Source organism: Exiguobacterium sp. s40 (genome assembly GCF_018617905.1).
GTDB classification, from domain to species: domain Bacteria; phylum Bacillota; class Bacilli; order Exiguobacteriales; family Exiguobacteriaceae; genus Exiguobacterium; species Exiguobacterium mexicanum_A.
This window is the reverse complement of the sequence record NZ_JACSLC010000002.1, coordinates 226,739-284,409: the sequence shown is the minus strand read 5'-3', so window position 1 is coordinate 284,409 and position 57,671 is coordinate 226,739. Positions and strand designations below refer to the sequence as shown.

Here is a 57,671-nt window from a genome sequence, read left to right as displayed (position 1 = left end):
ATACCGCCACCGATGCACATCGTCACAACCCCATACTTTTCATTGCGTCGTTTCATCTCATGCAAGATCGAGACCGCGAGTTTCGCGCCCGTGCAACCGAGCGGATGCCCGAGTGCGATCGCGCCGCCGTTGACGTTCACTCTCGACGGGTCGATGCCGAGTTCACGGATGACGCCGAGCGATTGGCTCGCGAACGCCTCGTTCAGTTCGAACAATCCGACTTCTTCCAACTTCACGCCGGCCATCTCGAGCGCTTTCGGGATGGCGACGACCGGGCCGATCCCCATCACTTCCGGACGGACACCGCCGACCGCGAACGAGAGGAATTTTGCCATCGGTTTCAAGCCTTGACGTTCGGCTTCTTCGCGCTCCATGACGAGCACGGCTGCCGCGCCATCGGACACTTGTGACGCGTTCCCCGCCGTCACCGAGCCCTTGATTTTGAATGCCGGGCGCAGTTTACCGAGCGCCTCGAGCGTCGAGTCGGCACGGACGCCTTCGTCATGTTTGACGACGAGTTCACGTTCCGCGACTTTCCCGTCTTCGCCGAGCACGTGCTCGACGACCGTGACCGGGACGATCTCTTCTTCGAACTTGCCGCCCGCAATCGCTGCCGCCGCTTTTTGGTGGCTGTCGATGGCGAACAAGTCTTGGTCTTCGCGCGAGATGTTATATTCGGCCGCGACACGTTCTGCCGTGTGTCCCATGCTCATATAGTATTCCGGAGCCGTCTCCATGATTGTCGGATTTGGACGGATGACGTGGCCGCCCATTGGGACGAGGCTCATCGATTCCATACCGCCGGCGATGACCGCCGTCGCTTGACCGATCATGATTTTCGCTGCCGCGTCGGCGATCGCTTGAAGGCCGGACGAGCAATATCGGTTGATCGTGATGGCTGGTACTTCGTGCGACAAGCCACCTCGTACGGCCGCGTAACGGGCGATGTTCATCCCTTGTTCCGCTTCCGGCATGGCGCACCCCATGATGACGTCGTCGATTGGTCCCGTGTAGCCAGACCGCTCGAGCGTCGCTTTAATCGCATGACCCGCGAGTTCATCCGAGCGAACATTTCGGAACGAACCGCGTTTTGCTTTTCCGACCGGCGTCCGTGCGCCAGCCACGATGACTGCTTCTCTCATCTGTTAAGTCCCCCTTTTGTCAGTTCCGAAGTGGCTTGCCTTTGACGAGCATATGTTGCATCCGTTGCTGCGATTTCGGTTCCCCGATGAGGCTTAGGAACGCCTCGCGCTCGATGTCGAGGAAGTACTGCTCGTCGACCATCGTGCCGTATGCCAAATCGCCGCCGCTGATGACGTGAGCAAGTTTTTTCGCAATCTTCAAATCGTGTTCAGAGATATAGCCACCGTAGAACATCTCGTATGCCGCGAGTTCGAGTGTCGCTTTTCCTGTTTGACCGACGACCGGCAACTTCTCACGAACCGGTGCCGTGTAGCCGTCAGCGAGACCGAGCACCGTCTGTTTCGCGTCGAACGTCAAGTGGTCGCGGTTCATCGAGATGCCGTCGACCGGACGGTGATAGCCGAGCGCTTTCGCGTCATAGGCCGACTTCGATACTTTCGCCATGGCGATATTCTCGAACGTCTGTTGCGCCGCTTTCTCGATGTTTTGCATCGACTTCGGTGTCTGCTCGAGGAGGCGACGATACGTGTTGAGGTTTCCGCCCCCACCTGGGATGAGGCCGACGCCGACTTCGACGAGACCCATATACGTCTCGAGCGCCGCCTGCATGCGTGCGGCCGGCAAGCTGATTTCTGTCCCGCCGCCGAGCGTCATGCCGTAAGGTGCGACGACGACCGGGCGACCCGCGTAGCGAATCTTCTGGACGACTTGTTGGAACTTGTTGATGATCCAATCGAGCTCGTACCAGTTCTCGTCTTCCGCTTCCATGAGCATCATCGCGAGGTTGGCACCGACACAGAAGTTCTTACCATCGTTGGCGAGGACGAGTCCTTTGAAGTCGGTCTCGACGAGGTCGATCGACTGTTCAATCATCTGCATGATGTCGACACCGATCGCATTGTTCGGTGACGTGAACTCGAGGGCGACGACGTCGTCTCCGATATCGATGAGGCGGGCCCCACCGTTCTCGAGCACGATCCCGTTCGACTTGGCGAGCGGGGCGAGTTTCACTTCTTTCGGGTTGACGGTCTTCTCAACGTACGTCTGTGACGCTTGGTCGTAATACTGGTCTCCCTTATAGAACGATGTGTGTCCGGCAGCGAGCATCTCATCAATCCACGCCGGGACGTCATAGCCTTCCGCTTTCATGCGGGCGACCGATTTCTCGACACCGAGTGCGTCCCATGTCTCGAACGGTCCGAACTTCCAGCCGAAGCCCCACTTCATCGCGTCATCGATGGCGACGATCGAATCACTGATCTCGCCCGTGAGACGAGCCGAGTAGACGAGCGTCTTCGCCGTGACCGGCCAGAGCAGTTGTCCGATGCGTCCCTTGTTCAAGATGGCACCTTTCAACTTCGCTTTCGAACCTGGGAGCGATTTGATTTGGTCGAGCTCCGGTCCTGTAATCGCTTTCAATTGTTCGTATTCGAACGTCTCGAGATTCAGTTCCTGGATGACTTTTCCGTCTTTCTTATAGAAGCCTTGTCCGGCCTTTTGACCGATCCAGCCCTTCTCGACAAGCGTCTTCATTTCAGCAGGGACGTCGAACGTATCCTTCTCTTCACCGGCGTCGAGCGTCTCATAGACGTTTCCGGCGACGTGGACGAACGTGTCGATCCCGACGACGTCGAGCGTACGGAATGTCGCCGATTTTGGCCGGCCGATGAGCGGTCCGGTGATCGAGTCCATCTCGCCGATCGAGGCGTTCTGCTTGAGCATCTCTTCGAACGTGACGAGGAGTCCGTAAGTGCCGATGCGGTTCCCGATGAAGTTCGGTGTGTCTTTCGCTTCGACGACGCCTTTCCCGAGACGGTCCTCAGCAAAGCGGGCCATGAAATCGATGACCGGGCGTGCCGTCTTCTCCGTCGGGATGAGTTCGAGCAATTTCAAATAGCGCGGTGGGTTGAAGAAGTGTGTTCCGAGGAAACGTGCCTTCAAGCCTTCCGGCAATACGCTCGCCATCGCCTCGATCGAGATACCCGACGTGTTCGAGCTGAGAATCGCGTCTTCACGGATGTAAGGTGCGATTTTTTCGAACAGTTGCTGCTTCACATCGAGCCGTTCGACAACGACTTCGATGACCCAGTCCGCTTCCTTCAAGCGCTCGAGATCATCTTCTAAGTTCCCCACGTCGATGAAGTTCAAGTGCTCCGCTGTCGCGAGCGGTGCCGGGTTTTGTTTCAATAGCTTTTGACGGTTCTCAGAAGCGATGCGGTTCCGTACTTGTGGTGACTCGAGCGTGAGCCCTTTCGCTTCTTCTTTCGCCGTCAATTCACGTGGTACGATGTCGAGCATGAGCGAACGAATCCCCGCGTTCGCCAAGTGAGCCGCAATCCCCGCCCCCATTACTCCTGAACCGATGACGACCGCAAAACGAATGTTGCTCGTCAAACGGAGGTCGGCTGATTGTTCGATGTGACTCGTCATATTGTTCCCCCCTCAATGAGAATGAATAGTGATTCATTTCAAGCGTAAAAAAAATCGCAATCACCATCGTGTTTACTCTTCTATCATAAATGAATGACAATTCATTCGCAAGCGTTCATTTTTCAAATTCGTTCCAATTTTACCGAGGACGATTTATTTTTCGGTGACTGTGGTATAGACACAAAGAGTCAATTTTAGAAAGGGGAATGTATTCATGAGTGATAATCGTTTAAACACAATGGGGAACCGACAGGATTTTGAATCGTTCAAGAAAGACGGTCAAGAACAAGCCCATCAACCGGGAATCGATTCGAAGATGGAGCCGTACCCGATCTATGAACGTAAAGGATATAAAGGAAGCGATAAACTGAAAGATAAGGTCGCCATCATCACGGGCGGTGACTCCGGCATCGGGAAATCGGTCGCCATCTTCTTCGCCCACGAAGGCGCGAATACGGTCATCGTCTATAAAGACCAAAACGAGCTCGAGGACGCCGAGGCGACGAAAGAACGCATCGAAGAACTCGGTCAAGCTTGTCTATTGCTGCAAGGTGACCTCGGCGACTCGGCTTTCTGTCAAGACGTCGTCAAACAGACGCTCGAGACGTTCGGCCATTTGGACATCCTCGTCAATAACGCAGCCGAGCAACATCCGCAGGAGTCGCTCCTCGATATCTCGGACGACCAGCTCGAGCAGACGTTCCGGACGAACATCTTCAGCATGTTCTATTTGACGAAAGCCGCCCTCCCGTACTTGAACGAAGGCGCAAGCATCATCAACACGACGTCGATCACAGCGTACGAAGGTAATGATCAATTGATCGACTACGCATCGACGAAAGGTGCGATCACAGCGTTCACACGTTCGCTCGCCAAGAACTTGGCCGAGAAGAAGATTCGCGTCAACGGCGTCGCACCAGGTCCGATTTGGACACCGCTCATCCCAGCGACGTTCTCAGCGGAAAAAGTCGCCTCGTTCGGTGACTCGGCTGAGATGAAACGTCCGGGCCAACCAGCAGAACTTGCCCCGGCTTACGTCTATCTCGCAAGTGACGACTCGACGTACGTCAGCGGACAGGTCATGCACGTCAACGGTGGTACGGTCATTAACGGATGATTTGGGAAGGCTCAGTTTGCAGCTGAGTCTTCTTTTTATATTCAATGCGTCCTTTCGGCGCCCATGCTTTCAGCAGGCAATCCCGAAGCCTCCTCGCGCCGTTCCCGGCACGGCGGGTTCTTCGCTGGATTGCTTTCCTGCATGAGTCAGGACGCCGACGGACGCATTTCCCTGACACTGAAAACGACCGACACTCTATGTCATCCCCCATGTGTACTAATGCTAACAAGTAAAAATGGAGGCCCGTCGATGACAAGTCAGCATAACGATGAAGAATATGATGAAGACATTTTAGAGTTCGACCCTCACTTTGACCATGATGCCAAGATAGAAGTCAGTTTGAACGAGGCTGGCATCAATTTTGTCGGCAACGCCGAAGGCTATCTTGCCCTCGCGAGAATGTTTACATTTTTAGCGCAAACACATATGTATATTCGTATGGAAGAAAATCCTTCGCCTGACATCAATACTTCCTATGGGTATGGTCCATATCATATGACCGATTACATCCGAGACGCCTTCATTCAAAATAAACAGTATCTGTTTACACCAGGCGCCTTGCAAGATGTGAACCCAGAATACGAGCAAGAGCTTTTCTTTTGGCTGTCTGATCAAACCGGTCCGGATTTTTGGGTAGAAAAAGATGAGGAAGCGTCAAATGCTGAATCGTGGCATAGTTTCTTTAAAAAGCGCGCCTTGAATTGACCACATCAAATAATAGAGAACGCATCAAAAAAAGCACGAACGCCCTCGACGGACGTTCGTGCTATTCTCATTTCTTGACCATCCCTTTTAAAACGAACGCGACGTTCGCCGGACGTTCCGCGAGGCGGCGCATGAAGTAGCCGTACCAGTCACGGCCGTATGGCACGTAGACACGGACTTTATAGCCTTGACGGACGAGCTCGAGTTGACGCTCGACCCGGATGCCGTACAGCATTTGGAACTCGAACTGGTCGAGTGGGATGTTGTTCAGTTTCACATGTTCGATGACCGCATCAATCATATGGTCGTCATGTGTTGCGATAGAGGCGTAGTTCCCGTTCGCCAGATGGAGTTTGACGAGCTTCAAGTAGTTGTGGTCGACGTCTTCTTTCTCCGGGAAAGCGACCGTCGCCGGTTCCTTATAAGCCCCTTTGACGATACGAAGGTTCGGCTTGAGCGGCGCGAGATGATTGATGTCATCTTCCGAGCGGTACAAGTATGACTGGATGACCGTCCCCAGGCCCTCAAAGTCCGCTTTCAATTTCTTGAACAAGTCGAGCGTCTTCTCGCAACGTGCCTCGTCTTCCATATCGATGGCGACGAACACACCGACTTCTTTCGCCGTCGTCAAGATTTGACGCATGTTGTCTTCGATCAACTCGTCCGAGATATCGAATCCGAGCGACGTCAGCTTGAGCGACATGTACGCGTCAAGCTTCTCTTCCGCCATGATTTCGATGGCACGAATGATTTCATCCCGGTTTTCGTTCGCTTCTGCGACCGTCGTGATGAATTCCCCTAAGTGGTCGACCGTGACCGATAATCCTTTCGCGTTTAACTCACGAATCGTCGGCACCGACGTCTTGAAATCTTCCCCCGCCACAAAGCGCGAAGCCCCGAACCGAAGCCCGTATTTTTTAGCCAAACTGTTGAGTGTTTTGTTTTGAGACATGTAGATAAATCCATCGCGCAACACTTTTTCCATCTGATTTTCCCCCTTACGTTTACACCCATCTATCTCTATGACGATGTCTGAAATTATTATGACATACAAACGTCCATTCGTCTGTAATTTTGTAATCGTTTTCACCGATTCATTTCCTTAGATTTAGAAAAAAACAGACGCCCCGTGGGACGTCTATTTTACAGGCTCGTATTCGGTGCCACATAGAGCAAAATACTGAGGAAAACGAGCACACTTCCAGCTAGGACGAACATATGCCAAATCGCGTGGTTGAACGGCAGTTTCTGCCACATGTAAAAGACGATCCCGACCGAATAGGCGATCCCCCCGGCGAGGAGCAACATGAACCCGTTATGACCGAGCGACGCGTACAGCGGACGGATGGCGATGAGACAAATCCAGCCGAGGCCGAGATACGTCACGTTCGATACCCACATGTACTTCCCGGTCGAGAACAGTTTCCAGACGACACCAAGCACGGCGACGCCCCAGACGATGCCGAACAACGTCCAACCGAGCGTCCCTTTGAGCGACACGAGCGCGAACGGCGTATAACTTCCCGCAATGAGTAAGTAAATCCCCGCATGGTCGAACACTTGGAGCACGCGTTTCGCCCGTGGATGCGGAATCGCATGCATGAGTGTCGAGAACAGGTACAGTAAAATCATCGATACCCCGAACACGCTCACGGCGATGACGTTACCTGTGCTTCCCGTCTCGGTTGCCGTCATGACAAGCAGTACGAGCGCGACGATGCTGAAGATGACCCCGAGGCCATGGGTGATGGCGCTCGCAATCTCTTCCCCGAGCGTGTCGGCATGGAGCATGTCTTTTAGCTTCTCTTGATCCATTCAGGTCCCACCTTTCAAATCTATTCCTCTAGTATGGTCATTTCCCGATTTTGTTGCAAACAAAAACATGGGCCGAAGCGACCCATGTCTGTGGATTATGCGACTTCCTTCACCGGGACGTCACATTCCATATTTTGTGCCCGCATCGCTTTGGCGCGTATGTGGAACAAGACGAGCAGCGTGATCGTCCCGATCGTGGCGATGACGTACGGGATGACCCCATCCATCTTGAAGCCGATCGGTGCCGTCAAAATGTAGAACCAGACGGCGTACAACATGAACGTCCCCGGGATGAGCGCGATGTAATGGTTGCGCCCTTTGATGTAAAGGTACATCGCCCCGACGAACAAGGCGATGACCGCCGTCGTCTGGTTGGCCCAGTTGAAGTATTGCCAGAGCATCTGGAAGTCCATGTTCGTGAGCACGTATGAGATCGCGAAGAGCGGGAGCGCGATCCACAGGCGTGACGAGAACTTCTTCTGCGCGACTTTCATATAGTCGGCGATGATCATCCGAGCGCTACGGAACGCCGTGTCGCCCGATGTGATCGGCAAGACGATGACACCGAGGATGGCGAGCGTGCCGCCGATGCTGCCGAGCATGAGCGTCGCCACTTCTTGGACGACAAGTGCCGGCGTACCGGTTTGAATCAATCCGAGCAATTCGCCTGGCTCGAAGATGGCCATGGCGGCCCCGGCCCAAATCATGGCGATGACCGCTTCGACAATCATCATGCCGTAGAAGATTTCACGGCCGTTGCTCTCTTTCATCGTCGTCCGCGAGATGATCGGCGACTGCGTGGCGTGGAAACCAGACAACGCTCCACACGAGATCGTGAAGAAGAGGAGTGGCCAAATCGGCAAGCCATCCGGATGCATGTTCGTGAGTGTCATCTCTGGAATCTTGTAGCCTTGCGCGAACAGGCTGACGGCGATCCCGATGGCGCTGATCATGAGAAGCGCCCCAAAGAACGGGTAGATGCGCCCGATGATCTTATCGACCGGGAGCAATGTCGCCAAGATGTAGTAGGCGAACACGGCGAAGATGACGATCGTGAGCGTCGTCGCGTTGCCGTCGAACAAGTTGTTGATCATGTTACTCGGCGACGTGACGAACACCGTCCCGACCAAGAGCAAAAGAAGCAGGGCGAACCCGTTGACGACGTGGCGGAGCGAGCGGCCGAGGAACTTCTCGGCGAGTTGCGGCAAGTGAGCCCCGTTGTTCCGAAGTGAGATCATGCCCGTCAAATAGTCGTGCACAGCGCCCGCGAAAATCGATCCGAAGACGATCCACAGGAACGCGACCGGTCCGTAGAGCGCCCCCATGATTGGGCCAAAGATCGGGCCGACTCCGGCGATGTTCAACAGTTGAATCATCGAGTTCCGTTTTTTCCCCATCGGCACGTAGTCGATGCCGTCCTGTGACGCGTAGGCAGGTGTCGTCCGCTCTTCCTTGATACCGAACGTCTTCTCGACGTAGCTGCCGTACACTTTGTACCCGACGAATAGAATCGCCAAGGCAATAAAGAATGTAATCATGTGTGCTGTCCCCTTTTGAACGTATGTAGCCGGTCCCCACCGGCCCCGAAAAAATGAATCCTGTTGTTTTACACATATAATGTAAACGCTTACGTGATTGATTATACAGCAGATTCCCTTTTTTCGTAAGAGGTTTCGTTCACTTTTTTGACACAAAATAAAGCCCTCAAAACTGAGGGCTTGTTCATTGATTAACGAAGGGCCGGGGCACCGACATGACCGGCTCCAACCACTTTCGTCTCTTCTTTCATTTGACCAAAGAGTTCACTGACGATCGTCACCGTTTGGCGAAGCTTGAGCGGTTTCGTCACGAGCGTATACGCACCGTCTTTGTCCGCTTTCGCTGTCGCGAGCACTTTGTCGCCATCTTTCAACGTGACGTTGGCGTTCGGTGTCGTCGTCCCTGTCACCGCTTTCGCACCTGGTTTGATCGTGTTCACCGTGAGGGCGAGTTCGACTGCCGCTTGATCGAGTTCGATCGTGTATGTGCGGAACAAGCGATTCGCCGCATCCGGACGTGTCGTCTCGGTCGCTTCGATGCCTTCATACAGGTCGACGTACTGTTTGCCGGCATCGGCCGTCTCGAACTTCGCTGTCCGTTTCGCATCAGCGACGATCTTCCAGTTGTCATCCGCTTTGTATTCGAGCTTGCCTGAGACGATATAGTCCGAGATGACGTTCCGTGTCTCATACGCCGAACGGTAAACGATGTTCTTCCCGCCACCGAGTCCCGGGAACGATGTCGAGCCAGCGCGATAGTTGTTCGTCGCGACGAGGAACTCTTGGTCGAGTGTGATCGGCTTGCCGTTGTACTTCACGTTCTTGATGCGGTTTGCATCTTTGTTTTCCGGAATCAATTTCCCGCCCGCATCGAACTTGGCTGGACCCGTCACGTCAATCTCATACGTGAGGCCGTCAAGAATATCGAAGTTGTAGCTGCGGAACTCCAAGTTGAGCAATTCATCGTTCGTATCCGAGACTTGTTTGTAAGCCCCAGCTGACATCTCGAGCCAGTCCATCACGTCCGCGCCTGTCACTTTGACAACTTCGAGCGTGTTCGGGAAGACGTATAGGTCGGCTACGTTTTTCAATGCGATCGAGCCTTTCGGGATGTTCGTGTAATAGCTGGCGTCCGTCAACTGACGGTTACCCGCTTTGAATGGTGCCCCGGCTGAAAGGATAGGGAGCTCTTTATACGCCGCAAGCTCCGGGTTCGTCGCGAGTTCTTTCTCGACGTACCATTTCTGCGCGTTCGTCACGAACTGGACCGACGCGTCGTCACGGACGAGCGCGAAGTAGCTTTGGATGTCGTCTTGAATCTCACCGACCGGGCGGTTGATGTATTCGATCGTCGCCTTATGGTCCGCGTCGATGAGCGAGGCGATCGTCGGGTCGACCGGTGTGTCCGCCTTGACTGTATCGAGTTTCGCGTGCGCGTCGAGCACGTTCCACTTGCCGTCGACGAGCTCGAGGTCGAGGTCGATGACACCGAGGTCTTTCCCTTGGTTGTTCGCCATGACGACCGGCTTGCCGTTGATTGTCCCTTTGTTCATATCCACATTCGGGAATGAAGTGAACATGCCATTCGCGTCTGGGAAACGGCCGTGCTGGTGACCGGTCATGATCATGTCGAGCCCTTCGATTTTCGTGAGCGCGTAGCCGACGTTCTCTTCCCCATCTGACTGTTCTTCCGCAAGTGCCGCACTTTCCCCGATCCCTGAGTGCGCGAGTGCGACGACGACGTCCGCACCTTGCTCTTTCAATTTGGCGACGGCCGCTTTTGCTGCCGGTACCATATCATCTGCCGTCACCTTGCCTTGGAGATTCCCTGAATCCCACGACATGATTTTTGGCGGCACGACACCGAAGACACCGACTTTGATTGTATGTGTCTCGCCGTCCCCGTCGACGACTTGACGTTCAATGATTTGGACTTCTTGTCCGTCTTCATTGTATTTCGAGACGATCGGCTCGCCTGACAAGTCCTTCACGTTCGAGTTGACGAAGCGAAGCTTTCCTTTCGACCCTTGCATCGCGTCATACAAGAACTGGAGCCCAAAGTTAAACTCGTGGTTCCCGAGTGTGACGGCGTCGAACTCGAGCGCCGACATCGCTTGATACATCGGATGCTCGAACGCGCCTGGTGCTTTTTGATGTTGCTCGCGGACGTAATCCCCGAACGGCGTCCCTTGAAGCGTATCCCCGTTATCGAATAGGAACGTGTTCGACTTTCCGGCGTCCGTGCGATGTTGCTGAATCAACGTCGCGACTTTCGTCAACCCGATCGTGTTATCGATTTTGTCCTGGAAGTAATCGTAGTTCGTGATATTCGTATGTAAGTCCGTCGTCTCCAAGAAGCGGAGCTTTACAACGTCTTCTGACGCGAGCACGTTCGGTGCGTGGAGCGGTAACGTCGCCGGTAATACGAGCGCTGTCGCAATCGTCCATTTTAAAGCTGTTCTCATATCCATTTCCCCTTTTTCCAAAAATGTCCCAACATCTTTTACTATATCATCAGCTTGTAAACGCAACCATTACTTTTTGTAAATTAATTCTCAAATGTTCTATCCAATATTTTTTTCAATTTCTATTTGAGACGGCGTGAGACCGTGATACGATGAGAAAAAAACAGAACGTTTGTTCGTAAAAAAGGAGAGGTGGCTATGCGACGTCGGATTTTTTGTATCGACAGCGTCTCGTTCTACGCCAGTTGCGAGTGCGCCGCCCGCAAGTTGAACCCGTACAAGACAAAGCTCGTCGTCTTATCGAATTTACAGGACCACGGCGCCCTCGTCCTCGCCGCGACGCCGCCGATGAAGAAGCTCGGCATCAAGACCGGCTCTAGACGGTTCCACATCGACCGACTGCCGTGGCACGAGCGGCGGCACGTCATCTACGCCGAGGCCCGGATGAGCCATTATTTGAACGTGTCCGTGCAAATCGTCCACATCTTGCACCAGTTCGCGCCCCCGGAGGCGATCCGTGTCTACTCGGTCGACGAGACGCTCGTCGATTTGACGGGAACGGAGCGGCTGTTCGGGAACGATGCGCACGTCGCCCGCCTCATCCGCTCGACCGTCTTCCGCTATACTGGCATCCCGGTCACGATCGGCATCGGTCCGAACAACGTCCTCGCCAAGCTCGTCCTCGACCTGCATGGGAAGAAGACAGGTGTCGCCAGCTGTTTCCTCCACGACGTCGAGAAGTTGATCCACCCGGCCCCGATCGGCAAGATGTGGGGCGTCGGGGCGAAGATGGAAGTCCATCTCCGGCGGCTCGGCATCGAGACGATCGGTGACCTCGCCCGCTATCCGCTCGAGACGCTCCATGAGAAGTTCGGCGTCATCGGCGCCGAGCTGTGGCATCACGCCTGGGGCATCGATGAATCGCCGACGATCCTCCCGCCGAGCTCCCTGTTCGGGGCGAAACGGCAGCGGCCCCGGACGATTGGCCACGGCATCACGCTCATGAAGGACTATGCGACGTACGCGGCCATCCGGCTCGTCCTGCAGGCGATTGCGGTCGAGGTCGGGATGCGGACCCGGCAGGCCGGTCTCGTCGGCGGGAGCGTCCATCTTGGCGTCCGCTACACCCGGACGAGCGAGCGGCGCGGGTTCAGCAAACAAAAAAAGCTCGCCCGCTTCACAGCGGACGAGCGCGAGTTCTTGCCGGTGTTGTTGACGCTTTTCCTCGACGCGTGGGACGAGACGGAGGCGGTCCGTTACGTCTCGGTCGCCCTCGGCAAGCTCGAGCCAAGGAGCGATCACGTTCAGCTCTCCTTCTTCGAGGACGAGTGGGCCCGGGCGCGCCGGTTCGACTTCCTCGACCTCGTCGATCGCTTGAACGTCCGCTTCGGGCGCGGCACGATCCGTCCGGCATCGAGTTTACTGAAAGACAGTCCGCTCCGGACGCGGCAACGCCTCATCGGCGGACATAAACAAGGAGGTGAATCGTCATGAGCCAGACCCGCTACAAAGACCGCGGTGAATTAAAATGGATCCCGTTCCTCATGCCCGAGCACGTGGCGCTGCTAAAGAAATATTACGCCCACGTCCAAAAAATCGAGCTGCCTGACTTGGATGAGCAGCTCCTCTACTTATGGCAGACCGAGCTCGAACGCGCCATCCGTGAAGGCGACGCGGTCGAGCTGACGCTGTTCGACAACGGCATGACCCATACGGTGCGCGGCTACGTCCACGCCATCTATTATGCCGAGCGTGAAGTCGAGCTGTTCGACACGGACGTGCGTCGCATCCCGTTCGGTCAGATTCTGTCCGTCCGTTAAGACGCGTCAATCGCTTCCTGCGTCGTCTCGAACGTGTCGACGTGATCGAGCACGCCATAATGCGTGAGCGTCTGGCGCACGGGTGCCGACAAGTGCGCGAAGACGACACGACGGTCGGCCGCTTTCAACTCGCGGACGACGCGGCGAATCTCTTCGACGGCCGTCACATCGATGACCGGACAGCGGTGGAAGTTGAAGATGAAGACGTCAGGCTCGTCATGGATATGATGCAACACGTGCTCGAACATCTCGATCGCTCCGAAGAAGAGCGGGCCCTCGACGCTGAAGACGACTTGACCGTCGCGTGTCACGTATCGTTCCGTCTGTTCGCGGACGTCGATCGTATCGGCCATCCGTTTCGCGAACAAGGCGAGCGCACAGATGACCCCTACCTCGACGGCGACGACGAGGTCGACGAACACGGTCAGCCCGAGCGTAATCAGCAGGACGAGCGACTCAGCCGACCGATGCTTGAGCATCTCGAAGACGTGGTGCCGCTCCGACATATTCCAAGCGACGCGCATCAAGATTGGGGCGAGTGCGGCCAGCGGGACGTAGCTCGCGAGCGGTGCCAACACGAGCACGGCGAGTAGCACCGTCAACCCGTGGATGACGCCGGAGCGGCGGCTGACGGCGCCTGCTTGAATGTTCGTCGCCGTCCGGGCGATGGCGCCGGTCGCCGGGATCCCACCGAAGAACGGGACGACGACGTTGGCGAGTCCTTGCCCGAACAGTTCTTTGTCCGGGTTCATCTTCGTGCCGGCCATGCCGTCTGCGACCGCACCTGACAACAGCGACTCGAGTGCCCCGAGGAAAGCGATGGCGAACGCCGACGGCAACAGCGTCGCAATCAAATCGAGGTCGATGGCGAGCCAGTTGAACTCAGGCAGTCCGCTCGGGATGCCGCCATAGGCACTGCCGATTGTCGCGACTTCCCCTGGGACGACGAGACTGACGAACGTCGGCACGAGCATCGCCATCAATAACAGCGGCAATTTCACGGGCAGTTTCGGTACGAGCCAGAGCGTCAAGAAACCGATGGCGGCAATGAAGACAGGCCATAAGCTCGCTTCATTCAACGACGCCACGAGCTTCAGTAAGTTCTCGTGGAAGTGCGGTGCCTTCTCGAACGTGATGCCGAACAGTTCGTCGAGCTGGTCGACGAAGATGACGACGGCGATTCCGGCCGTGAACCCGATGGTGACAGCCCGCGGCATGAAGCGGATCAATCGTCCGACGCGGAGTACGCTCATGAGGAACAACAGGATCCCGGCGAGGAACGTCGTCACGAGCAATCCTTCATAGCCATGCGCGAGCATGACGCCCGAGACGATTGGGATGAAGGCGCCGGTCGGTCCGGCGATTTGGAACGTCGAGCCCCCGAACAGGCTGACGAGGATGCCGGCGATGATGGCCGTGTACAGGCCGTACACCGGTCCGACGCCCGAGGCAATCGCGAACGCCATCGCGAGCGGCACGGCGACGACCCCAACGGTGATTCCGGCCGAGATGTCTTTTTGCCATCCTTGGCGTGATGTCATGAAGTTGTCCATTCTTGCATTCCTTCTTTCCATTCAGTCGAAAACGAGTTTAGTGTACGCCTGTCCCTGCCCTTTGTAAACGACTCTGGCGAAACGTTAACATAATCGACAAAACAAAGACGCATCACGATGGATGCGTCTTCGTTAGTTCGTCGGTGCTTCGACGACTTGGTCGCCCTCGTCCGCATCTTCCCCGAGCAGACGGACGTGACGGCCGAACAGCCACATGACGACGAGGTGGGCTTTCGCCTGCGTCTTCGTATAGAACCACCACGGCAGCGCCGGCACGAACTCGTGGATGGCGACGAGCCCTTCGTCCGACTCGGGGAGCCGTCTGAACTCGAGTCGGCCTGTCTTGTCATCCTCACTCAACTTCGCAAACAACCCGCCATCGATTTCATAAGAGGCCATATCGTCCGTCGCCTCGTCTTCGAGCGACAGATGGAGTGCGACGAGTGACGGACGGAGGAGCGCGATTTCCCAGTCATCGTCCTCTTTCGTCGTCTGGATGAGCGGATACGCGAGCCGGCCGAGCCACTCGAAATACGTGTCGGCCATCCATAGCGCCGACTTGTTCTCCGGCAGACCGAACCGTTGAATCGAGCGGACCGTGTACTGTTGCGGCGCTTTTTTCTTCTTGCCGCCGCCTGACTTCTGTTTCTCTTCTTCCTCGAGTGCGTGCTCCACCGCTTCCTTGAACGGGATCTCTCCTTGTTTGACGCCGGTCGTGTCTTTCGCGACCATGGCGTGGCCCATGCTCTCGACGAGCGGATAGACCGTGTCTTTCGGTTCACCCGTCACGGCCATGACCCAAAGGCGGGACAATTTGATCGTCGGGAACGGGAAGTCGATCATGACGCGGCGTTTGCCCATGACGTCAGCCGTATCTTCAATCATCTTCCGATACGTCATCACTTCCGGTCCACCAATATCGATATGATGGTCGTACAGCGCCTCGGCCCCAACGACCGAGATGAGCGCCTGCACCGCTTCGCGCAAATCGATCGGATGCGTCTCCGTCTTCGTCCAGTTCGGGAGAATCATGACCGGCAACCGTTTGACGAGCTTCGCGAGAATCGGGAACGACGAGCCTTCTGGACCGATGATGAGTCCGGCCCGAATCGTCGTCACCGGTACACCTTGACCGCCGAGAATCCGTTCGACCTCGAGCCGGCTCTTCAAGTGACGTGACAACGTCTTCGACTCTTTCGGAATGATGCCGCTCAAGTAGACGATTTGTTCGATGTCGTTCGCTTTTGTCGCCCGGGCGAAGTTGTCGGCGATGAGCGCGTCCATGTCTTCGAACGTTGCCTGCGTCAATCCGCCGTCCGGAATCATCGAGTGGACGAGGAACATGGCGTAGTCCGCTCCCTCGCACGCCTCACGTGTCTGTTCATACGAGAATAAATCGCACGACCGCCACGTGATATGGTCCTCGTTTTCCTTGTTTTTCGTTGAGCGGGATAAGGCGATGATGTCATATTCTTCTTTTAGATGGTCCATCACGTTCGAGCCGATGTAGCCGCTCGCGCCCGCGATGACGATGGTTTTTCGCATAGTGGTCACTCCTCTTCGTTTTCACATAGAGGTAATGTACCCGTATTTGACTAGAGATGAACTACTCAACTAGCCCAAATTGTTTACGCTGAATTTTTTAGTCAGAGAATATCAATAGATGGATGCTCTTATTGAGGTCGCCATCGAATGGACCTTGTCATCCTGTCTCCGCTTATTCTTTACACCAATCAGGATGAGCATCTTCTTTATCCGATTTTAGCGAAAGAGAATCTGGATTCTAACGAAATGACGGACTTGTAATAGATGAATTCTGAGCACTAGAAAAAAATCTGCACACTTTATTTTATTATCATAAGATTATCGAGGAACAACTGGTAAAGCAGTTCTATATTTGTTACCGAGTGAATCATCGCCTTCATATAATCTTCTTGCGATATATTAATATAGTCCCATTCGTATCCTTTGTGCTTAGCTAAGTTATGAATAAATAATCGAATCGTCCGTCCATTCCCTTCTCTAAAAGGGTGGATAATATTAAGTTCACTTTTGAAATAGGCTAATCGCTCCGCAGCCATTTTCAAATCTATCCAAACAGGTTCATTCACTAACTCATCACATATAGACTGGAGTTCTGATTGAATGAATTGCATTTGACAAAAACGAGTATTACCCTTTGCAAGTTGAACATCTCGTAGCATACCGGCAAAATCATAAATGTCTTGAAACAAATGCTTATGCAAGGCCAACAATTGATTATAGTCAAATGCCGACAATTGATATTCGCCTGTTTCAAATTGTAACGCTCGCACGGTAAAAGCAAATTGTTCAGCAATCTCTAACTGTTTCATATTTGTAGCGCCCACAATATTATGCGATAACAAATAATATTCGTCTTCGCCAAAATTATACTTTTCCAAGCTTTATAGCCTCTTGAATCATCGATTTTGTTAGAGGCTTTTTAGCATTCACAATCTCAATGGCGCGTAACGCTACTTGCTTATCGACAGCTATGTTTTCAAGGCTTAAATTTTTTTCAACTCGTTTATAGCGCTCTGATTGTAAGCTTAGTTTCATCAGTAAACAACCCCTTTTATGCTTCTCTTAATTTCATTATAATCCGAAATGAAGTACTCGTACATTGAACTACTTCTAACTTCACTATGATTGGAGATGAGGGGATTTTGGGTCATCCAATCTGACGACCGAAAGCTCCATTGTCTTGACGTTTGAAGTAGCTAAAATATTCGGCCTCTTGTTTGAGATTGAGTCCTACGTTGACATCTGGGGTATGACGGACGCTACAGTCTGTGCACGTCCATTACTACAAAATAAGATGTTACAACGATCATTAGATGATCGTGCCGTCGACCTTCCTCGGCCACAGGAGTTTGTTAATCCGAAAATTTTAACTGTTTCAATAAACGGTAATGCTTCAATTTCACCAATTACTTCTAAATTTCCAGCAAAACTTGAACCGTTGTTCATTGAATGAGGTTCATTTATTTTATGTCTTCGGTACCCAGTTGGCCTCAAACCCATTTTGCACCGCATACTCGTACAGATGAATCAATTTCGTCTCTTTGTAGGTCTTCATCTGTTCCGCCACTCGCAACTCATGGTTCCGTTCCACGAGCGCGTAAAGATAATCAACCTTCGCCATTCGATTGTTCTTGCTCGTATTACAAGTCGGACAAGCGAGAACAAAATTCCATAAGACATCATTCTGCATATAAGACCATGGGATAAAATGGTCGACATGGATCTGTTTGAGCGGCTTCATGCAATAAAAACAGACGGAATGACCATGCCTCAGCAAAATTTGTTTGAACTCGTCGAGCGATTGACGAGCCGAGACGAACTCGAGTTTGTTCAAGATTCGCTCCATCGCCTCGCGTGTATTGTATTTTTCTAAAAAGACGGCGAGTTGATAATTCGTGACATTCATCAAGACTCGTTTATATTTCTCAAAAAAGATGACGTAACTCGGCACAAGCTTAACCCATTCTTCTTGCCGATTGAATGAATAGACGGTCCCCTCGAACGAGGCATAGAACGAGCCGTACACATACTTCTTATAGAACTGATTCACGTTTCGAATCAATTGTTTTTGCTTCTGAATCGGCAGACGGTCAAAGTTCCAAGTGGACGGAATTTCATGTGTCGCTTGAAACGTGAGCATCGTTTTCTCGACTGAGCTCATTTTTCCAATCTGATTCACTTGTCGCAATCCGTTAGTCACAATCAAATTCCAGTACATCTTCGTCACGTGTTTCGAAATTTGCTCGAACGTTAGTACACCAGAATCACTCAGTTCGGTCGTGCATTCGAGCAACGCCTTCATAAGCATATGCTTGTACGTCGTCGTATGTGTCGCGTTCATGAGAAACTGCTGGGTATAGCGCCATAAATCAGTTTCCGTTAAATAATCGCTTTTCGCTTCAGCGACACCTAACTCCCAACCCATTTTATTCACCACTCTTCAAAATCAAGTCACTATATCGCATTATAAAATTAAGCGAAACATATGAAAACAAAAAACGTATAGCAGAAGAACGTAGCTTAGTTTCGATAAAAGTACGTATAGTGGAATTTGGACAAACCGTTCAGCTCTTACGAGTCTTTCCCGAAGAAACGTTGATGCTTGAGTTGACGATATGCCCCATTCAGACACCCTTTACCATTCCACGTGATTATAAAATTCAGATGGGTAATGAATTTCTGAAGGCAGACACCTATGCTCGATTGCCGCTTCGATAACAAGCCTTTTTTGGCGTTCATAATCTGATGTCAGCTGACAGGTGCGTTTCGCAAAAATATTGAAATTCTTTTTACGCTTCTCTACATCTAAATCGTTCCACTTGCTGTTTAAGTAATCAATATATTGCGCATAGATAATACGTTCAATACTATTTTCAGTAATCCATTTTTGAAAACTTGCGAATTGTCTTGAGGTAACCGTTTCTTCTACTAGCATAGTGATTGCGGATTGTAAAATGCGTGCCTGTGTAATATGTGGATCCCAAATAGTAGCCTTTGAGGTTTTCTGATAATCCTTAATGCATGTTTCTAATGAGAAGACGATATAAAGCATTTCAGGCCAAAACGTTTCAAAAGAAAGATGTAAATTTTGTTTCGGACCGACAAGCGATAAAAAAGCTAAATGCTCTTCATCAAATCCGTGTTCTTCAAAGGCCGCATTACGGTGACCCATAAACGTATGTCTAACGTCGTAGCAAAAGCCTAAAATCCGAAGTACCGATCCATCCTCTATATTTGGATCCACATTACCAACTATCTTATGTAAAGACTCGTATAACGCTCGAAAATCGTCTGGTTCTCCCGATAGTAAAACACCCGTCATATTAGGTGTGTGTGATGCCACTAACATCTAATCCCTCCGTTATTTAGGTATAGAAAGTATTATGAAAAGCTTGATAAAACTAGCTTATCATGCAATGAAATCAAAAGAACATCAAATAATAAGCTGAACTGAACGCCAAGTGAAAACTTGTCATCAAGTGTCTCCCTCCTTCGGTTCAGTTCGTTTCAAATCTAGAGGCCCAAGAAAAGGGTCATCCATGCATAACATACGCACGGATGACCCTCTTCTTTTTACGGCAAAACAATTGAAGTCAGCCAAGCTGTCTAATTATTCACCAGATTGTTGCTTATCTTTTTGCTTCTGCAAATATGCTTCTCGAATCTGATTAATCTTATCCTTTTTGTTCGACACAACTGGTTTTTTACCATCTTGATACTTGGCAGCAGCCACTTTACTTTTCGTATCTAACTGATATTTTCCCATTTGATTCACCTGCTTTCATTTCATTGTGATTGAATTGCTCCATAAAAATCAAAAGACCTTCTAATCTCAATGAAATTAGAAGGTCTTCATGAAATATCATTGATTGCAGCCATCGCAGACTGCTTAAAAATGGAGACGGCGGGAGTCGAACCCGCGTCCGAAGGCATCGTAACGCATGCTTCTACGTGTGTAGTTTATCTATTGAATCTCAATGTGACACTGCCGATAAACAGGCGTTGTCGCATCCAGTCTGATTCATCTCTTCTTCGCGCCCTCAGACGGCGAGGTTGAAGCGTAGCTTGCTTAGTTTGAGACCCTGAAAGTCATCCACACAAGCGATGGATGTCAGGATCCGCAGGGCACTTAGGCTGCTGCGAGTTGTGTGTTAGTTTTGCCAGTTATAGGCGTTTGCGTTTTAACGAGGCCGACCCCTCGACACGCCACATACGACCGACCTACCCCCGTCGAATCCATAACGTCCCCGAGGTGGTAATTGGTACTACAACAACTATACCACAATCAGGTCTCGCTGTCAGTATTTTTGCCGGTCCCGGAGAGCCCGGTCGACGTCACGCTTCGCATCTTTCTTCTTCAAGTCGTCGCGCTTGTCATACTTCTTCTTCCCGCGCCCGATGCCGAGAAGACATTTGGCGAAGCCGTTCTTGAGATACACTTTGAGCGGAATGATCGTATACCCGTCACGCCCTTGTGCGCCGATGAGCTGATTAATTTGCTTCTTATGCAACAATAGCTTTCGGACACGAAGCGGATCATGGTTGAACCGGTTCCCTTGCTCGAACGGGCTGATATGACAGTTGTGAAGTGTCGCCTCGCCACCATCAAAGCGGACGTAGGCGTCGGCAATGTTGATCTTTGACTGGCGCACCGATTTAATCTCGGTCCCCGTCAACACCATGCCGGCTTCAATCGTATCTTCGATCGCATAATCGAAGGACGCTTTTCGGTTTTGCGCGAGCGCGTTCGAATCTTTCTTCTTAGCCATAGACATTCAGTCCTTTACTTCAATATGGAGGATGGGTCGCCCCCTCCCGTCAGCGACGCTTCTTCGCTCCGCGTTTGGCGTCGCCTTTACGTTTTTGACCGTCTTTCTTCTTCAAGTCGAGCACCGACCGTCCTTGCGACGACTTCGGCTTCTCGCCTGGTTTCGACGGTTTGCCGGCTTGACCTGGCTTCCCTGGTTTACCCGGCTTGCCGCGCTTCGGACGTTTGTCGTCACGGCCGCGGCCTTTTTTGTCATCCTTCTTCGGACGACCTTCCGTCGCTTTGATCGTCGTCGGTTGGCGACGGCGCGACTGTTCCCGCTTCGGCATGCCGACGACGGTGAAGTCGATCGTGCGCTCGTCCAAGTTGACGGCGTCGACCTTGACGCGCACCGCGTCACCGATGCGGAACTGACGTTTCGTCCGCTCGCCGAGCAACATGAGCTGCGACTCGTCGAAGTGGTAGTAGTCATCCATCGACTGGAGACGAACGAGTCCTTCGATCGTGTTCGGAAGCTCGATAAACATCCCGAAGTTCGTGACACCGCTGACGACGCCATCGAACTCTTCACCGAGACGTGATTCCATGTACTCGGCTTTCTTCAAGGCTTGCGTCTCACGTTCGGCATCGACCGAACGACGCTCGCGTTTCGACGCCTGTTCGGCGATCGAACCGAGACGGTCCTCGTACTTGGCGATCGTCTTCTCTGACACGTCGCCGTTGAAAGCATACGTGCGCATGAGACGGTGGACGATCAAGTCCGGATAGCGGCGGATCGGTGACGTGAAGTGCGTATAGAAGTCGGTCGCGAGGCCGAAGTGACCGAGTGAGACATCATCGTACTTCGCCTGTTGCATCGAACGGAGCATGATCGTGCTGATGACCGGCTCTTCCGGTTCACCCGAGATCGCCTTCAAAATCTTCTGTAGCGTCTTCGGTTCGACCTTCTGGCCTTTGAACCGCTCGATATGCACGCCGAAGTTCGCGACGAAGTCGAAGAAGAAGTCGAGCTTGTCCGATTTCGGGTTATCGTGCACACGATAGATGAACGGCACGTCCATCTTGTGGAAGTGTTCGGCGACCGTCTCGTTGGCCGCGAGCATGAACTCTTCGATCAACTTCTCGGCGACCGAGCGTGGACGCAAGACGATGTCGGCCGGTTTGCCTTCTTCGTCGACGACGACTTTCGCCTCGGCGAAATCGAAGTTGATGGCACCGCGTGAGTTACGGCGCTTGCGCAGCACTTCTGCGAGCTCAGCCATCAAGTCGAACAACGGAATATACGGCTCGTAGCGTCCGAGCGTCGCTTCGTCATCGCGTTCGATGATCTCGCGGACGTTCGTATACGTCATCCGCTCCGTCGTCTTGATGACACTCGGGAACAGCTCATGGCTGACGACCTTCCCGTTTTGCGGGGAGATCTCCATGACGCAGCTGAGCGTCAACCGGTTGACGTGCGGGTTGAGTGAACAGATCCCGTTCGAGAGACGGTGCGGCAACATCGGGATGACGCGGTCGACGAGATACACACTCGTCCCCCGTTCGAACGCCTCGACGTCGAGCGGTGACCCTTCCGTCACGTAGTGCGACACGTCGGCGATATGGACGCCGAGCTCATAGTTGCCGTTGTCGAGTTTCTTGACGTGGACGGCATCGTCCAAGTCTTTCGCGTCTTCGCCGTCGATCGTGAAGATCGTCTCGTTACGAAGGTCGACGCGGCCCATGAAGTCCTTCTCGTCGGCCTCGTCCGGCACGGCGTTCGCCTGGTCGATGACATCTTCCGGGAACTCCGTCGGGATGCCGTGCTTATAGACGATCGACAAGATGTCGACGCCCGGGTCGTTCTTGTGTCCGATGATGCGGACGACGTCACACGCTCCGGCGAAACGACCGTCCGGATATTTCGTGATGCGGACGACGACTTTATGGCCATCGACGGCACCGAGCGATTTGTCCGGGTTGACGACCGGCCAGAAGTTGATGCGCTTGTCATCCGGCTCGATGAAGGCGAACTGGTCGAGGCGTCCACTTGGGAGCGTATACGTCCCGACGAACTCCGACAAGCCACGCTTCAAGACTTTGAGGAGCACGCCCTCGGTCTTGCCGCGGTTGTCCTCACGTTTTTTGACGAGAATCGTGTCCCCGTGGTAGACGTCTTTCAATTGGTCGGGCGGAAGGAACACGTCCTCCGTCTCCCCTTCGACCGATAAGAAGCCGAAGCCGCGTTGGTGAATCGAGATGATTCCCGCTGCTTGGCCGAGCACGGCGAGCGTCCCGTAACGGTTCGTCCGGGTGCGGCCGATTAAACCCTCTTCTTCGAGGGTGTTCAAGGTGCGGATGAGCTCTTTAAAGGCATCCGTCGACTCGAGCGCAAGACGCTCGGTCAATTGGTCCACTGTCAGTGCTTTATCACTGGCTTGGATGATTTCTAGTAGTTGGTCACGTAAATTCAACGTGGCACCTCCTTTTTAGACTGACCAGTCTAACGTTTCGAGAAAATCGAGCACGTCCTGGTGCAGTTTCTCTTTTTCTTTATCGAGTGTGATCACGTGTCCCGACTCCTCATACATGAGCAGTTCTTTTTGGAACGCGTTAATCGCCTCGTAAATTTCGTGTGCAGATTCAGGATCGACCATTTGATCTTTCGCCCCTTGGACGACGAGAGCCGGGACGAAAATATCTTCGAGTTTTGTTGTCGTGTCACGGACGAAGGCACGGAGGTCCTTGAGCGTCGGCATCGGTTTGAAGTCCGCCATCTCCTGTTCGATCTGTTCAGGGGATTTGTCTTCTCGAGATTTATATTCTCGAGCGTAAGCTTTGACTCCTTTGTATAACCGATCCTCGGCATCGATTCCGGTCGGGGCGCACATCGGGATGACGCCTTTGACGTTTTCCTCCGAAGCGAGGCGAAGCGACATGACGCCGCCGAGCGAGAGGCCACAGACAGCAATCTCCTCATAGCCTTTCTCTTTCAACGACTGGTAGGCGTTCAAGACGTCCTCCCACCAGTCCGCCGGTCCGTATTGAAGCAATTCTTCCGGCGGGACGGCATGGCCCCGGTACTGGGGACCCATACACGTATAGCCTTCTTTTTGCAGGAAACGACCGAGCATGCGGACATCCGCGCTCGATCCGGTAAAGCCATGTAACATCAACACGGCACGTGGTCCGCCTTCAAAGAAGAACGGTTTCGGTGCTGTAATCTTCATTGCTAACGTCATCTCCTCATACAATCCATTATTCCCAAAAAATAATTGAAAAAAACAAAAGCCGACCGCCTCACGTAAAATCGAGAACGATCAGCCTTTCATCATAATGATGCGACTAGTAATCCTAAAATGAAAAACAATGTGCCTAGTACAGCTGCAGTTCGGTTCAAAACAGCGTCGAAGCCGCGCGCTTTCTGGCGGCCGAACAACTGCTCCGCGCCACCTGCAATCGCCCCAAGACCTTGCGACCGACCTGACATGAGCAGTACGACGACAATCAATAAAACAGCCACGACGAGCAGGCTGATTGTAGCGATCGTTTGCATAGTAGTCAGTTCCTCCTTCTTTTTACACGCTTCTTATTATATAGAAGTTGGCGTCAAAACGCCAGCGTTCAAATTATCGGGATGGGTAGCTGAACCCTTCCCCGATGACCTCTTTCACTTGGTGGATGACGACGAAGGCACGTGGGTCGGTCACTTCGACGATTCGCTTGAGCGGACCGATTTGACGCTTGTCGACGATCATATACAACATGTTTTTGTCCTGCTTCGTGTAGTAGCCGTGGCCATGGATAATCGTTGCCGAGCGGCCGAGTGTCTCCGTCAACACGACGGCGAGTTCTTCTTGCTTGTCGCTGATGATCGTGACGGCCTTGCGGATGTTGAGCCCTTCAGCGACGAGGTCAATGACCCACGAGCCGATGATGATGGCGATCAACGTATAGAGCACGACTTGCTCCCCGAGGATGAAGCCTGACGCCCCGACGACGATGGCATCGATGATGAACATCGACACGGCGACGCTCATGTGCAAATACCGCTCCATGAGGCGGGCGATGATGACCCCGCCCCCGGTCGTCCCGCCGACGCGGAGCACCATACCGATACCGACCCCGATCATGATCCCGGCGTAGACGGCCGCGAGCAGTTTGTCCTCGACCGGGCTGCCCCAGTCATGGGTCAAGCTGAGGAAGAACGACGTCGCGATGACAGCGACGACCGAATAGACCATCGTCCGGCGGTCGAGCAGCTTATAGCCGACAATGAACAACAGACCGTTCCCGATGATTGACGTGACACCGAGGTCCCAGCCGAACAAGTAGTACAGAATGATGGTGACCCCGAGCAGGCCGCCTTCCGAAAAATCGTTCGGGACGGTGAAGTAGTTCACCCCGAACGCGAGAATGAATGAGCCGGCGACGATCCAGGCGATATCCTTCAAGGAAATCGATTGGAGCTTCTTCCAGACTTGTTGACGCAATAGATGTTGTTGTTGACGTTTCATTGGTTGTCCCCCTTCCATATAAAAAAGACCGCGGCACAAAGCCGCAGTCTAAGTCTTACTGTTGAACTGGCTTTGGCGCACCGTCTTTCATAATCGGCAACTTGCGGTCCACGACGTTCGTGTAGACGTTCAAGAGTGCCTCTTTTTCCAAATCCCAGTTATATTGCTCGCGCGCCGTCTTCGTGTTTTCTTTGACACGGGCGTAGAGTACTTGGTCGTCGAGCAGGCGGTTGACGCCTTCGGCGATTGATTGTGGGTCGTGCGAATCGACGACGACACCGACATCGTTGCCGGCGACGACCCGTTCGATTTCCGGGAAGTCACATGACACGACCGGTACTTCGGCCATCAAATATTCGAACAGCTTGTTCGATGACGCCGAGTAGTGGTTGAAGCAGACGTTGTTCAACACTTGGAAACCGAGATACGCGTTCATCGTATAGTACGGTAACGCCTCAACCGGTACTTTGTCAATCATCTTGACGCGGTCGCTGACGCCTTCGTCCTCAATCATCTGTTTGATCACCGGCTTCAGTTTCCCGTCCCCGATCATGACGAGCGTGCCTTCTTTGAAGTCCTTGACCGCGAGGATGAGCTGCTCGAGTCCGCGGCCGGCTTGAATGCCGCCTTGGTACAAGAGGATCTTCTCATCTTTCGGCAAGTCGAGGAGCGCATGCAAGTCTTTACGGAGCGAGAAGTCGAGCGGACGATAGAACGGATAGTTGTGGAGCACGTATGGATAGAAGCCGTAGAGCTCTTCGTTGTGCGCCGCGCGCGTGTGGTTCTCGACCATCATCGAATCGACATACGGCAAGAGCCAGCCTTCAAGGTTACTTTGGATATAGCCGTAACCGGTCCGGTCCGTCTGGACTTCATGTGAGTCGTAGACGATTTTGCCTTTGTTGACGATTTTCCCGGCGATGAGCGCCTGCGGGAGCGTGTTCAAGTCGTTGGCGTGATAGAAATCGTACGACTTTTTCGTCGAAGTGAACACCATCTCGAGCATCGCGCTCGCATTGACGATTTGCTTCCGTACCGGCGGGAGAAGGATCGCGCCTGCTGCCGCGCCGAGTCCAATCATCGTGAGCGGTGCGAGGATGACAAGTCCTGCACCGACGAGTCCCGCGCCGATTTTGCGTGTTTTTTTCGCGAAAATCCACTTTTTCACTTGGCTCGCCATTTTCATACCGTTCACCAAGATCGGCGGTTGACGTTTGACACGAATGACGCGGAAGCCTTCCGGACGCATCTCTTCTTTCGGGAGCGACGGATTTTTCGGGTCTTGGAGCGCGATCAAATCGACTTCATAGCCCGCTTCGGCGAGTGCCGAGCATTCGCGCAAGACGCGCGCATCATTCGTAAAATGGTTCCATACAAACATACATACTGACTTCATCGTGTTTCCTCCATCGTTACTTTTTCGATCACGTCTTCGAGGACGTGTATATTGTTTTCCCAGCACAAGTTCTCTTTCACATAACGGATCCCGTTCACGCCGTATTTCTCACGCAACTCGGGACGTTCGAGCAGTTTACGGAGCATGTGCTCGATCTCATTGATGTCACGCTTCCGTGACACGTAACCGACCTCGGCCGCTTCGATGACATTCGCCGCATGGCCTGACACCGCCGCGACGATCGGTTTACCAACCGCCATGTAGTCGATCAGTTTGCCCGGGATGACCGTATCGAACACTTCTTGCTCAATCAGGCTGACGAACGCGACGTCCGCGTTCTTGATGGCTTGGAACGCCTCCGTCCGAGGCATCGCCTCGAGGAAGAGGAAGTTCTTAAAACCACGGGCCTTGATCGTCTCTTTCAACTCGTTCTTCCGGTACCCGTAGCCGATCAATTTGAAGTGAACGCGCGGCTCGTCACGGAACCGCTCCGCAAGTTCAAGCAAGAGTGACACGTCTTGGGCGAGGCCCATGTTCCCGGCGTACAGGATTTCCATCCGGTCGTCCTCGGGGACCGTCCGCTTGAGGTTGCGCTCGCTCTCACGAATCGAGTTCGGCATGTAGTGGATCATCTCGTTCTCGACGCCGCGCTGGCGAAGATAGCTGCGGAACCCTTCCGAGTTGATGATGATTTCATCGGCCGATTTGTAAAGACGCTTCTCGAACCAGAACGCCGGGGCGAGCATCCAGTCGTGTTTGAACACGCCGACGCCTTTCACCGACTCCGGCCAGAGGTCACGCACGTCCAAAATGAACGGGACGCCGTACTTGCGTTTCGCATACACGCCGACGAACGCCATAAAAAAAGACGGGGTCGTCGCAAAGACGACATCCGGTTTCGAGTCGAGCTTTTGGACGGCGGCGACGCCTTTGATCATCTGTTCCAAAAACAAAGCGAGCCGGCTCACCATGTTCGACGTATGTTTGCGTTTCTTCGTGATGAGCCGCTTGATGAACGGCTGATTGTTGAGCGCCTTGTCGTTCCAGAAGCGATCGTCTTTATACAAGTTGAAGTTCGGATACGATGGGGCGGCCGTGATGACCTCCACTTCGTATCCGCGTTCCTTCATGAGATGCGTGATATTTTGCATCCGGTTGCCGGCACTGCCGATCTCCGGATAATAGTTTTGACAGACCATTAACATTGTTTTCAAAAATAACACACCTTACTGTTGTTCGAGTTCGTCCACGAAGCGCTTCAAGAGCGTGCGGACGTTGGCTTTTAAATCTGGGTCGCACAGCGCGTGGGCGATCGTCGCTTCGATGAAGCCGATCGGTTCCCCGACGTCATAGCGACGCCCGTCAAATTCATAGGCGAAGACGGTCTCCACCTCGTTCAAGCGGGCGATGGCGTCCGTCAATTGGATCTCGCCTCCCGTCCCGACTTCTTGCGCCGACAACGCCTCAAAGACGTCCGGCGTCAAAATGTAACGGCCGAGGATGGCGAGGTTCGATGGGGCTTCACCGACGGCTGGTTTCTCAACGAACGTCCGGACCGGGATGAGCTTTCCTTCGACGGCAAGCGGGTCAATTATACCATATCGATTCGTCATTTCATACGGGACGCGTTGCACCCCGATGATCGAGCGCTCACACTGCTCGTACTGGTCGATCAATTGCTTCGTCGCCGGCACGTCCGCCTCGATGATATCGTCCCCGAGCAGGACCGCGAACGGTTCGTCGCCGATGAACTTCCGGGCACACCAAATCGCGTGGCCGAGCCCTTTTGGTTCCTGTTGCCGTATGTAGTGGATGTTGGCGAGGTTCGACGAGTGGCGCACCGACTCGAGGAGCTCGGTCTTGCCTTTTGACTCGAGGTTCTGTTCAAGCTCGATGGCTCGGTCGAAATGGTCCTCGATGGCGCGCTTGTTCTTCCCGGTCACGATGATGATGTCCTCGATGCCGGAAGCGACGGCTTCTTCCACGATGAATTGAATCGTCGGTTTGTTGACGATCGGGAGCATCTCTTTTGGCATCGCCTTCGTCGCCGGCAAGAAGCGGGTACCGAGCCCGGCGGCCGGGATGATGGCTTTCCGTACGCGTGTCATGGACGTCTCTCCTTTTTTTATGCTGTATCTGATGATTATACCCAATTTCCGAGTATTCACGCACACAAAAAAACGGCCGTGACGCACGTCACGACCATTTCCGGTCTTCCATATACTTGTACAGGAAGTAACCACCGACACCGAGCGCAATGAGAAGAAGGAGAAAACCGCTGACCATCATGACGAACGCCTCCTTTCACCTACACTAGTCTATTCCCGGAATGACTGGTCGACAAGCACCCCTCTGACATTCTATTTCAGAACCACTTCCGTCCGTGCACCTCGATGAACCGGTACTCTTCTTGATAATGGTCATAATGCCCTTCATCAATCATGTGTTGGAAGGCTGCATCCCCTTCCGCCGCTTTCCGTTTCATCAATCGACAAAGCGCATCGATTCGTAACAGTAACATCGTCAGCAACTCCGTTGTCGAACCTTCCCAGCCATACGCCTCCAAGAAGAGGGCGACTCGTCGTTTGTACGTCCCATCATCACGTTCCGCCTCATAGTAAATGACTTCACCCGACTCGGCTTGATGACGCCGGCTGAGCGGAACGAACGTATAAAGGGCATAGACGATATCCCAGGCTCGTGGTCCGGGCGCCGCCAAATCAAAGTCGATGACCCCTGCCACTTTCCCGTCATGGAAAATCGTATTGTAGACGGCGAAATCGTTGTGGCAAATCACTTCAAACGGTGCTGGCGTATGGTCGAGCGGTTGCCAATCAGACGGCCACTCGACACCGGCGGTCGCGTCATGCAGCTGGCGCATCAATCGAGCGGCGTCTTGAATCGCCTCATCTGACCACATGTAGGCTTTCAACGGATAATCGGCCGTCTCCCCTTCGAGGTACGTCAACACTTCTCGGCCCTGATCATCCACCCCGACAAATCGCGGCACGCCCGATATCCCTTTCGCCTCCAAATGCGTTAACAACCGCTGAATATGCGCACTGCCATCTTTCTGCGTGCGATAGACGTGATTCCCCTTTTTATAGACGGTCGACACGTTCCCGCCACTCAACCTTTTTTCTTGTTCATTCGATTGGTCCATGTAACTCCCCCTACTCTTCATCGATAACAAATTCAGTATACAGCAGGACGAAGAATCAATGATGGATTCATGACACAATGTTTGATACGGAGGTACAATCCCGTCGAAGCGGCACCGTGACTCTTGCAGGAAAGCAATCGCGCGGAGACCCCGCAAGCGCGTAAGCGCGAGGAGGCTCCGTGGATTGCCTGCAGAAAGCATCGGTGCCGTAAAGACGGGTTTAACCACAAAAAAACAGGCCCGCACAAGGCGAGCCTGAAAAACATCAATTATTTTTTGAGGTTGTAGAACGACTTGATACCGTCGTATTTCGCTACATCGCCGAGCATGTCTTCGATGCGGAGAAGTTGGTTGTACTTCGCGATACGGTCTGTACGCGAGAGCGAACCAGTTTTGATTTGACCAGCGTTTGTTGCAACCGCGATGTCCGCGATTGTTGCGTCTTCTGTTTCACCAGAACGGTGTGAGACAACTGCTGTGTAACCAGCTTTTTTAGCCATTTCGATCGCGTCAAATGTTTCTGTGAGCGTACCGATTTGGTTAACTTTGATGAGGATCGAGTTCGCGATACCTTTTTCGATGCCTTCAGCCAATTTCGCTGTGTTCGTTACGAAGAGGTCATCCCCAACGAGTTGAACTTTGTTACCGATTTTCTCAGTAAGCAATTTGTGGCCATCCCAGTCGTTTTCATCGCAACCATCTTCGATTGAGAGGATTGGGTACTTGTCAACGAGTTCTGCGTAGAAGTCTACGAGTTCTGCAGTTGTAAGTGATTTGCCTTCGCCAGCGAGTTCGTACTTGCCAGTCGACTTGTCATAGAACTCAGAAGATGCAACGTCCATTGCGAGGTAGACGTCTTCACCTGGTTTGTAACCAGCTTTTTCGATCGCTTCAAGGATAACAGTGATCGCTTCTTCGTTTGACTTAAGGTTTGGTGCGAAACCACCTTCGTCACCGACTGCTGTGTTAAGACCCATACCAGAAAGAACTGATTTGAGGGCGTGGAATACTTCAGCACCCATACGGAGCGCTTCACGGAACGTTGGCGCACCAACAGGCATGATCATGAACTCTTGGAAGTCAACGTTGTTGTCCGCGTGCGAACCACCGTTGATGATGTTCATCATTGGTGTTGGAAGTGTCTTCGCGTTGAATCCACCGAGGTACGTGTAAAGTGGAAGACCGAGCTCATCAGCTGCTGCGTGAGCTGCTGCCATTGAGACACCAAGGATCGCGTTTGCGCCGAGCTTCGCTTTGTTTGGTGTGCCATCAAGTTCGATCATTTTAGCGTCGATTGCATTTTGGTCGAAAACATCGTAGCCGATGAGTTCAGGTGCGATTGTGTCGTTTACGTTCGCAACGGCTTTGAGTACACCTTTACCAAGGTAGCGTGACTTGTCGCCATCACGGAGTTCAACTGCTTCGTGCTCACCAGTTGATGCGCCTGATGGGACGAGGGCACGGCCGAAACCGCCGTCTTCTGTGAAGACTTCTACTTCTACTGATGGGTTACCACGTGAATCCAAAATTTCGCGTGCGTAAATTTCTGTAATCATTGACATATTGATTCGCTCCTTTTTGTTTGAAAAGTTTAAGTTACTTCGTAACGATTGATGAGCCGGTCATTTCAGCCGGTTGCTCTCCACCAAGCAGGTGAAGGAGCGTCGGGGCGAGGTCACACAAAGCGCCTTCGAGAACTGGTTTGAGTTCTACCCCTTCTTTCGTGACGATACATGGAACAGGTTCCGTCGTGTGGGCCGTCATCGGTGAACCGTCTGGGTTTGTGACAAGGTCAGCGTTCCCATGGTCCGCCGTAATGATCGCTGCGCCACCTTTGGCGAGTAGTGCGTCCACTACTTTACCGAGGCATTCGTCAACGACTTCGATGGCCTTTTTCGTCGGTTCGAGCATACCGGAATGGCCGACCATATCCGGGTTCGCGTAGTTGATGATGTACGCGTCGTACGTGTCCGATTCGATGCGTTCGAGAAGGCCTTCTGTGAGCTCATACGCGCTCATTTCCGGCTTCAAGTCGTACGTCGCCACTTTCGGTGACGGTACGAGGAAACGATCTTCACCTTCGAACGGTGTTTCTTGTTGTCCGTTCAAGAAGAACGTGACGTGCGGGTATTTCTCAGTTTCCGCAGCGCGGAGCTGTTTGTACCCTTGCGCGGCGAGAGTCTCACCGAGCGTGTTTTTCAAATCTTCTGGTGGGAAGACGATGTCCGTGTCGATTTCATCCGAGAATTTCGTCATCGAGACGAGCAAGATGTTCTCTGGATGTGTGTTCGAAAGTTCGAAGCCTTTAAAGCCAGTCTTCTCTTTGAACACTTTCGCGAGCTCAATCGCCCGGTCCGGACGGAAGTTGAAGAACATGATCGCGTCGTTGTCTTTGATCGTCGCAATCGGTTGACCGTCTTTCTCAATGACCGTCGGTAAGACGAATTCATCCGTCAAACCGTCTGCATACGACTTTTTGAGGACGTCGACCGCGTTCGTGCCGACTTCTCCCTTACCGTTCACAAGCACATCGTATACTTTCTCGATACGCTCCCAACGGTTATCGCGGTCCATGGCATAGTAGCGTCCAGACACGCTAGCGACTTGACCGAGTCCGAGTTCAGCAAGCTTCGCTTCCGTCTGTTCGAGGAAGCTAGCGCCTGATTTCGGATCACAGTCACGGCCGTCCGTGAAAGCGTGAATGTATACTTTTTCGATGCCATGAAGTTTTGCGAACTCGACGATGGCGTACATGTGGTTGATGTGAGAGTGAATCCCACCGTCTGAGACGAGGCCCATGATGTGGAGGCTCGAATCATACTTTTTCACATGTCCGGCCAAGTGATTCATCGCTTGGCGGTCGAAGAGTGAACGGTCTTTGATGGCGTTGTTGACGCGTGAAAGTGACTGATAGACGACCCGGCCGGCACCGATGTTCAAGTGACCGACTTCCGAGTTCCCCATCTGACCTTCCGGAAGGCCGACGTACTCGCCTTTCGCGTTGAGGAGCGTATGTGGATACTGCTCCCAGTAGCGGTCGAAGTTCGGTTTGTTCGCCGCAGCGACCGCATTACCGAACGTCTCGTTCCGCATTCCAAAACCATCCAAGATGATGAGGGCGACTGGTCTTGCCATTTAAATCGCCTCCAACAACTTGAGGAACGAAGCAGCTTCAAGTGAAGCACCGCCGACGAGCGCGCCGTCGATGTCTTCTTGCGCCATATACTCCTTGATGTTCTCAGGTTTTACAGAACCGCCGTATTGGATGCGAACCGCAGCCGCCACGTCTTCACCGTAAAGACCTTTTACCACGTCACGAACATATTTGCATGAGCTTTGCGCATCTGCTTCGTCCGCTGATTTACCAGTGCCGATCGCCCAAACTGGCTCGTACGCGATGACGAGTTGTTTGACTTGGTCAGCTGAGAGGTCCGCGAGGCCACCTTCGACTTGCGTCTTGATGACTTCTTCGAACTTGTCGCCTTCGCGCTCTTCTAATGTTTCACCGACACAAACGATTGGCGTAAGACCGTGTTCGAACGCTTTTTTCGTTTTGCTGTTGATGAACGCATCAGATTCGCCGAAGTATTCGCGACGCTCTGAGTGTCCAAGGATGACGTACGTCACGCCGAGGTCAGCGACCATGGCCGGGCTGATTTCGCCTGTGTATGCCCCACTATCTTTGTCGTACATGTTTTGAGCACCGAGCTTAAGGTTTGACCCCTTCGCTGCTTCTACCATCGGTGCGAGGAAAAGTGCTGGTGCACCAATCGCCGCGTCAACTTTGTCCGTTGACGGGATGTTATTTTTAACTTCCTCTACGAAAGCGACGGCTTCCGAGAGTGTTTTGTTCATTTTCCAGTTACCTGCAATAATCGGTTTACGCATCGATAACCCTCCTCTGTTTTACTTGTCGTTCAACGCTTCGACGCCTGGAAGTTTCTTGCCTTCCATGAATTCGAGTGAAGCGCCGCCACCAGTCGAGATGTGGCTCATTTGGTCAGCAAGGCCGAACTTGGCTGCTGCCGCGGCTGAGTCACCACCACCGATGATTGAGTATGCGTCGCTGTCTGCGAGTGCTTGAGCGACACCTTTCGTTCCGTTAGCGTACTTATCGAGTTCGAATACGCCCATCGGTCCGTTCCAAACGACAAGTTTCGATTCGCGAATCGCTTCCGCGTAAATTTCGACTGTCTTCGGTCCGATATCAAGACCCATGTGATCCGCAGGGATCGAGTCGATATCGACTGGTCCGACGTATGTCTCTTCGCCGAATTCTTTCGCAATGACACAGTCGACCGGCATCAAGAACTTCACGCCTTTGTCTTCTGCTTTTTTCATGAACTGACGAGCGAGGTCGAGCTTGTCTTCTTCAAGGAGTGACGTTCCGACTTCGTGCCCGAGTGCTTTCGAGAACGTGTACGAGAGACCGCCACCGATGATGAGTGTGTCAACGATGTCAAGAAGGTGGTCGATGACCCCAATCTTGTCAGCAACTTTCGATCCGCCGATAATCGCCGTGAACGGACGGTCCGGGTTCGAGAGTGCCTTCCCGAGGACTTCAAGTTCTTTCTCCATCAAGAGACCAGCCACCGCGTGGTCCACGTTTTGCGCGATACCTTCTGTTGAAGCGTGGGCACGGTGAGCCGCACCGAACGCATCGTTGACGAAGATATCAGCGAGTGCCGCGAAACCTTTCGCGAGTTCTGGATCGTTTTTCGTTTCACCAGGGTAGAAACGGACGTTCTCGAGAACGACGACGTCACCTTCACCAAGTTTTGAAACGGCTTCTTCTGCGACTGGACCGTACGCCTCTTCAACGAGGGGTACATCTTTGCCGAGAAGTTCAGCGAGACGTTTAGCGACCGGTGCGAGTGAGTACTCGAGGTTCTTCTCGCCTTTTGGACGGCCGAGGTGGCTCGCCAAAATGACTTTCGCACCGCCGTCGATCAAGTGTTTGATCGTCGGAAGAGCCGCTTGGATCCGCGTTTCATCTTGAATGACGCGATCTTTGAGTGGAACGTTGAAGTCAACGCGGCAAAAGACGCGTTTCCCTTTTACATCGATGTCACGAATAGACTGTTTGTTCATAACCTTCGCCTCCATATGTCGTGCGTGTCAATTTCATAAATAGAGCGGAGAACAATCTCTTGTTTCCGCTCCTATTTGATTCTATTTAGTTCACGAACTTACTTCGCGATTTCAGCGAAGTGCTTGAGTGTGCGAACCAATTGTGCAGTGTAAGACATTTCGTTGTCGTACCAAGAAACTGTCTTAACGAGTTGCTTGTCGCCAACTGTCATTACTTTAGTTTGTGTCGCATCGAAGAGTGAACCGTAAGTGATTCCGACGATGTCAGAAGATACGATTTCGTCTTCAGTGTAACCGAATGACTCGTTCGCTGCTTTTTTCATTGCTGCGTTGATTTCGTCAACAGATACAGTTTTCTCAAGAACTGTTACGAGCTCTGTGAGTGAACCTGTAGCAACTGGTACACGTTGTGCCGCACCGTCAAGTTTACCTTGAAGTTCTGGGATAACGAGGCCGATCGCTTTAGCCGCACCAGTTGTGTTCGGTACGATGTTTGCTGCTGCCGCACGTGCACGACGGAAGTCGCCTTTCGGGTGTGGAGCGTCAAGCGTGTTTTGGTCGCCTGTGTAAGCGTGGATTGTTGTCATGAGACCTTCAACGATTCCGAACTGGTCTTGGAGAACTTTCGCCATTGGCGCCAAGCAGTTTGTCGTACAAGAAGCACCAGAGATTACTGTCTCAGTACCATCAAGGATGTCGTGGTTTGTGTTGTAAACAACAGTCTTCATGTCACCTGTAGCCGGAGCCGAGATCACAACTTTTTTCGCGCCAGCTTTCAAGTGAAGCTCCGCTTTTTCTTTTGCTGTGAAGAAACCAGTACATTCGAGAACGATGTCAACACCGAGCTCGCCCCATGGAAGTTCTTCTGGGTTGCGGTTAGCAAGTGTAACGACTTTCTCGCCGTTTACGAGGAAGTGACCGTCGTGTACTTCTACTTCTCCGTCGAAACGACCTTGTGTCGTGTCATACTTGAGAAGGTGAGCGAGCATCTTCGTGTCAGTCAAGTCGTTGATTGCAACAACTTCGACTCCTTCGTTTTTGATGATCTCGCGGAATGCCAAACGACCAATACGTCCAAATCCGTTAATACCAACTTTTACTGCCATAGTTAATTTCCTCCTTAGGGTAGAAGCTATTTATTGAAGAGCCAACGGGGGTCAACTCTTTAATAACGATTTAATAATTCTGTCGCCGCACCTTCGTCTGTGACGAGGATGATGTTCGGCGTGTGTTTCGCATATGCGGCAATCGCTTGTGCCTTCGATTTCCCTCCGGCGACCGCGATGACGGTGTCCATGTCGTCGAGCTCCTCTAATTGGATCCCGACCGTCTTGACCCGATGAACGATTTCACCTTCGGCGTTGAAGTAATATCCGAACGCCTCGGCGACGGCATCATGCCGTTCGATCATCCGCAAATGCTCTGGTGACGCGTGACGGCGTTTCGCCATCGTTTCCGCCTCACCAATTCCATGTACCACAATTCGCGCCGCTCTAATCATTTCCAGGACATTTTTTATGCTAGGTTCCTCCACCATCCGCTCGAACGTCTCTTGCGAAACCTCGTCCGGAATGTGGAGTAAATGATAGTCGGCATGGGCCCGGTCGGCCATTCGAGAACAGACGGTGTTCGCTTGTAACTCAAGCGTCTCCCCGAGTCCGCCGCGTGCCGGCACGAAATGCATCGGCCGTTCTTTTTTATCGGGCGACATCATGGCCGCAACCGATGCCATCGTCGTCCCGCCTGTGACCGCGATGATATTGTCGTCAGGTGCCAGTCGCGCTTTCAGCTGCGTGACGGCGGCCCGACCGATATCTCGCTGGACCCAGAACGTCTCGTCGGAATCACCCGGTACGATGACGACTTGGCGAACGCCTAGTTTTCGCTCGAGTTCTCGTGCGACTTCCGAGATTCCTAGGATCTCTCCCATGACCTCGTGCAAGTCTCTGAGAACGTTTCGGCCCGATTCCGTAAGGGAAATACCTTGAGTAGCGACCATCAATAGACCTTGGTCTTTCAAAAAGTCGACTTCTCGTCTTAGGATTCGTTCCGTCAGCCCGAGGCTTGTGGCGAGTGTCCGGCGGCCGATTGGCTGCATCAACCGGACGTAATGTAAGATGTCGTAACGATGTCGGAGCGTTTCGAGCATGTCGGGAACGATTTGCTTCTGAACTTGAATCAGCTGCTGGATCATACTCATTCCCCCTCGACTTAAAGTATGGACAATTTTTGTCCCACTTTTATATTTGCGTCCCACCGCTACGACTTCATCTTATCAATGACATTTCCGTCTTGCAACCCCTTCAAACGTTTTTTTTCGATGTAAGCGTATACTTAACAAAATCTTCAACTTTACTGTCATCGTATCGCCCTTGACTAATGACGCGCCCCTCGTGTAAGACAACGGGGATCTCGAACAAGTACTTCGCCTCGAGTTCTTCGTTGCCCGTGATGTCGACCTGCTCGAGTTCGAACGGATAGTCTTCCATGAGCCATTCGAGCATGACGAGTGCCTCCTCGCAGAGCGAACAGTTGGCACGCCGGTATAATGTCAGCACCATGTCAGTCCCCTCCTTTCCATAGTTGTCGTTCCCGCTCCCGCGAGTTTCCAAAACCGAGCGCTTCCCGATAGTTCGCCACGGTCCGTCGTGTCACCGTATAGCCGATCCGGGCCAACTCTCGCATGAGTGCGGCGTCACTCAAAGGTGACGTCTCTTGTTGAATCAGTTCGGCGAGCGCCTTTTTCACCATGAACGGCGATTGCCCATGATCTGTGGACCTGACGAAAAAGTGGCGCCACGCCATGACACCGCCCTCGGTCGCCACATACTTTCCTTGGATGGCCCGTCCGACGGTCGACTCGTGCTTGCCGATCCGTTCGGCGACTTCTTTCCGCGTCAACGGATGCAAGACGAGGTTGCCATCGAGCCAGTCCGCCTGACGTTCCGCGATGACCGTCCATACTGAATGAAGCGTCGCGTTCCGCATCTCGAGCGTCTCGTGCCACCACTTCGCCTCGCGGTCGTCCCCGATTCGAGCCACATCGAGCGTTGGGCTGAACCATGTCGTCACAAGCTCACCGTCACGCCGGACGACTTCGAGTTCCGGTACGATATGCTCGGTTCCTTCATATAATATTGGTGTTTTCGGTAACGTCGCCACGATACGGGTCACCCGGTCGAACTCGGTCACCGAGATGTCGAGTCGGCCCGGGATGTCATCAACGTTCGCGTCGAGCGCCTCGAACACGTCCAAGACGAGCGGGTCGTCATGTTCAATCGCATGCCGGTATTGGCAGTCACGCTCATTCTTCGCCCCGATCCCCGTCGGTTCTAAAAACAAGAGCGCCTGGCGTGCCGCCTCAATGTCCGCCGCATCGACCTCGAACCGATGGGCGAGCACGAAGTCACTATCAGGTAAGAGGCCGCGGTGGTCTAGCGCGAGGACGAGCCGCTTTTGAAGCATACGTTGGACCTCGTTCCCACTTCCTTCCTCGATTTGTTCGAACAGACGCGACTCGAACCCGCTCGCCGTGTCCTCCACCCATTCGACCGCGCCGCTGCCGAAGGCGATGTTCGGGTTCCGCTTTGACAAGCGGCCAAGCTGAAAAGCGATCGCGGTCCGGTCTGCTTCGAGAACCGGAAGACGCCTGACCATGTCCTGGGTCAGCTGTTGCTTTTGAAGTTGCTGTTGTTCTTGGCATTGCATCGGTCACACCCCTCTCGTTTCCTATTGTAGCGAAAGGCGGGAAAACGCGCTCAAAAAAAGTGAGACGAACAGGATTGCTTTTTTAAAAAAACAAATGTATAATAAATCGTGTCAGAGCACATGCACCCGTAGCTCAGGGGATAGAGCACTGGTTTCCGGTGCCAGGTGTCGGGAGTTCGAATCTCTCCGGGTGTATCAAAGAAAGAGGTCAGGCAGATGCCTGACCTCTTTTGTCGTTTTAGAATCGTCAAACCGTGGAATAGGTCAAAAACGATGACTATCGTTTGACCAACATTGACTATAGCGGTATGATATGTTTACAACCTACATAAAGGAGGCAGATTCAATGTTAATTCCAACAGTTATCGAACAAACAGGTCGCGGGGAACGCGCGTACGATATTTACTCACGCTTGCTCAAGGACCGCATCATCTTGCTCGGAAGTGCGATCGACGACAACGTCGCCAACTCGATCGTTGCCCAGCTCCTCTTCCTTGCAGCCGAGGACCCAGATAAGGACATCTCACTTTACATCAACAGTCCGGGTGGTTCGATCACTTCCGGAATGGCGATTTATGACACGATGAACTTCATCAAACCGAACGTGTCGACGATTTGTATCGGAATGGCCGCATCGATGGGTGCCTTCTTGCTCCAAGCCGGTGAAAAAGGCAAACGCTTCGCGCTTCCAAACGCGGAGATCATGATTCACCAACCGCTCGGCGGTACGCAAGGTCAAGCATCGGACATCAAGATCCATGCTGAACGCATCATCAAGATGCGCGAGAAATTGAACCAAATCATGGCCGACAACACAGGCCAGCCGCTTGAAGTCATCGAGCGCGACACAGAGCGCGACTACTTCATGTCAGCTGAACAAGCGAAAGACTACGGTCTCATCGACAAGGTCATGACGCGTTAATCCAAAAGCGCCTTTCCCAACTCCGGGAAAGGCGCTTCTTTTTATTGGACAGGTAACCAAATTTCAATCAAGTCGTCAGCTCCGTCTTGCCCATGAATGTAGCGCTCAAAATCGAGTGCATCCCGCAACGTTACATCCGGCAACGCTAGAAGTTGATTATACGTCGTGGGGATGGCCGGGATTCCGCCTTCGACCGTGGCGACAAGGTAACGTCCTGCCGACAGTTCAACCTGTCTTCCCTCTTCTCCTATGACAGGATCAGTCATCCCTGCTAGATAAGCTTCTTCTTTCGCTAAACAGACGCCATATGATTCGTCTGTCGTCAGCTCCGGTTGCAGTTTTTCCCAAACGAATGGGATTGTGGTGAGTTCGGATACATAGCCGTTTACGATTTTCGGTCGGTCCCACATCTCATAACGTACTTTCATTGAATCTCCCCCTGTTTGCATCCATTTGATTTGTTGCTCGACTTGTCGCAACGCCTCGATTTCGCGTTGGACCTCATCAAGTCTGCTGTCGAGTAACTCGCTCACACTTTCTGCCGTTTGAATTTGTTCGAGCGAGATACCCATTTGGCGTAGTAACTTGATTTCGTTCAGGCGTCTTATTTCTTCCATCCCGTATAACCGATACTGATTATCTAAACGAGTCGGTTGGACGAGTCCTTTCGCTTCATACCATTTGATTGCTTTAGTGGACAACCCCGTTAGATGGACCACTTTTCCGATTTGAATCATTGGCGTCCCCCCTTCTCGTTTATCATAAAGCCGCCCGTAGCGGACAGGTCAACTCTTTTATTCCTCGACCTCGACCCCGAACACATAGCGGCTGTCCCCACGCGGCCACTCCCCGCCCGTCTCAAACAAATAGACGCCCGGTTCGTCGGGCACGACGGGTTCAGACCGTACGAGCTCCCCATCGATGATTTGATGGAATGAGGCGTTCGACGGCTCGGCATGGAACTCGACATCAATCTCGGCACCCGGCTCGACGGGCACGAGCTGCAAGTCGTCCGCTTCCGGCAACCCGTGGTCTTCACATACCGCCTCGCCCCCATTGGACCAGCAGAACGTCGACTGTTTCACTTCGGCCGTCACCGATCCGATCCGGACTGTCGGGAGCGGCGGTTTGATCGAGGACTCCGACTTCCAAAACGAGGTGGCCAACAACGCGCCGACGACGAGAATCAACCCAACCACGACGATCCATAACCCTTTTCGTCTCGACTCGCTCATCTCCTTTGTTCTTGTATTCCCCGTTCCACGAAAAAACGACCCACTTCCGTGAGTCGTCCCGTTCATTTCGGGCGTCGGAGCCCTTTCATCATATAGCCGCCTTTAAAGTCAATCGGATCGAATGCGACGAGGAACGCCTTCGGCTCATACTCCTCGACCATTTGCCGCAAATCTTTCATCCGTGTCCGTGCCGCCAAGACGTCGAGACGATATCGGATGCCGTCACGCCCCTGACCTTGGTAGTGCGTCACACCATAACCGCTGTCGCGCATCTTTTGGATGAGCTCGGCCGGGAACTCTTGCGTGTGGACTTGGATCATGTTGTAGCCGATAGCAAGCTTACGCTCGACGTAACCGCCGACGAGAATCCCGAGCCCGAATCCGACCGCATAGACGATCATGCCGAGCGTCGTCAAATCTTGGAACACGATACCGAGCGCAAAGATATAGATCAGCGTCTCAAGCGTCCCGAACAGCCCCGCAATCATCGTTTTTCCTTTGACGAGCATGATAGTCCGAAGCGTCAGCACCGGTACGTAGACGAGTTGTAATACTAGGATGAGCAAGATTTGCCCCATAGGATCGACCTCCATTCGAATTCAATATAACCACTATTCCAAATTTTAAGGCCGGATGCAACCAAAAAAGGCTGACCGCAGTCAGCCTTTCGCAATTATTTGTCTAAGTTATCCACGCTCGTGAGCAGTTCATAATCTTTGCGGATGACCTGATAGATGGCGTTCGTGTCACCTGACAATACTTCTTCCGCGCGCAATTGGTTGAGGAAGAGGCTTGTCGCGAACGTGACGAGGGCGCTTTTCGGGATCCCGATTTGTTTCGCACGCTCCGTGATGACCTGGTCTAAATCAGCGTCGATCGTGAGCGAGATTCTTTTCTTTGCATTCGACATAATCATGAAGCTCCTTTAAGTTACATTTCTAAGTCCTATACACAATTGCTAATTATATAGGAAGAATGGTTTTGGTGCAACCGGGGTCACGATGAGCTGATTTCTTCACCGTTTCGCACCTTGTCCGCGATCTGGTCGATCTTGCGGAGCCGATGGTTGATCCCCGATTTCGAGATTGGTCCCGTCTCGAGCATCTCGCCAAGTTCTTGGAGCGAGACGTCTTGATGGGTGACCCGGAGCTCGGCGATTTCCCGGAGTTTGACCGGTAAGATCTCAAGCCCGACCGTGCGCTCGAGGAACTTGATGTTCTCGACTTGGCGGAGCGCCGCCCCGACAGTCTTGTTCAAGTTCGCCGTCTCACAGTTGACGAGCCGGTTGACCGAGTTCCGCATGTCTTTGATGATGCGCGCGTCCTCGAAGTCGAGCATGCCGCGCGTCGCCCCGATGAGTTTCAGGAAGTCCGAGATCTTTTCACTCTCTTTGATATAGAGGATATGCCCTTTCTTCCGCTCGAGCGTCTTCGCGTTCAAGCCGAAGCGGTTGGCGAGGTCACGGAGCGCCTGGTTATGGTTCTCGTACAGGCTGTACACCTCGAGGTGATATGACGACGTCTTCGGATGGTTGATTGACCCGCCGGCGAGGAACGACCCGCGTAAATAGGCACGGGCGAGGTTCTCGTCACGTGTCATGTCCGAGTTGAGCGTGCGAATCATCTCGTAGTTCTCCCCGAGGATCTCAAGGTCGCGAAGCATCGTCTCGGCACGCTGGGCGACCCGGACGATATAGACGTTGTTCTTCTTCAACCGCATTTTCTTCCGTACGAACAAATCAAGATGATGGTCGTACAGCCGTTTCATGAGGGAATAGATTCGACGTGCGATGGCGGCGTTCTCAGTCGAGACGTCGAGCGTCATCCCTCGCCCTAAAGCGAGCGAGATGACCCCATTCATCCGGACGAGTGCGGATAGTTCCGCTTTCGCCTCGGCATCGGTCACGACGAGTTGCGTCAATTCTTTTTTGACGTCAGAGGCAAAGCTCATGCCGGTCCCCTCCTTTCTGTTCAATCACAACTTATTTCAGCTCAAGTTCTTGGAACGAGCGTGGTTTCTTGATGCGCAGGACGCGTTGCATGACGAGTCCGGCGATGGCGTCCGAGTCATGGCGGATATAGTCACGGTTATAGTCGACGATGTCCCCCGCGAGCACGTTCGTACCGTAATTTCGAAGCTTCTTCCGATCGAAGCGGACTTCTTCCGAACCGTCCTCGAGGTAACGCTCTAAATAGATGTCCTCGATCGGCTCGTTGTTGACGACGATCGTGTCGACCGTCGACTTGCCGAGATATGCCTCGATCGATTTCAAATGTTTCATCGCGTCGTACCCTTTCGTCTCGCCGGGCTGCGTCATGACGTTGCAGATGTAGACGACCGGTTTCTTGGAGCGGACGATGGCGTCACGCACTTCTGGAATCAAGAGGTTCGGGATGATGCTCGTATAGAGGCTCCCTGGACCGAGCACGATCAAATCGGCGTCCTCGATTGCCTCGACGACACCAGCCGCCGGCTTGATGCCTTCCTCGAGCAAGAACAGGCGCTTGATTTGTTTCTCGACGAGCGGGATCTTTGATTCACCTTTGACGATCGTCCCGTCCTCGAACTCGGCGGCGAGCGTCATGAGTGTCTCCGTCACCGGGAGCACCTTGCCTTGGGCGTTCAACAGCTGCGACAAGACGTCAACCGCCTTGACGAACGAGCCTTCACAAATGTGCGTCGCCGCCGTCAACATAAGGTTGCCGAGCGAGTGCCCTTCGAGCCCGTAACCGCTGTCGAACCGATACTGCAAAATCTTGTCCATGAGTGGCTCGACCTCGGACAAGGCGAGGATGACGTTCCGGATGTCGCCCGGCGGCAACATATGGAACTCGTCACGGAGGCGCCCCGAGCTGCCCCCGTCGTCCCCGACCGTGACGATGGCCGTGATGTCGAGCGGATAATGCTTCAAGCCCCGGACGAGCGTCGAGAGGCCCGTCCCTCCACCGATGGCCACCACTTTTCTATCGCGTCTCATCTTATTTCTCCTTCGTCGCATGCGCGAGATCGCGATGGACGGTCTTGACGTTATAGCGCTCGGCGAAATGGGCCGATACTTTCTCGGCGAACGTGATCGAGCGGTGCTTCCCGCCCGTACAGCCGAAGGCGACGACGACTTGCGTCTTCCCTTCGCGCTTGTACTGCGGCAACAGGAATTCGAGCATGTCGATCAGTTTTTTATAGAACGCCCGCGCCTCGGGGTGCGACATGACGTAGTTCTGGACTTCTTCCGTCTGCCCGGTGAGCGGACGGAGTTCCGGGATATAGAACGGGTTCGTGATGAAGCGGACGTCGAACAACAGGTCGATGTCGAGCGGGACGCCGTGTTTGAACCCGAACGACATGAAGTTGACCGTGAACGGAATCCGTTCCTCGTTGAACTGGAGCAAGATGCGGTCTTTGAGCATCTGCGGCTTCAAGTCGCTCGTATCGTAGAGCGTATGGGCCCGGTCACGGAACCCTTCGAGCAACGAGCGCTCCATCCCGATGCCGACGAGCGGCGCGTCTTCCGGGGCGAGCGGATGCGACCGGCGCGTCTCCTTGTAGCGGCGCACGAGCACTTCGTCCCGTGTGTCGAGATACAACAAGTGCGGGTGCACGTTCTTCTGTTCCAAGTCGTCGATGACGATGAACAGGCTGTCGATGAAGTCGCGCGTCCGTGTGTCGATCGCGACGGCGATCTTCGGCCGGACCGAGCTGATGACATCGATCAATTGCGGCAATAGCACCGGCGGCAAGTTATCGACGCAAAAATAGCCGAGATCCTCAAAGCTATTCATTGCGACCGATTTCCCGGCCCCACTCATCCCGCTGATGATGATCAATTCTTCTAATCCTTTAAAGTCTTCCATGTCACTGACGCCCCCTTAAAATTGACAACCGAGCCGTGTGTGCAGCTCTCTTCTGTCCTTAGTATAACGAACGTCCGAAAAAAAGAGAAGGGATTGCGGTCGCCCGCAATCCCTTCTGCCTCATGTCACGCGTTTTGTTCGTGCAACGCCTCGAGGAGCCCCTCGATATAGTGTTGCGCGTTTTGAGCGGCAATCGATCCGTCGTTCGTCGCGGTGACGACTTGACGGAGCGTCTTGTCGCGTACGTCGCCGGCTGCGAAAATCCCTGGGATCTTCGTCTCCATCGCTTCGTTCGTGACGATATAGCCTTGCTCGTTCGTGATGCCGAGGTCTTTGACGAAACCAGTGATCGGGTTCATACCAATATAGATGAACACACCGTCGATTTCGTGGTCCGACTCGGTCCCATCGACCGTGCTGACGAGACGTGCCCCACCGACTTTACCATCCGCTTCCACGATCTCTTTGAGCGTGTGGTTCCAGATGAAGTCGATTTTCGGGTTGTCGAACGCCCGTTTTTGAAGAATCTTCTGAGCGCGAAGCTCGTCGCGACGGTGAACGATTGTCACCTTGTCAGCAAAACGTGTCAAGAACACGCCTTCCTCGACAGCTGAGTCGCCGCCGCCGATGACGAACAAGTTCTTCCCTTTGAAGAACGCCCCGTCACAGACCGCACAATACGAGACACCGCGGCCGCCGAGCTCTTCTTCGCCCGGGACACCGATTTTCTTGTATTGTGCGCCAGAAGCGAGGATGATCGCCCGTGCTTTATAGTCACGGTTGTGCGCGTGGACGACTTTATATTCCGTCTCGTCCGAGATGCTTTGGACGTCGCCATAAGCGTACTCCGCCCCGAATGCTTTCGAGTGGTCGAACATTTTTTGAGACAAGTCTGGGCCGAGGATGCTGTCATAGCCCGGATAGTTTTCGATATCTTCCGTGTTCGCCATCTGTCCACCTGGGATACCGCGTTCGATCATAAGTGTCGATAAGTTGGCACGCGACGCGTAAAGTGCCGCCGTCATTCCGGCTGGGCCGGCCCCGATGATAATGACGTCATAGATTTTTTCTTCTGTCATAATGATTCCACCTCTGCATGAAATTGATTGACTTCAGTATAAGAAACCTAGGGAGGTATCGTCTATCTTTATGCTTGTTCGAGTGTCTGTTTGAACGAACGGATCGTGCCCGTGAGCGTCGCGACGTCGATTCCGAACGTGTCGGCGCAGTCGTCGAGGATGAGGGCATCCCGTTTCGCATAGAACATCCAGACGAGGGCCGCGGCCGATGCCGTGACGTCCTCGAACGATGCCCCGGCAAGGAGCAGGAGTGAGAACCGTTCATAGAAGTCGCCGTCGAGGCTCATCTGTTCCGCTTCCGTCACTTCCGTCTCGGCGAGCACGAGGGCCTCATACGCCCGAGCGATCCGGGCGTCACCGGTGAACGGGGCCCCGCAAATCTCAGCACGACATTTCTCGGCGAAGGCGAGCACCGTCTCGTTGTCGGTGATCCCGTTCGTCAACGCGAGTGCTTCAAACGCCTCGTCGTCGGCAAGTTTCGAGATGATTCGGATGATTTCGATGCGAGCCGCGTCTTCTTCTTGGCGCAACCCTTGGACGAGTGCCGAACGGAACTCGAGGTTGTCGCGGATGTCATACGGGCTCGCTTCTTCAAATTGTTTCAACTCGTCACTGTTCAAATAGGTGGCCGCTTCTTCAAGACGCCCGGTCTTGTAGGCGGACACGCTGAGCCAATGCCCGAACAGTGAATCCCCACGGAATCCGCGGTCTTTCAAGAGGCGGAGTTCTTCGTACGCGCGGTCGTATTGACCGACGAGCGCGAGTGTCGTGGCGAGTTTGTAGCGCAAGTCGAACTGGAGTGGGCGGACCCGTGTCAGCGGGACCGACAGTTGGAGCGCCGCTTCTGATTGTCCGGCCTCATGCAACAACAAAATCGTGTTCAAAATCGCATGCAAGTTGCCCGGGTTTTCATCGAGCACATACTCGAGCGTCTCGAACGCCGCTTCATCGTTGCCGAGATAAAAATTGACGATGGCCAAGTTGTTGAACGCCGGCCAAAAGCGCGGGTAGCGGTCGATTAACCGCTCGAGCGTCGACTTGGCGGCGAACAAGCGGCCTTTGTCGATATGCTGCTGGGCCTCGGTGTGCCACGTGATCAACTCGTCTTCATCTTCGTCCTCGAGTTCTTGCTCGAGTTCGATCAGTTCTAAAAGCGATTGGACCGAGTCCGCATAGCGCCCGTTTGCCTCGACTTCGAGGTAACGTGTCGCATACATCGCTGCTTCTTCATATAAAGAGATATAAGCGCAATTGCTCGCAAGGTGATACAAGGCCTCGGTTGACGTCTCATCGAGTTCTAGCACCCGTTTCCACACGTCATTGGCATGATAGATCTCCCCTACTTCAAATAACAGTTCAGCGTACTGTTTGTGATAGTCGACGCGGTGCGCTGCAGCGGCAGTGGCTTCAGCCATGAAAAAAGTCGCTTCATCTAGGCGACCTTCACGTAACGCACGACGACCTCTATAGTAGTGGAGCTCCGCGGCGAGCGGAGATTCTGGTTCGGGTAGCGTCATTACTGCTTCATAGTTCGCTTCCATATTCTAAATCCTCCACATCATCTCTAAATCTATTTTTAGTTGCAGGGTTAAGAATACCTCACTCAAACAACGAGGGCAACTGAAAAACTTAAAAAAAATCGGGACTATATTCCTTCTATAATGAATATATTTTGCTAGGTCGTTCAAATGCTTTTCGACAAAAATATGGAGGTTTCATGTCAGCGCCCATAGACACAAAAAAGCGGTATCGCCTTTAAAAAAAGTGATACCGCCCTAGTAATTTTATGAGGCCCTACATGTCTTGACCTCAAAATGATTTCGCGCTAAATTGTGTCTATTTTGTGTCGATGGTATGGAGCTTTGCCCCAACGACGCGCTCTCCGGGCGCGACGTCACGATGGACGACGGCCCCGGCACCGATGACGGCCCGGTCGCCAATCGTCACGCCAGGTAAAATCGTGACGTTCGCCCCAATCAACACCTCGTCCCCGATGTGGACGTCGCCAATCCGATACTCGTCGACGAGATACTCGTGACAGAGGATCGTCGAGTTGAACCCGATGACCGTGTTGCGGCCAATCGAAATCCGCTCCGGGAACATGACGTCCGGCGTCACCATGAGGGCGAGCGCGCTATACTCCCCGATTTCCATACCGAGGAACGTCCGGTATAGCCAGCGCTTCGCCTTGACGGACGGAAAGTACCGGCCGATCAAGACGACGGTCGTGTTTTTGAAGACACGCAGGAAACGAATCGTCCGATACATCTGCCAGAGCGGATTCGGACCGTCGAGACGAAACCGTTCCGTCTTACGCATGGACCGTGACCTCGTCGAGCCACGCCTCGAAATGTTCCATCGAGTCGATGATGACGTCCGGTTCGAGCGCTTCGAGGAACGCACGGCCTTTAATGGCCCAGCCGACAGCGACCGTCTTCGTCCCAGCGTTCTTGCCGCTGAAGATGTCCGTGTCGTTGTCCCCGACCATGACAGCGCGGTCCGCCGTCGATCCGAGCGCACGGAGCGCCCGTTCGACCGGTTCGGCGTGCGGTTTCTCATATTCCACATCGTCGGCCGTGACGACCACATCGAACAGATGGTCGATCTTGAACAGACGCAAGCCTTGCTCGACGACGGGACGGCCTTTCGAGGTGACGACGCCCATCTTGTATCCTTTGGCGTGGAGGCGATACAGCCCCTCGATCACACCCGGATATTCGGCGACGAGCTGGTCGTGCATCGCGATATTGAAGCTGCGATAGAACGCCTGCATCTCTTTCCATTCCGGCTCATTGAGCGCCTTGAACGACTTCTCGAGCGTCGGTCCGATGAACGGGAAGATGTCCTCATCGCGATACGTCTCGTCCGGGAAGTAGTACCCGAGCGTGTGACGGAAACTCGCGATGATGAGCGGGTTCGTATCGAGCAACGTGCCATCCAAATCGAATAGAAGTGTATCCATCAATCAAACAGTCCTTTCTCTGAAGGGTCATCGTATCGTTTCGCTTTGCGGCGGACGATCATCATGACGACACCGAATACAATCATCGCGATCGAAACGAGTTGTGCCGTCCGGAAATCGCCGGCCATGAGGCTATCCGTGCGGAGCCCTTCGATATAGAAGCGTCCGATCGAATACCAGACGAGATACGACAAGAAGATGTAGCCGCGCGGCGGGTTACCGACCATACGCCAGACGACGAGCAAGATGACGCCGATGATGTTCCAGACGCTCTCGAACAAGAATGTCGGCAAGTAATAAGCGCCATCGATATACATCTGATTGACGATCCAATCCGGGAGGAAGAGCGTCTCTTTCAAGAAACGGCTCGTCGTCTCGGCACCGTGCGCCTCTTGGTTCATGAAGTTCCCCCAACGTCCGACCGCTTGCCCGAGCAGGAGCGACGGAGCGAGGATATCGGTGATCTTCCAGAACGACATCGACTTGCGCATGCAATAGATGATGACGACGAGCAACGCTCCGAAGATGGCGCCGTGGATTGCGATCCCGCCTTGTCGGATGTCGATGATCTGTCCAAGGTTCTCACTGTAGTAGTCCCATTGGAAGATGACGTAGTAAATCCGGGCGAAGACGATACTGATCGGAATCGACCAGATGATGACATCGACGACCCGTTCTGAATCATAATTGAGACGTTTCGCCTCGAACAAGGCGAGAACGAGGCCGAGCATCGCACCGAAGGCGATGATCATGCCGTACCAATAGATCGGGAGCGACCCGATTTCAAACGCGACGCGGTCAAACGTTGGCTCTACCATTATTCCATGTCCCCTTCGTTGTCATTGATGGCGTTCGCGAGACGTTCCGCGAACTCTTCGGCCGTGTTGATGCCCATGTTCTGGAGGCGGTAGTTCATCGCCGCGACTTCGACGATGACGGCCAAGTTACGTCCCGGACGGACCGGGATCGTGAGCAACGGCACTTCGCTGTCGATGATTTTCATCGTGTTGTGATCGAGCCCGACGCGGTCGTATACTTTGCCCGCATCCCAGTTCTCGAGGTTGATGATTAAGCTGATTTTCTTGTGCGAGCGGACGGCGCCAGCGCCGAACAACGTCATGACGTCGATGATGCCGATTCCGCGAATCTCGAGCAAGTGACGAATCAGTTTCGGTGCCGAACCGACGAGCAGCTGGTCCCCGGTCTGACGAATCTCGACCGAGTCATCGGCGACGAGGCGATGGCCCCGTTTGACGAGTTCGAGGGCGGTCTCGGATTTCCCGACGCCGCTCTGCCCTTTGATGAGCACGCCGACGCCATAGATGTCGACGAGTACGCCGTGCATCGCCGTCATCGGCGCGAGTTCCATCTCGAGGAAGTTCGTGATTTGTGACTCGATTGACGTCGTCATCGCGTTCGTGCGCATGAGCGGGACGTTCGCCGCCTCGGCTTCTTGTTCGATCTCTTTCGGGATGTCGAAGCCGCGCGTGATGAGGATGCCCGGTGTCAATTCCGTGCATAAAATCTTCGCCCGCTCGCGGCGGCTCTCTTCTGATAAGCTAGCATAAAACGTGAGCTCGGTCTTGCCGAGCACTTGCAGCCGATTTTTCGCATAGTGCGTATAGTAGCCGGCAAGGACGAGTCCCGGTCGACTGAGGTCCGGTGTGGCGACAGGACGATGGAGTCCCTCTTCCCCGGCGATGACTTGAAGTTTGAAGCGCTCAACGAGTTGAGCCGTGCGTACGATATTTTGCATGAGTATCTGCCCCTTTCACGCTCATTATTGTATCATAGCTCTTCTGGAGAAGCGTCAACGAAAGTGAGCCGAAACGTGTCGAAAAAAAGAGATGAAACTAATTCGTGGCGATTCCGTAGAACGGGTATAGACGATTAGGGAGGTGAAATCACATGAATTCACTATTTTGGATTGCCATTGTCTTTATTTTTATCGTTGGGATCGCGGCGCTCGTCTACTTGGTCAAGTCACTGTTTGATATGTGGCGCGAGTATGCGGCGACGAAAAACGAAACGGTGCTCTTATTGTTCATCTTGAACATCGTCGGCTTGTTCTTGTCCGGGTCGCTGTTATCGATGATCGTCGCCATCATCTTCTATTGGAACCGGTCGAAGACGATGCGGAACCTCGGGATTTTCTTACTCATCGCCGGACCGGTCCTGTTCATCCTGTTCATCATCGGCTCATTCACGCTGTATGACGGTCAAATGATGGATTGGGAACAAATGGAGTATCAAATGAATCTATGACATGACAAAAACCCGGAGGCAACCGCCTTCGGGTTTTGTCATGGATGTCTCATTCGCCCGGTACATAGCCGACCACGGTGTTCGACTCCGGTGCGACCAAGATCGTCGGTACGTCGACGCTACTGTTCGGGTCCGCTTCGAACGAGACGGCGAGCGCCTCGGTCCCGGCATACGCATCGTCCAACAGTTCATAACCATCATCGACCGTGACACGATGTACCTCGGCACTTGCTCCCGCATCGATTGCGGGCTCCTGCCAGTTCCGCGCGGTCACATACGCCCAGGCGACAGCAATCGCTTCGTCGCCAGCCGGCTCGTTCTCATTGACGATGCGCTGTTCGTCGGCACATCCGCCAAGCACCAGCACCGCAATCATCATCCATCCGTACGCTGACACAAATCGCTTCATCCCGTCCCTCCTCGTCTCTCAAGTTAAAAGAAACCCGAAGGCGAGAGGCCTTCGGGTTGTCGGTCATTGCTGATGGAACGGGTTGTTCAAGTCGGCCGGATTGACCGGGTCGACTGGATCGATTGGTTCCGTCGGTTCGTTTTTGTCCTCTTCGAGGAACGTCGACGGTGTGTGGAGCGAACCGTGTTCGAGGTCGATCGTGCCGGTACGCGTCCCGGCCTCGACTTCGATCCGCGGTGTCTGGCCACGGCCCGACAAGAATTCGAGTCGGCGTTGGGCGACGTCTTTCCGGTCGCGGATGATCTCGAGCTCGTCTAAATTACAGTGGAGACCACCGAAGTTCGTCTCGAGTTCTCCTTCGACCTCGACGCCGTGCGGCAAGACGAGACGGACGTTTCCGGCGAGCGAGGCGAGCTCGAACTTGGCCGGACGTGCCGTCGCGAGTTCGGCGCGGATGTTCCCGTTGCCGGTCTTGAGCGACGCCTTGTCGTATTTGCCGTTCACGATGACGGCTCCGTTGCCGGTCCGGACGTGGACGAGTTCAGATTCGACCGCTTCGACTTCGACCGTTCCGTTCCCCGTGTTGAGGAGCAGCTCCGAGGCATGTACTTCATGAAGTACGACCCGGCCGTTCGCCGTCTGGATACGAACGCTCTCGACGTCTAGGCCGTCGGCACGGACCTCACCGTTGAGCGTCTGTACGTGTAGGTGATCGAAATGATGATGCGGGACGTACAGTTCGACGTGCGCCCGGACGAGCTTGTCACGGAGTGACACGACGAGACGGTCACCGATGACCGAATGCTTGACCGCTGACTGGAGCTGTTCGAGCGCCTTGTCCGCGTCCTGCTGACGGAGCGGACGTCCGGTGACAATCAGTTCACACTTGTCGTTGTCCGACGAGACGATCGTCGCCGAGGCGTTGAACAAGTCGAGCGAGATATCTTTCCCGGTGAACGGGAACGATTTCGAATACGTCACTTCCGGCCCGAAGTTCGAGCTGAACGTGAAGTCGCTTTCACGAAGTTTCGTCACGAGCCCTTCGACCGCCGACGTCAGTTTTGTCGTGAGCGACTCGACCGAGTAGGCATCGACTTTCTCCGTCTCTTGACGTTCCTCGAGCGCTTGGACACGCTCCGGCTCCAATTTCTCGAGCCGTTCGAGCTGGGTCATGCCTTCTTCAATCGTCAACTTCCCGTCTTTCACTTGCTGGAGAATCAGTTCACGCATTTCTTGTTTCACTGTTCGTTTCCCCCTTCGATTTGGTCACACGTCAATCATGTTCCCGTTTCTCATCATTTCTATACCTTACTTCCGTTTTCCTGCTTTCGGTTTCGCTCGGGCCGCATCCCGTTCTAACACCGGTTTCAAATACTTGCCGGTGTACGACGCGGCGACTTCGGCGACTTCTTCCGGCGTCCCGGTCGCGACGATCGTACCACCGCCGTCCCCGCCTTCCGGTCCAAGGTCGATCAAGTAGTCGGCCGATTTGATGACGTCGAGGTTATGCTCGATGACGAGCACCGTGTCCCCGTTCTCGACGAGGCGTTGCAGCACTTTCAACAGACGAGCGATGTCGTCGACGTGAAGACCCGTCGTCGGCTCGTCCAAGATGTAAATCGTCTTCCCGGTCGAACGTTTATGGAGCTCGGAGGCGAGCTTGACGCGCTGCGCTTCCCCGCCGGACAGTTCCGTCGCCGGTTGTCCGAGTTTCATATAACCGAGACCGACGTCAAAGATCGTCTGGATCTTGCGCTTGATTTTCGGAATCTTGTCAAAGAAGTCGAGCCCTTCCTCAATCGTCATATCGAGCACGTCGGCGATCGTCTTACCTTTGTACTTCACTTCGAGCGTCTCACGGTTATAGCGTTTCCCGTGACACACTTCACACGGGACGTAGACGTCCGGCAAGAAGTGCATCTCGATCTTGATGATCCCGTCCCCGCGGCACGCCTCACAGCGTCCGCCCTTGACGTTGAAACTAAAGCGCCCTTTCTTATAGCCACGCATCTTCGCCTCGTTCGTCGAGGCGAACACGTCACGGATATCATCGAATACACCGGTATATGTCGCCGGGTTCGACCGCGGCGTCCGTCCGATCGGTGACTGGTCGATATCGATGACTTTGTCGATATGGTCGAGTCCTTCAATCTTCTTATGCTTCCCTGGTTTCGCCTTGGCACGGTTGATGTGGTGGGCGAGCGATTTGTAGAGTATCTCGTTGATGAGTGTCGATTTCCCGGAACCGGAGACGCCGGTGACGGCGATGAACATACCGAGCGGAATCGAGACGTCGACCCCTTTCAAGTTGTTCTCTTCCGCCTTCAAAATCTTCAAGAAACGCTCGTCCGGCACTTTCCGTTCGGCCGGGAGCGGGATGAACTTCTTACCAGACAAGTATTGGCCTGTTAGCGATTTTCTGTTCTTCATGAGCTGTTTCGGCGTCCCGGCGGCGATGACTTCTCCGCCGTGTTCGCCGGCACCCGGTCCGATGTCGATCAAATAATCGGCTGCCATCATCGTGTCCTCGTCGTGCTCGACGACGATGAGCGTGTTACCGATGTCACGCATCTGTTTGAGCGTCGCGATCAAGCGGTCGTTGTCACGCTGATGCAATCCAATCGACGGTTCATCGAGGACGTATAGGACGCCCGTGAGCCGTGAGCCGATTTGGGTCGCGAGACGAATCCGCTGCGCTTCTCCACCCGAGAGCGTCCCGGCGGCGCGTGACAACGTCAAATAGTCGAGACCGACGTTGTTCAAAAAGCTGAGCCGCTCACAAATCTCTTGCAAGATGAGACGGGCGATGGCGATATCTTTCTCGCTCAACTCTGTCATGATCGAGTCGAACAACTTGATGGCGTTGACGACGGACAGTGAGGTCACTTGCCCGATATGGTGGCCCGTGATTTTGACGGCGAGCGTCTCTTCTTTCAACCGATAACCGCTACATGTCGGACAAGCGTGTGTCGCCATGTACGTCTCCATCTGTTCACGGATATAATCGGACGTCGTCTCTTTATAGCGGCGCTCGATGTTGCGGAGCACCCCTTCGAAGAAGATCGTGTTCGTCCGGACTTGTCCGAAATCGTTCTCGTAACGGAACAAGAACGACTCTTCGTCCGTCCCGTGCAAGACGAGGTCTTGGTCACGCTTCGACAGACGTTCGAACGGCACGTCCATGTCGATGTCAAAGTGTTTGCACATCGAGGCGAGCAGTTGCGGATAATATTGCGAGCTTGTCGGCTGCCAGGCGACGACGGCGCCTTCCTTCAGCGTCTTCGACGGGTCCGGGATAACGAGTTCCGGGTCGACATCAAGCTTCGTACCGAGCCCGTCACACGTCGGACAGGCACCGAACGGCGAGTTGAACGAGAACATACGCGGCTCGAGTTCGCCAATGGAGAAGCCACAAATCGGACAAGCGTGATGTTCGCTGAACAGGAGCTCGGTGCCGTCCATCTTGTCGATGATGGCTCGGCCGTCGGCAAGGCGAAGCGCCGTCTCGAGCGAGTCGGCAAGACGACCTTCGACTTCAGCGCGGACGACGAGGCGATCGACGACGACTTCGATCGAATGTTTCTTATTCTTATCAAGCTCGATCTCATCGGTCAGTTCGATCGTCTCGCCATTGACACGAACGCGGACGAACCCTTCCTTTTTGAGCGAGTCGAACACTTTGACGTGCGTCCCTTTGCGGCCCGAGACGATTGGCGCCAAGATTTGCAGGCGCGTCTTCTCCGGCAGTTCCATCACTTGGTCGACCATCTGTGAGATGGTCTGGCTCGAGATTTCGATACCGTGACGCGGACAGACCGGTTTCCCGATGCGAGCGAACAACAGACGTAAGTAGTCATAGATTTCCGTCACCGTTCCGACGGTCGAGCGCGGGTTACGGCTCGTCGTCTTCTGGTCAATCGAGATGGCCGGGCTCAGCCCTTCAATCGTATCGACGTCCGGTTTGTCCATCTGTCCGAGGAATTGACGGGCGTAGGCCGATAGACTCTCGACGTAACGGCGCTGCCCCTCGGCGTAGATGGTGTCGAACGCGAGTGACGATTTACCGGAACCGGACAAGCCCGTCAAGACGACGAGCTGGTCCCGTGGAATATCGATATCAATGTTTTTCAAGTTGTTGACGCGCGCCCCTTTGATGACGATCGCATTTTTCTTTTCAGCCATTTAATTCCCTACCTTCAACTCCAAGATTAAGTCACGCAATTCGGCCGCCCGTTCGAACTGGAGGTCGCGGGCCGCTTGTTTCATTTCTTCTTCTAGCTTGGCGATGGCTTCCTCACGTTCAGCCGGCTTCATCGAGCTGAGTGATTCGAGCACATCCTCCTCGGCGTCGACCGTCGCGCGGATGACGCCGCGTACTTCTTTACGGATCGTCTGCGGCGTGATGCCGTGTTCTTCATTATAGGCTTGTTGAATCGAGCGACGACGATCGGTCTCTTCAATCGCGCGCGTCATCGAGTCGGTCATTTTATCAGCGAACAAGATGACGTGCCCGTTCGAGTTCCGCGCCGCCCGCCCAATCGTCTGAATGAGCGATCGGTCCGAACGGAGGAACCCTTCCTTGTCGGCGTCTAGAATCGTGACGAGACTCACTTCCGGGATGTCTAGTCCTTCCCGCAGTAAGTTGATTCCGACGAGGACGTCGTATTTTCCGAGACGCAGGTCACGGATGATCTCAATCCGCTCGAGCGTCTTGATTTCAGAGTGCATATAGTTGACCTTGATGCCCGCTTCACGCAGATAGTCCGATAAATCCTCGGCCATCTTTTTCGTGAGCGTCGTCACGAGAACGCGTTCGTCCTGTTTAATGCGGTCGCGAATTTGGTCCATCAAGTAGTCGATTTGTCCTTTGATCGGATGAATCTCGATCGTCGGGTCGAGCAGTCCTGTCGGCCGGATGATCTGTTCGATCATGTGCGGGGTATGCTCGAGCTCGAACGGACCTGGTGTCGCCGAGATAAAGATCGCTTGCGACAACTTCTTCTCGAACTCGTCGAACTTGAGCGGACGGTTATCTTTAGCTGAAGGCAGGCGGAACCCGTGGTCGACGAGCACTTGCTTCCGGGCCTGGTCACCGTTATACATGCCGCGTACTTGCGGGAGCGTCACGTGCGACTCATCGGCGACGAGTAGGAAGTCTTTCGGGAAGTAGTCGATGAGCGTGTAAGGCGTCGCCCCTGCCTCGGTCAAGTTCAAATGACGCGAATAGTTTTCGATGCCTGAACAGTAGCCCATCTCACGCATCATCTCGAGGTCATAGTTCGTCCGCTGTTCGAGACGCTGGGCTTCAAGCAGTTTGCCTTCCTCGCGGAACTTCGCGAGCTGTTGTTCGAGCTCGGCCTCGATGTTGACGATCGCTTTTTGCAGCTTCTCGTCGCGGGTGACGAAGTGGGACGCCGGGAAGATTGAGACGTGCTCGCGGTCGGCGATGATCTCGCCGGTGAGCGGGTCCATCTCGCGGATGCGATCGATTTCGTCTCCGAAGAACTCGACGCGCAAGCATTGTTCGTCGCGTGACGCCGGGAAAATCTCGACGACATCGCCGCGGACACGGAAACGGCCGCGCTGGAAATCGATATCGTTCCGTTCATATTGGATGTCGATCAGTTTGCGAAGCATCTGGTCGCGCCCCATCTCTTTCCCGACACGGAGACTTATGACGAGACTGTTATATTCTTCCGGGTTACCGAGACCGTAAATACAGGAGACGGAAGCGACGATGATGACGTCGTCGCGCTCGAACAAGGCCGATGTCGCCGAGTGGCGGAGTTTATCGATCTCATCGTTGATCGAGGCGTCTTTCTCGATGAACGTGTCGGTCGACGGCACGTACGCCTCCGGCTGGTAATAGTCGTAATAGCTGACGAAATATTCGACGGCGTTGTTCGGGAAGAACTCTTTGAACTCCGAATACAGCTGTCCGGCGAGCGTCTTGTTGTGGGCCAAGACGAGCGTCGGCTTCTTCACTTCTTGGATGACGTTCGATACGGTGAACGTCTTCCCGGTGCCGGTCGCCCCGAGCAACGTCTGATACCGATCGCCACGATTGATTCCCTCGACGAGCTGTCGAATCGCCTCCGGTTGGTCGCCGGCCGGCTTATATTGTGATTGTAAGTCGAACGGAACGCTAATCTTATCCATATATATTCCTCGCTTTCTGTTCCTTGCATATTGACT

Annotated in this window: 53 protein-coding genes, 1 tRNA gene and 1 other RNA gene (1 of these 55 cut by a window edge); 7 read left to right on the top strand and 48 right to left on the bottom strand. The window is 53.6% G+C overall.

Annotation, left to right across the window (positions count from 1 at the left end; all coding sequences use genetic code 11):
- Positions 1-1,142, bottom strand: partial view of an acetyl-CoA C-acetyltransferase gene (locus tag KNP02_RS03075; RefSeq protein ID WP_214707315.1) — the 5' portion only. 31 nt of this gene lie to the left of the window's left edge; only the first 1,142 of its 1,173 coding nucleotides appear in the window; its start codon is at positions 1,140-1,142; the stop codon falls past the left edge of the window.
- 19 nt (positions 1,143-1,161) lie between these two features.
- On the bottom strand, positions 1,162-3,573 hold the full coding sequence (locus KNP02_RS03070) for a 3-hydroxyacyl-CoA dehydrogenase/enoyl-CoA hydratase family protein (RefSeq protein WP_214707313.1): 2,412 nt from the start codon (positions 3,571-3,573) through the stop codon (positions 1,162-1,164).
- A gap of 214 nt (positions 3,574-3,787) precedes the next feature.
- Here KNP02_RS03070 and KNP02_RS03065 point away from each other — a divergent pair, with 214 nt between their 5' ends.
- Positions 3,788-4,690 carry an SDR family oxidoreductase gene (locus KNP02_RS03065; protein ID WP_371743398.1) on the top strand — a complete coding sequence of 301 codons (903 nt, stop codon included), beginning with the start codon at positions 3,788-3,790 and terminating at the stop codon, positions 4,688-4,690.
- 249 nt (positions 4,691-4,939) lie between these two features.
- Complete coding sequence (locus KNP02_RS03060; protein ID WP_214707311.1) at positions 4,940-5,395, top strand: hypothetical protein; 456 nt, start codon at positions 4,940-4,942, stop codon at positions 5,393-5,395.
- A 67-nt stretch (positions 5,396-5,462) separates the two neighbouring features.
- Here the strand turns inward: KNP02_RS03060 and KNP02_RS03055 are convergent, their stop codons facing one another.
- From KNP02_RS03055 to KNP02_RS03040, 4 genes are all read right to left on the bottom strand, one after another.
- Complete coding sequence (locus KNP02_RS03055; RefSeq protein ID WP_138859096.1) at positions 5,463-6,380, bottom strand: proline dehydrogenase family protein; 918 nt, start codon at positions 6,378-6,380, stop codon at positions 5,463-5,465.
- 158 nt (positions 6,381-6,538) lie between these two features.
- Positions 6,539-7,210, bottom strand: a complete 672-nt coding sequence (gene trhA / locus KNP02_RS03050; RefSeq protein WP_214707309.1) for a PAQR family membrane homeostasis protein TrhA — start codon at positions 7,208-7,210, stop codon at positions 6,539-6,541.
- A gap of 95 nt (positions 7,211-7,305) precedes the next feature.
- Complete coding sequence (locus tag KNP02_RS03045) at positions 7,306-8,748, bottom strand: carbon starvation CstA family protein (RefSeq protein WP_214707307.1); 1,443 nt, start codon at positions 8,746-8,748, stop codon at positions 7,306-7,308.
- A 191-nt stretch (positions 8,749-8,939) separates the two neighbouring features.
- On the bottom strand, positions 8,940-11,213 hold the full coding sequence (locus KNP02_RS03040; protein WP_214707305.1) for a bifunctional 2',3'-cyclic-nucleotide 2'-phosphodiesterase/3'-nucleotidase: 2,274 nt from the start codon (positions 11,211-11,213) through the stop codon (positions 8,940-8,942).
- Positions 11,214-11,411: 198 nt separating this feature from the next.
- Between KNP02_RS03040 and KNP02_RS03035 the strand changes: the two genes are divergently transcribed.
- Positions 11,412-12,707, top strand: coding sequence for a Y-family DNA polymerase (locus KNP02_RS03035; protein ID WP_214707303.1), 1,296 nt, complete (start codon positions 11,412-11,414; stop codon positions 12,705-12,707).
- Positions 12,704-13,033 carry a YolD-like family protein gene (locus KNP02_RS03030; protein WP_131437869.1) on the top strand — a complete coding sequence of 110 codons (330 nt, stop codon included), beginning with the start codon at positions 12,704-12,706 and terminating at the stop codon, positions 13,031-13,033. Before KNP02_RS03035 ends, KNP02_RS03030 begins: the two co-directional genes overlap by 4 nt.
- On the opposite strand, the gene KNP02_RS03025 is transcribed toward KNP02_RS03030, so the two are convergent.
- The 25 genes from KNP02_RS03025 to KNP02_RS02905 all read right to left on the bottom strand — a co-directional run bounded on the left by KNP02_RS03025 (position 13,030) and on the right by KNP02_RS02905 (position 38,753).
- Entirely contained in the window at positions 13,030-14,586 is a 1,557-nt protein-coding gene (locus tag KNP02_RS03025; protein ID WP_214707301.1) for a SulP family inorganic anion transporter, read from the bottom strand. The genes KNP02_RS03030 and KNP02_RS03025 overlap by 4 nt on opposite strands.
- A 132-nt stretch (positions 14,587-14,718) precedes the next feature.
- Positions 14,719-16,131: an NAD-dependent epimerase/dehydratase family protein gene (locus tag KNP02_RS03020; protein WP_214707299.1), complete on the bottom strand. Its 1,413-nt coding sequence runs from the start codon at positions 16,129-16,131 to the stop codon at positions 14,719-14,721.
- Positions 16,132-16,430: 299 nt separating this feature from the next.
- Complete coding sequence (locus KNP02_RS03015; RefSeq protein ID WP_214707297.1) at positions 16,431-17,009, bottom strand: Fic/DOC family protein; 579 nt, start codon at positions 17,007-17,009, stop codon at positions 16,431-16,433.
- A complete protein-coding gene (locus KNP02_RS03010; protein ID WP_157964168.1) occupies positions 16,996-17,166 on the bottom strand; it encodes a hypothetical protein in 171 nt (56 codons plus the stop codon). The genes KNP02_RS03015 and KNP02_RS03010 overlap by 14 nt, the downstream gene beginning before the upstream one ends.
- A gap of 430 nt (positions 17,167-17,596) precedes the next feature.
- Positions 17,597-18,556: an HNH endonuclease gene (locus KNP02_RS03005; protein ID WP_214707295.1), complete on the bottom strand. Its 960-nt coding sequence runs from the start codon at positions 18,554-18,556 to the stop codon at positions 17,597-17,599.
- Positions 18,557-18,766: 210 nt separating this feature from the next.
- Entirely contained in the window at positions 18,767-19,480 is a 714-nt protein-coding gene (locus KNP02_RS03000; RefSeq protein ID WP_214707293.1) for a DUF6904 family protein, read from the bottom strand.
- A 261-nt stretch (positions 19,481-19,741) separates the two neighbouring features.
- Positions 19,742-19,897: an alcohol dehydrogenase gene (locus KNP02_RS02995; protein ID WP_214707291.1), complete on the bottom strand. Its 156-nt coding sequence runs from the start codon at positions 19,895-19,897 to the stop codon at positions 19,742-19,744.
- A 127-nt stretch (positions 19,898-20,024) separates the two neighbouring features.
- Positions 20,025-20,380: a transfer-messenger RNA gene (ssrA, locus tag KNP02_RS02990) on the bottom strand.
- A 49-nt stretch (positions 20,381-20,429) separates the two neighbouring features.
- Positions 20,430-20,900, bottom strand: a complete 471-nt coding sequence (gene smpB, locus KNP02_RS02985; protein WP_214707289.1) for an SsrA-binding protein SmpB — start codon at positions 20,898-20,900, stop codon at positions 20,430-20,432.
- A gap of 49 nt (positions 20,901-20,949) precedes the next feature.
- The gene (rnr, locus tag KNP02_RS02980) at positions 20,950-23,352 is read right to left on the bottom strand and encodes a ribonuclease R (protein ID WP_214707287.1); all 2,403 of its coding nucleotides are present in this window, start codon (positions 23,350-23,352) and stop codon (positions 20,950-20,952) included.
- Positions 23,353-23,367: 15 nt separating this feature from the next.
- Positions 23,368-24,108, bottom strand: a complete 741-nt coding sequence (locus tag KNP02_RS02975) for an alpha/beta hydrolase (RefSeq protein WP_214707285.1) — start codon at positions 24,106-24,108, stop codon at positions 23,368-23,370.
- A 101-nt stretch (positions 24,109-24,209) separates the two neighbouring features.
- Positions 24,210-24,434, bottom strand: coding sequence for a preprotein translocase subunit SecG (gene secG, locus KNP02_RS02970; RefSeq protein ID WP_012726902.1), 225 nt, complete (start codon positions 24,432-24,434; stop codon positions 24,210-24,212).
- Positions 24,435-24,507: 73 nt separating this feature from the next.
- The gene (locus KNP02_RS02965; protein WP_251129117.1) at positions 24,508-25,395 is read right to left on the bottom strand and encodes a YitT family protein; all 888 of its coding nucleotides are present in this window, start codon (positions 25,393-25,395) and stop codon (positions 24,508-24,510) included.
- 55 nt (positions 25,396-25,450) lie between these two features.
- Positions 25,451-26,791, bottom strand: a complete 1,341-nt coding sequence (locus tag KNP02_RS02960; protein WP_214707282.1) for a glycosyltransferase — start codon at positions 26,789-26,791, stop codon at positions 25,451-25,453.
- A complete protein-coding gene (locus KNP02_RS02955) occupies positions 26,788-27,996 on the bottom strand; it encodes a glycosyltransferase family 4 protein (RefSeq protein ID WP_251129128.1) in 1,209 nt (402 codons plus the stop codon). Before KNP02_RS02955 ends, KNP02_RS02960 begins: the two co-directional genes overlap by 4 nt.
- 21 nt (positions 27,997-28,017) lie before the next feature.
- The gene (gene galU, locus KNP02_RS02950) at positions 28,018-28,899 is read right to left on the bottom strand and encodes a UTP--glucose-1-phosphate uridylyltransferase GalU (protein ID WP_214707278.1); all 882 of its coding nucleotides are present in this window, start codon (positions 28,897-28,899) and stop codon (positions 28,018-28,020) included.
- Positions 28,900-29,156: 257 nt separating this feature from the next.
- Entirely contained in the window at positions 29,157-29,954 is a 798-nt protein-coding gene (locus KNP02_RS02945) for an aminoglycoside phosphotransferase family protein (protein WP_214707276.1), read from the bottom strand.
- Positions 29,955-30,223: 269 nt separating this feature from the next.
- Positions 30,224-31,516 (bottom strand): phosphopyruvate hydratase, encoded by a 1,293-nt coding sequence (gene eno / locus KNP02_RS02940; RefSeq protein ID WP_114166805.1) that lies wholly within the window; start codon positions 31,514-31,516, stop codon positions 30,224-30,226.
- Positions 31,517-31,550: 34 nt separating this feature from the next.
- Positions 31,551-33,089: a 2,3-bisphosphoglycerate-independent phosphoglycerate mutase gene (gene gpmI / locus KNP02_RS02935; protein WP_214707274.1), complete on the bottom strand. Its 1,539-nt coding sequence runs from the start codon at positions 33,087-33,089 to the stop codon at positions 31,551-31,553.
- Complete coding sequence (gene tpiA / locus KNP02_RS02930) at positions 33,090-33,842, bottom strand: triose-phosphate isomerase (RefSeq protein ID WP_034778525.1); 753 nt, start codon at positions 33,840-33,842, stop codon at positions 33,090-33,092. It abuts the gene before it with no gap.
- Between the two features lie 18 nt (positions 33,843-33,860).
- A complete protein-coding gene (locus KNP02_RS02925; RefSeq protein WP_131437839.1) occupies positions 33,861-35,045 on the bottom strand; it encodes a phosphoglycerate kinase in 1,185 nt (394 codons plus the stop codon).
- Between the two features lie 98 nt (positions 35,046-35,143).
- Positions 35,144-36,151: a type I glyceraldehyde-3-phosphate dehydrogenase gene (gene gap, locus KNP02_RS02920; protein WP_034778529.1), complete on the bottom strand. Its 1,008-nt coding sequence runs from the start codon at positions 36,149-36,151 to the stop codon at positions 35,144-35,146.
- A gap of 59 nt (positions 36,152-36,210) precedes the next feature.
- The gene (locus tag KNP02_RS02915; protein WP_251129116.1) at positions 36,211-37,239 is read right to left on the bottom strand and encodes a sugar-binding transcriptional regulator; all 1,029 of its coding nucleotides are present in this window, start codon (positions 37,237-37,239) and stop codon (positions 36,211-36,213) included.
- Between the two features lie 109 nt (positions 37,240-37,348).
- The gene (locus KNP02_RS02910) at positions 37,349-37,606 is read right to left on the bottom strand and encodes a glutaredoxin family protein (RefSeq protein ID WP_034778531.1); all 258 of its coding nucleotides are present in this window, start codon (positions 37,604-37,606) and stop codon (positions 37,349-37,351) included.
- Between the two features lies 1 nt (position 37,607).
- Positions 37,608-38,753 (bottom strand): RNA polymerase factor sigma-54, encoded by a 1,146-nt coding sequence (locus tag KNP02_RS02905; protein WP_214707272.1) that lies wholly within the window; start codon positions 38,751-38,753, stop codon positions 37,608-37,610.
- Positions 38,754-38,875: 122 nt separating this feature from the next.
- Here KNP02_RS02905 and KNP02_RS02900 point away from each other — a divergent pair.
- Positions 38,876-38,948 (top strand) — tRNA-Arg (locus KNP02_RS02900).
- A gap of 151 nt (positions 38,949-39,099) precedes the next feature.
- The gene (gene clpP, locus KNP02_RS02895; RefSeq protein ID WP_138859072.1) at positions 39,100-39,675 is read left to right on the top strand and encodes an ATP-dependent Clp endopeptidase proteolytic subunit ClpP; all 576 of its coding nucleotides are present in this window, start codon (positions 39,100-39,102) and stop codon (positions 39,673-39,675) included.
- A 41-nt stretch (positions 39,676-39,716) separates the two neighbouring features.
- On the opposite strand, the gene KNP02_RS02890 is transcribed toward clpP, so the two are convergent.
- The 13 genes from KNP02_RS02890 to hprK form a co-directional block, all read right to left on the bottom strand.
- A complete protein-coding gene (locus tag KNP02_RS02890) occupies positions 39,717-40,412 on the bottom strand; it encodes a MerR family transcriptional regulator (protein WP_214707271.1) in 696 nt (231 codons plus the stop codon).
- Positions 40,413-40,469: 57 nt separating this feature from the next.
- The gene (locus tag KNP02_RS02885; RefSeq protein ID WP_214707269.1) at positions 40,470-40,910 is read right to left on the bottom strand and encodes a hypothetical protein; all 441 of its coding nucleotides are present in this window, start codon (positions 40,908-40,910) and stop codon (positions 40,470-40,472) included.
- A gap of 62 nt (positions 40,911-40,972) precedes the next feature.
- Entirely contained in the window at positions 40,973-41,488 is a 516-nt protein-coding gene (locus tag KNP02_RS02880) for a DUF2179 domain-containing protein (RefSeq protein ID WP_021065440.1), read from the bottom strand.
- A 95-nt stretch (positions 41,489-41,583) separates the two neighbouring features.
- Complete coding sequence (locus KNP02_RS02875) at positions 41,584-41,820, bottom strand: hypothetical protein (protein ID WP_021065439.1); 237 nt, start codon at positions 41,818-41,820, stop codon at positions 41,584-41,586.
- Between the two features lie 86 nt (positions 41,821-41,906).
- Positions 41,907-42,860, bottom strand: a complete 954-nt coding sequence (whiA, locus tag KNP02_RS02870; protein ID WP_034778536.1) for a DNA-binding protein WhiA — start codon at positions 42,858-42,860, stop codon at positions 41,907-41,909.
- A gap of 31 nt (positions 42,861-42,891) precedes the next feature.
- Complete coding sequence (locus KNP02_RS02865; RefSeq protein ID WP_034778537.1) at positions 42,892-43,887, bottom strand: gluconeogenesis factor YvcK family protein; 996 nt, start codon at positions 43,885-43,887, stop codon at positions 42,892-42,894.
- A gap of 1 nt (position 43,888) precedes the next feature.
- On the bottom strand, positions 43,889-44,761 hold the full coding sequence (gene rapZ / locus KNP02_RS02860; protein ID WP_029595053.1) for an RNase adapter RapZ: 873 nt from the start codon (positions 44,759-44,761) through the stop codon (positions 43,889-43,891).
- Positions 44,762-44,886: 125 nt separating this feature from the next.
- Entirely contained in the window at positions 44,887-45,840 is a 954-nt protein-coding gene (gene trxB, locus KNP02_RS02855; protein ID WP_029595052.1) for a thioredoxin-disulfide reductase, read from the bottom strand.
- Positions 45,841-45,908: 68 nt separating this feature from the next.
- Positions 45,909-47,381 carry a tetratricopeptide repeat protein gene (locus KNP02_RS02850; RefSeq protein WP_251129115.1) on the bottom strand — a complete coding sequence of 491 codons (1,473 nt, stop codon included), beginning with the start codon at positions 47,379-47,381 and terminating at the stop codon, positions 45,909-45,911.
- A gap of 295 nt (positions 47,382-47,676) precedes the next feature.
- On the bottom strand, positions 47,677-48,159 hold the full coding sequence (locus tag KNP02_RS02845; RefSeq protein WP_034778539.1) for an acyltransferase: 483 nt from the start codon (positions 48,157-48,159) through the stop codon (positions 47,677-47,679).
- Complete coding sequence (ppaX, locus tag KNP02_RS02840) at positions 48,152-48,802, bottom strand: pyrophosphatase PpaX (protein WP_034778540.1); 651 nt, start codon at positions 48,800-48,802, stop codon at positions 48,152-48,154. The genes KNP02_RS02845 and ppaX overlap by 8 nt, the downstream gene beginning before the upstream one ends.
- Positions 48,802-49,620, bottom strand: coding sequence for a prolipoprotein diacylglyceryl transferase (lgt, locus tag KNP02_RS02835; RefSeq protein ID WP_214707267.1), 819 nt, complete (start codon positions 49,618-49,620; stop codon positions 48,802-48,804). The genes ppaX and lgt overlap by 1 nt, the downstream gene beginning before the upstream one ends.
- A complete protein-coding gene (hprK, locus tag KNP02_RS02830) occupies positions 49,620-50,558 on the bottom strand; it encodes an HPr(Ser) kinase/phosphatase (RefSeq protein ID WP_214707265.1) in 939 nt (312 codons plus the stop codon). Before hprK ends, lgt begins: the two co-directional genes overlap by 1 nt.
- Before the next feature lie 152 nt (positions 50,559-50,710).
- Here hprK and KNP02_RS02825 point away from each other — a divergent pair, with 152 nt between their 5' ends.
- A complete protein-coding gene (locus KNP02_RS02825) occupies positions 50,711-51,067 on the top strand; it encodes a hypothetical protein (protein ID WP_214707263.1) in 357 nt (118 codons plus the stop codon).
- A gap of 49 nt (positions 51,068-51,116) precedes the next feature.
- On the opposite strand, the gene KNP02_RS02820 is transcribed toward KNP02_RS02825, so the two are convergent.
- From KNP02_RS02820 to uvrB, 4 genes are all read right to left on the bottom strand, one after another.
- A complete protein-coding gene (locus tag KNP02_RS02820) occupies positions 51,117-51,476 on the bottom strand; it encodes a hypothetical protein (RefSeq protein ID WP_029595045.1) in 360 nt (119 codons plus the stop codon).
- A gap of 63 nt (positions 51,477-51,539) precedes the next feature.
- On the bottom strand, positions 51,540-52,718 hold the full coding sequence (locus KNP02_RS02815; RefSeq protein WP_214707261.1) for a DUF4097 family beta strand repeat-containing protein: 1,179 nt from the start codon (positions 52,716-52,718) through the stop codon (positions 51,540-51,542).
- A gap of 66 nt (positions 52,719-52,784) precedes the next feature.
- Positions 52,785-55,658: an excinuclease ABC subunit UvrA gene (uvrA, locus tag KNP02_RS02810; RefSeq protein WP_214707259.1), complete on the bottom strand. Its 2,874-nt coding sequence runs from the start codon at positions 55,656-55,658 to the stop codon at positions 52,785-52,787.
- Positions 55,659-57,635 (bottom strand): excinuclease ABC subunit UvrB, encoded by a 1,977-nt coding sequence (gene uvrB / locus KNP02_RS02805; protein WP_251129114.1) that lies wholly within the window; start codon positions 57,633-57,635, stop codon positions 55,659-55,661.
- Positions 57,636-57,671: the final 36 nt, after the last annotated feature.

Bases quoted from the DNA above. Each gene is read 5' to 3' on its own strand.
- KNP02_RS03070 (WP_214707313.1), bottom strand. From the start codon at position 3,573: ATGACGAGTCACATCGAACAATCAGCCGACCTCCGTTTGACGAGCAAC.
- KNP02_RS03065 (WP_371743398.1), top strand. From the start codon at position 3,788: ATGAGTGATAATCGTTTAAACACAATGGGGAACCGACAGGATTTTGAA.
- KNP02_RS03060 (WP_214707311.1), top strand. From the start codon at position 4,940: ATGACAAGTCAGCATAACGATGAAGAATATGATGAAGACATTTTAGAG.
- KNP02_RS03055 (WP_138859096.1), bottom strand. From the start codon at position 6,380: ATGGAAAAAGTGTTGCGCGATGGATTTATCTACATGTCTCAAAACAAA.
- trhA (WP_214707309.1), bottom strand. From the start codon at position 7,210: ATGGATCAAGAGAAGCTAAAAGACATGCTCCATGCCGACACGCTCGGG.
- KNP02_RS03045 (WP_214707307.1), bottom strand. From the start codon at position 8,748: ATGATTACATTCTTTATTGCCTTGGCGATTCTATTCGTCGGGTACAAA.
- KNP02_RS03040 (WP_214707305.1), bottom strand. From the start codon at position 11,213: ATGAGAACAGCTTTAAAATGGACGATTGCGACAGCGCTCGTATTACCG.
- KNP02_RS03035 (WP_214707303.1), top strand. From the start codon at position 11,412: ATGCGACGTCGGATTTTTTGTATCGACAGCGTCTCGTTCTACGCCAGT.
- KNP02_RS03030 (WP_131437869.1), top strand. From the start codon at position 12,704: ATGAGCCAGACCCGCTACAAAGACCGCGGTGAATTAAAATGGATCCCG.
- KNP02_RS03025 (WP_214707301.1), bottom strand. From the start codon at position 14,586: ATGGACAACTTCATGACATCACGCCAAGGATGGCAAAAAGACATCTCG.
- KNP02_RS03020 (WP_214707299.1), bottom strand. From the start codon at position 16,131: ATGCGAAAAACCATCGTCATCGCGGGCGCGAGCGGCTACATCGGCTCG.
- KNP02_RS03010 (WP_157964168.1), bottom strand. From the start codon at position 17,166: ATGAAACTAAGCTTACAATCAGAGCGCTATAAACGAGTTGAAAAAAAT.
- KNP02_RS03005 (WP_214707295.1), bottom strand. From the start codon at position 18,556: ATGGGTTGGGAGTTAGGTGTCGCTGAAGCGAAAAGCGATTATTTAACG.
- KNP02_RS03000 (WP_214707293.1), bottom strand. From the start codon at position 19,480: ATGTTAGTGGCATCACACACACCTAATATGACGGGTGTTTTACTATCG.
- KNP02_RS02995 (WP_214707291.1), bottom strand. From the start codon at position 19,897: ATGGGAAAATATCAGTTAGATACGAAAAGTAAAGTGGCTGCTGCCAAG.
- smpB (WP_214707289.1), bottom strand. From the start codon at position 20,900: ATGGCTAAGAAGAAAGATTCGAACGCGCTCGCGCAAAACCGAAAAGCG.
- KNP02_RS02975 (WP_214707285.1), bottom strand. From the start codon at position 24,108: ATGAAGATTACAGCACCGAAACCGTTCTTCTTTGAAGGCGGACCACGT.
- secG (WP_012726902.1), bottom strand. From the start codon at position 24,434: ATGCAAACGATCGCTACAATCAGCCTGCTCGTCGTGGCTGTTTTATTG.
- KNP02_RS02965 (WP_251129117.1), bottom strand. From the start codon at position 25,395: ATGAAACGTCAACAACAACATCTATTGCGTCAACAAGTCTGGAAGAAG.
- KNP02_RS02960 (WP_214707282.1), bottom strand. From the start codon at position 26,791: ATGAAGTCAGTATGTATGTTTGTATGGAACCATTTTACGAATGATGCG.
- KNP02_RS02955 (WP_251129128.1), bottom strand. From the start codon at position 27,996: ATGTTAATGGTCTGTCAAAACTATTATCCGGAGATCGGCAGTGCCGGC.
- galU (WP_214707278.1), bottom strand. From the start codon at position 28,899: ATGACACGCGTACGGAAAGCCATCATCCCGGCCGCCGGGCTCGGTACC.
- KNP02_RS02945 (WP_214707276.1), bottom strand. From the start codon at position 29,954: ATGGACCAATCGAATGAACAAGAAAAAAGGTTGAGTGGCGGGAACGTG.
- eno (WP_114166805.1), bottom strand. From the start codon at position 31,516: ATGTCAATGATTACAGAAATTTACGCACGCGAAATTTTGGATTCACGT.
- gpmI (WP_214707274.1), bottom strand. From the start codon at position 33,089: ATGGCAAGACCAGTCGCCCTCATCATCTTGGATGGTTTTGGAATGCGG.
- tpiA (WP_034778525.1), bottom strand. From the start codon at position 33,842: ATGCGTAAACCGATTATTGCAGGTAACTGGAAAATGAACAAAACACTC.
- KNP02_RS02925 (WP_131437839.1), bottom strand. From the start codon at position 35,045: ATGAACAAACAGTCTATTCGTGACATCGATGTAAAAGGGAAACGCGTC.
- gap (WP_034778529.1), bottom strand. From the start codon at position 36,151: ATGGCAGTAAAAGTTGGTATTAACGGATTTGGACGTATTGGTCGTTTG.
- KNP02_RS02915 (WP_251129116.1), bottom strand. From the start codon at position 37,239: ATGATCCAGCAGCTGATTCAAGTTCAGAAGCAAATCGTTCCCGACATG.
- KNP02_RS02910 (WP_034778531.1), bottom strand. From the start codon at position 37,606: ATGGTGCTGACATTATACCGGCGTGCCAACTGTTCGCTCTGCGAGGAG.
- KNP02_RS02905 (WP_214707272.1), bottom strand. From the start codon at position 38,753: ATGCAATGCCAAGAACAACAGCAACTTCAAAAGCAACAGCTGACCCAG.
- clpP (WP_138859072.1), top strand. From the start codon at position 39,100: ATGTTAATTCCAACAGTTATCGAACAAACAGGTCGCGGGGAACGCGCG.
- KNP02_RS02890 (WP_214707271.1), bottom strand. From the start codon at position 40,412: ATGATTCAAATCGGAAAAGTGGTCCATCTAACGGGGTTGTCCACTAAA.
- KNP02_RS02885 (WP_214707269.1), bottom strand. From the start codon at position 40,910: ATGAGCGAGTCGAGACGAAAAGGGTTATGGATCGTCGTGGTTGGGTTG.
- KNP02_RS02880 (WP_021065440.1), bottom strand. From the start codon at position 41,488: ATGGGGCAAATCTTGCTCATCCTAGTATTACAACTCGTCTACGTACCG.
- KNP02_RS02875 (WP_021065439.1), bottom strand. From the start codon at position 41,820: ATGTCGAATGCAAAGAAAAGAATCTCGCTCACGATCGACGCTGATTTA.
- whiA (WP_034778536.1), bottom strand. From the start codon at position 42,860: ATGAGCTTTGCCTCTGACGTCAAAAAAGAATTGACGCAACTCGTCGTG.
- KNP02_RS02865 (WP_034778537.1), bottom strand. From the start codon at position 43,887: ATGAGACGCGATAGAAAAGTGGTGGCCATCGGTGGAGGGACGGGCCTC.
- rapZ (WP_029595053.1), bottom strand. From the start codon at position 44,761: ATGGAAGACTTTAAAGGATTAGAAGAATTGATCATCATCAGCGGGATG.
- trxB (WP_029595052.1), bottom strand. From the start codon at position 45,840: ATGACAGAAGAAAAAATCTATGACGTCATTATCATCGGGGCCGGCCCA.
- KNP02_RS02850 (WP_251129115.1), bottom strand. From the start codon at position 47,381: ATGGAAGCGAACTATGAAGCAGTAATGACGCTACCCGAACCAGAATCT.
- KNP02_RS02845 (WP_034778539.1), bottom strand. From the start codon at position 48,159: ATGCGTAAGACGGAACGGTTTCGTCTCGACGGTCCGAATCCGCTCTGG.
- ppaX (WP_034778540.1), bottom strand. From the start codon at position 48,802: ATGGATACACTTCTATTCGATTTGGATGGCACGTTGCTCGATACGAAC.
- lgt (WP_214707267.1), bottom strand. From the start codon at position 49,620: ATGGTAGAGCCAACGTTTGACCGCGTCGCGTTTGAAATCGGGTCGCTC.
- hprK (WP_214707265.1), bottom strand. From the start codon at position 50,558: ATGCAAAATATCGTACGCACGGCTCAACTCGTTGAGCGCTTCAAACTT.
- KNP02_RS02825 (WP_214707263.1), top strand. From the start codon at position 50,711: ATGAATTCACTATTTTGGATTGCCATTGTCTTTATTTTTATCGTTGGG.
- KNP02_RS02820 (WP_029595045.1), bottom strand. From the start codon at position 51,476: ATGAAGCGATTTGTGTCAGCGTACGGATGGATGATGATTGCGGTGCTG.
- uvrA (WP_214707259.1), bottom strand. From the start codon at position 55,658: ATGGCTGAAAAGAAAAATGCGATCGTCATCAAAGGGGCGCGCGTCAAC.
- uvrB (WP_251129114.1), bottom strand. From the start codon at position 57,635: ATGGATAAGATTAGCGTTCCGTTCGACTTACAATCACAATATAAGCCG.